This window comes from Enterobacter sp. JUb54 (assembly GCF_014298075.1).
Classification (GTDB): Bacteria; Pseudomonadota; Gammaproteobacteria; order Enterobacterales; family Enterobacteriaceae; genus Klebsiella; species Klebsiella lignicola.
The window spans coordinates 1,148,855-1,206,525 of sequence record NZ_CP060418.1 but is presented as its reverse complement, the minus strand read 5'-3'; the positions used below and the strand labels follow the sequence as shown (position 1 = coordinate 1,206,525).

Genomic DNA, 57,671 nt, shown 5'->3' with positions numbered 1-57,671 from the left:
GCAGAAAGGAACCTGAAACATGATGCAACCGCAATACCGCGACGCCGTCGCCTTAAGCGCCCGCACGCTGGGTGCGCTCTTTTCATTCCCGCCGGATAGCGAGCAGGCCGCCGCGCTGGTGAACGCCCTGCGCGACGGCAGCTGGCAGTCGCAGTGGCCCTTCCCGTTGACAGCGGTACCGGTCGCCGGGTTTGCCCGTGAGAGCGATGAACCTCTCGCCGAAGCCTGGCAGCGGTTGTTTATCGGGCCGTGGGCGCTGCCGGCACCGCCGTGGGGATCCGTGTGGCTGGATAAAGAGAATGTGCTGTTCGGCGATTCGACGCTGGCATTGCGCGAGTGGATGCGCGCTCATGGCATCGCTCACGCGGCGCAAAGTCAGGAGCCGGAAGATAACTTTGGCACCCTGCTGTTGCTGGCGGCATGGCTGTGCGAGTCCGGGCAGGACGAGGCGTTTCATCAACTGCTTGCCTGGCATCTGCTTCCCTGGTCCGGGCGCTTTCTGGCGCAGTTTGTCGCCGGAGCGGAACATCCTTTTTACCAGACCCTCGGCCAGCTGGCCCAGGCGACGCTGGCCGAATGGCAGACTCGGTTGCCGGTGGCCGTCGCCGCAAAACCGCTGTATCGCTAATCTAGCGTTAACCGCTCGGCCATGCGGATAACTCCGGCGTGGCCGTTTTTTTTCAGTGCCCTGATAAATTCTGTTATATGCCCGGTTCGCTTGTACCTCGCCAGGCGCATTTATCGCTTTTGCGTCTAAGCTTATTTCCTATCACAATAAGCGCATGATTATTGCTACCCGTACCCGCTGATGCATCGTCTTCATCATTACCCCGATGTCCCGGTCATGTTCCGTCGTCTGCTGATTGCCACCCTGGTGGGCATTCTGGCAGCGTTCGCCGTCGCCCTGTTTCATCTGGCGATGGGCGTGCTGGAAGGCGTCTTCCTCAACGATCATAGCGGTAGCCTGGTCAATGCCGCCGAGGCGCTGCCATGGTGGCGTCGGCTGCTAACCCCTGCGGTAGGCGGTCTGGCTGCGGGCACCCTGCTGTGGCTCTGGCAACGCCAGACCCGCCAGCGTCCTCACGCCCCCACCGACTACATGGAAGCGCTGGAGACCGGCGATGGTCAGTTCGATACGCCCGCCAGTCTGATCAAATCCCTGGCGTCACTACTGGTGGTCACCACCGGCAGCGCCATTGGCCGTGAAGGGGCGATGATTCTGCTGGCGGCGCTGGCCGCATCGCTGTTTGCCCGGCGCTTTACACCGAAAGCGGAATGGAAACTCTGGGTAGCCTGCGGCGCTGCCGCCGGGATGGCCAGCGCCTATCACGCCCCGCTAGCCGGAAGCCTGTTTATCGCCGAAATTTTGTTCGGAACCCTGATGCTGGCGTCGCTCGGCCCGGTAGTGATTTCTGCGGTGATCGCGCTGCTGGTCACCCAGTTGCTGAACGGCGGCCCGTCGCCGCTGTATCAGGTGGTGTTCAATGAACCGCTGACCGCCATGCACTACGCGCTGATGCTGGCAACCGGGTTGCTGGCCGGGGTGTGCGGACCGCTGTTTATCGCCATGATGAGCGCCAGTCACCGGGGCTTTTTGCTCGCGGGTCTCTCGCCGCCCTTCCAGCTGGCGCTGGGGGGGCTTATCGTCGGGCTGCTGTCGCTGGTAACACCGGCGGTCTGGGGCAATGGTTACAGCACGGTGCAACATTATCTCCAGTCGCCGCCGCTGTTCAGCGCTATCGCGCTGGTCTTTGTCTGTAAACTCATTGCGGTATTTGCCAGCAGCGGCTCTGGTGCGCCGGGCGGGGTCTTCACACCGACTCTGTTCATCGGCCTGGCGATGGGGATGCTGTTCGCCAACCTCAGCGGGCTTTGGCTGCATCACGATCAGGGGATGGCAATTCTGATGGGTTTGACCGGAATGGCGGCCTTTCTGGCGGCCACGACGCACGCGCCGATCATGTCAACCTTGATGATTTGTGAAATGACCGGACAGTATGCGTTACTGCCCGGTTTACTGATTGCCAGCGTGCTGGCGTCGGTGCTCTCAAGAACCCTACGCGAGGATTCGATCTACCGTCATCACGCTGCCGAGCATGGGTAAATCAATATACTGACTTAGCTCGCGCTGTTCGGCGCGCGGCAGATACGGAAGTTCGCCGATCAGCGGCCCCGGCAGTTTTTTGCTCAGCACATCGATGATTTCGGCATAGTGCGCCAGCCCCGGGTTGATACGGTTGGCCACCCAGCCAATCAGCGGCAGGCCGTCGTTAGCAATGGCCTGGGCGGTCAGCAGCGCGTGGTTGATGCAGCCTTCCTGAATCCCGACCACCATCAGTACCGGCAGTTGCTCCTGCACCACCCATTCAGAGAGAGGACGCAGATCGTTCATTAAGCTGCGCCAGCCGCCGGTGCCTTCGACCACCACGTGATCCACCTGCCCGCTCAGGCGCTGCAGGCCATTGGTCAGCAGGCCGTAGTTGATCGGGCTGCTGTGGGCCACGCTGCTTTCATCTTCGCTTAACGCGATGGGATTGACAGCATCGTACGGTAACGCCAGCGTCGACACGCTTTGTAAAATCAGCGCATCTTTGTTACGCAATCCGTCCGGCGTCTCTTTGCTGCCCTTCGCCACAGGTTTGTATCCCGCGACGCTTTTGCCGCTGGCAGCAAGTGCCTGCAACAGCGCACGGGAAACCACCGTCTTGCCGACAGCGGTGTCAGTCCCTGTTATAAAGAAACGCTTAAACATCATTAACCCCACGGTTATGTTGGTTATCCCCGTCATACTTCAAGTTGCTTGGGTGTTGGCTGCACCCGTTCACCCCAGTCACTTACCTGAGTAAGCTCCTGGGGATTTACGGCCTTGCTGCCTACAAGCAACTCGAATTATTTTGGGTATATAAAGACAAAATAATAAAGTGTGGGGAAAAGTCTACGCGAAGCCGGGGAATATCAGCTTGAGATAGCGCAATTTTTGGTGCGACGACGGGAAAATGTTAACCCTGTAACAGTCGAATCAACAGAGATCCGTTATAGAGCGCATCTTTGACCAGGGCTGCGCCGGCCATCGTCCCCCGGTTGGCGAACTGGGTACTTTCGACGGCAATGTGACGGCTGTAGGCCGGGAGAGATTGTTGCCGAATGCAGTCAGATATTGCCGGAAACAGGATATCCGCCGCCTGGCTAAACGGCGAGCCAATCAGAATTTTTTGCGGGTTGAACAGATTCACCATGATCGCCAGAATGCGCCCAACGTGCTGGCCGACGCCGCTGATAATATCCCGCGCCAGCAGATCGCCCTGCAGGGCCGCCTCGCAGAGCCACTCCACGCTCAGCGGCTGCTGATGCAGCATTGAGCTCATGGATTTAGCCATCCGCACCTGCGCCAGCTCCAGCACGCTCTCGACGCTGGCGATGGTCTCAAGGCAGCCGTGGTTGCCGCAGTAACACAGCTTACCGTACGGGTCGACCTGGGTATGGCCAATCTCCACCAGACTGCTGCTGCCGGCATGCAGCAGTCGACCGTCGGTGATCACCCCGGCGCCAACGTTATGATCGATCACCACCTGAATCACATCACGCGCGCCACGGGACGCGCCAAACAGCGATTCCGCCATGGTCCAGGCGCTAATATCGTGCTGAATATAAACGGAAACCCCGGTGCGGCTGGCCAGAACCTCGCCCAGCGGCAGATCCCGGACATCATCATAAAACGGCATGCGGTGGATAACGCCATTTTCGGTATCAATAATCCCCGGCATAGTGACGGCAATGGCTGTCAGGCGCTCCAGCTTCTTTTGATGACGAATAAAAAATTTGTCGATGTGCTCGACGACGCGCGTCAGGAAAGGCTGCGGATGTTCGAGCGCCAGTTCGAGCTGCTCTTCCACCACCAGCTTGCTGCTCAGATCCCGCAGCGCCAGATGAATTTCACCGCGGCTGATACGTACGGAGAGATAGTGCCAGGCTTCGGTTTCCACCATCAGGCCAACCGCCGGACGCCCACGGCTGCCCGGATCCTGAATTTCCGTCTCCTGCACCAGGTGCGCTTCCAGCATTTCACGCACAATTTTAGTAATGCTGGCGGGGGCCAGTTGCGCAAAGCGCGACAGATCGATACGCGACACCGGGCCAAGCTGATCAATCAGGCGATAAACGGCGCCGGCATTGGTCTGCTTTATTTGATCGATATGGCCTGGCTGACTGTCCGCTACCACCGTTGACTCCCTTTATTTTCGCGCTTCGAAATAAACTTTTTGCTATGGTGAAGCACTTCGAGGGCACTCGTCAAATTTTTACTTAGCCTTGTGATTTACTGCACATTTTTGACAATATTTAGTCTGAATTTATGACCGCAGAGGCGGCAAGCAGGTATTCCCGGAAGCGTTGCGCCGCCTGACTCTGTTCATGGTGCTTCGACCACACCAGCCACATTTCCGATACCGCGTCCTGTTCTTTAATGGGCAGCCAGCGCATTTCATTAATCTGCACCCGCTTAAACGAGGCCGGTAAAATAGAGACGCCCAGCCCGGACGCCACCAGCCCGATAATCGTCATCGCTTCCCCGACTTCCTGGGCAATCGTCGGCGTTAATCCGTAGCGCCGCATCAGCCCCAGAATGTCGTCATACAGCCCGGTGCCAACGTGCGGATCAAAAAAGACGAACGGTTCACGCGCCAGCTCCACGAGGCTCACCGCCTCCTGACGCGCCAGCGGATGATCGCTCGGCACCATCGCCAGCAACGGCTCGCGCAGCACCCTTTCCCACACCAGCGTTTCCGGAAGTTGGGTGTTGCGCATCAACCCCAGATCCAGCGCCCCTTCATTCAGCGGTACGATCTGCTCCCGGGTGTTGGTTTCCCGGGTCTGGATATGCACGTCCGGATAGCGGCGCCGAAAGGTCGACAGCGTGTCGGAGACCGGCTTGATAAATGGCGCGGAAGAGGTAAAACCGATGTGCAGCTCGCCGGTTTCGCCGTGATGCAGCCGTCCCGCCCGCGCGGCGGCATCATCCACCTGAGTGAGAATGTAGCGGCTGTCGACCAGAAACTGCCGCCCCGCCGCCGTCAGGCTGACGCTGCGGTTGGTGCGGGCAAACAGGCGCGCGCCAATCTGCTGCTCAAGTATCTGAATTTGCTGGCTTAACGGTGGTTGTGAAATATTCAGCCGCGCCGCCGCCCGGCCAAAATGCAGCTCTTCAGCGACGGCAATAAAGTAGCGGAGATGGCGCAGTTCGATATTCATATCTTAAACGTCTTATTTGAGATTATTAATATATTAGACAGAATATTCGCCTTTTCATACCCTTAGAAGTGTGATCTGTGACATCACATAACTCTGTGTTCTCAGCAAGGATTTTTCCGTGAGTCGTACAACTACCGTTGACAACGTGCCGGCAAGCGAAGTCATCGACAATGTTATTCCCCAGCCAAATCAGTTTATTAAACGCGGCACCCCCCAGTTTATTCGCGTCACTCTGGCGCTGTTCTCCGCCGGTCTGGCCACCTTCGCCTTGCTCTACTGTGTGCAGCCGATTCTGCCGGTGCTGTCGACAGAGTTTGGCGTCACGCCGGCCAGCAGCAGCATATCGTTGTCGATCTCTACCGCCATGCTGGCCATCGGCCTGCTGTTTACCGGCCCGCTGTCCGATGCGATCGGCCGTAAACAGGTGATGGTCACCGCGCTGGTGCTGGCATCCTGCTGTTCGCTGCTGTCGACCATGATGTCCAGCTGGCACGGGATCTTGATTATGCGGGCGCTGATTGGCCTGTCGCTGAGCGGCGTGGCGGCGGTCGGGATGACCTATCTGAGTGAAGAGATTCACCCCAGCGTAGTGGCTTTTTCCATGGGGCTGTACATCAGCGGTAACTCCATCGGCGGGATGAGCGGCCGTCTGCTGACCGGGGTATTCACCGACTTCTTTGGCTGGCGCGTGGCGCTGGCGGTGATCAGTTGCTTTGCCCTGGCGGCGGCAATCATGTTCTGGCGCATTCTCCCGGAATCACGCCACTTTCGCCCGACCTCACTGCGACCAAAGTCGCTGCTGATTAACTTCCGCCTGCACTGGCGCGATCGCGGCCTGCCGCTGCTGTTCCTCGAAGGGTTCCTGCTGATGGGCGCCTTCGTGACCCTGTTTAACTACATCGGTTATCGCCTGATGATGTCGCCATGGTCGCTGAACCAGGCGGTGGTTGGCCTGCTCTCCGTGGCCTATCTAACCGGGACCTGGAGCTCGCCGAAAGCCGGCGCCATGACCGCGCGCTTTGGCCGCGGGCCGGTGATGCTGGGGTTTGTCGGGGTAATGCTGGCCGGGCTGATGTTAACCCTGTTCTCCTCCTTGTGGCTGATTTTCGCCGGCATGCTGCTGTTCTCGGCGGGCTTCTTCGCCGCCCACTCGGTCGCCAGCAGCTGGATTGGTCCGCGTGCGCGTCGCGCTCGTGGTCAGGCTTCATCGTTGTATCTGTTCAGCTACTACCTGGGGTCGAGCATCGCGGGGACATTAGGCGGCGTTTTCTGGCATAACTATGGCTGGAATGGCGTGGGTGGTTTTATCGCGCTAATGCTAACAGCAGCACTTCTTACCGGCGTTTGTCTGCACAAACGTCTGAGTTAACGGCTCTGTACGTGGCCTTCATCGGCCACGTCTGTCACCACATGCCCAATACCGACGACGCCCCCATCAGTTCTCTGACGGCATCAATTGAGAGCAGTGCAATAAACAGCATGGTGAACGGATTCATAGTACCCCCCACATCAGCGGCCTGCGCATCATTGAGTGTAGCCGCTGGTTAAAAATTAAGCCGCCATCTTGACCATACTATACCCAAAATAATTCGAGTTGCTTGTAGGCGGCAAAGCCGTAAATCCCCAGGAGCTTACTCAGGTAAGTGACTGGGGTGCACGGGTGCAGCCAACACCCAGGCAACTTGAAGTATGAAGGGTAAATTGTGACAATATTTCGATCCTGCCGGCGCCTGACAATAAATAGTGCTGCGTCAACCTGCGCCCTCCGTCTGGCAGATTGCCGCAGATCAGGATAGTGTAGAGCGATACGGGCTACGCCTTTCGTTCATTCGCAACAGGCCAGAATACACATGACTGAAAACAAAAATTATCAGCAGCTTACCCGCACTTTCCAGCGTCTTTCCCGCTTCTCGCATCTCGGCGCCATCGCCGGCTGGGATATGTTCGCGATGATGCCGCCGGGCGGCAGCGCCGCACGAGGCGCCGCGCTGGCAGAACTGGGGGTGTTGCAGCATCAGATCCTGACGGACAGCAGCGTGGCCCAGGCGCTGCGTAACGCGCTGCAGGAAGATCTGAATGACGTTGAACAGGCCAACCTGCGTGAAATGACCCGCCAGTATGAACAGGCGGCGCTGCTGCCGGAAAGCCTGGTGGAAGCCAAATCCCTTGCCGGCAGCCGCTGCGAGCACGCCTGGCGCAGCCAGCGCCCGGCCAACGACTGGGAGGGTTTCTCCGAGAACCTGCGTGACGTGGTGAAACTGAGCCGGGAAGAGGCCAGCATCCGCGCGGCGGCCAAAGGGGGTTCGCGCTACGATGCCCTGCTGGATATTTTCGAACCGGACATGACCAGCGCGCGTCTGGATGTGCTGTTTGCCGACCTCAAATCCTGGCTACCCGCCCTGCTGACTGACGTCGTCGAAAAGCAGGCGCAGCAACCGCCCGTCGCGCCGCAGGGTCCGTTCCCGGTGGCCGAACAACGTGAACTGGGTCTCGAAGCGATGCGCATCCTCGGCTTCGATTTTGATAGTGGACGCCTTGATATCAGCGCCCACCCGTTCTGCGGCGGCGTCCCGCAGGATGTGCGAATTACCACCCGCTATAACGAAGACGATCTGCTCAGCGCCTTGTTCGGGGTAATTCATGAAACCGGCCATGCGCGCTACGAACAGAACCTGCCGCGCAAATGGCTCGACCAGCCGGTCGCCCTTGCCCGTTCAACGGCGATTCACGAATCGCAGAGCCTGTTTTTCGAAATGCAGCTCGGGCGCAGCGATGCCTTCCTGAAACGTCTGTTGCCCGCCGGGCGCCAGCGTTTCGGCGATCAACCGGCCTTCAGCAGTGACAATTTCATTGCCTGGAACCAGCGCGTCAAACCTGGATTTATCCGCGTGGATGCCGATGAAGTCAGCTATCCGGCGCACGTCATTCTGCGTTATGAAATTGAACGCGCGCTGATCGATGGCGATATTGAAGTGGACGATATCCCGGCCTTGTGGGATGAAAAGATGCAAAGCTGGCTCGGACTTTCCACTACCGGCAACTACCGCAATGGCTGCATGCAGGATATCCACTGGACCGATGGCGGTTTCGGTTATTTCCCTTCATACACGCTCGGCGCGATGTATGCCGCGCAGCTGATGGCGGCGGCGAAACGCGCGCTACCGCAGCTGGAAACCAGCATTGCCAACGGTGATTTCTCCACGCTGTTTGCCTGGCTGCAACAGAATATCTGGCAGCACGGCAGCCGGTTTACCACCTCGCAGCTGATTACCAACGCCACCGGCGAGGATCTGAACAGCGATTATTTCCGCCAGCACCTGACCTCACGTTACCTGTAAGCCCGTGGCGCCGGGGTTCCCCGGCGCCATCATTCCGACGTTATCCTCGTTGCCGTTCCGGAGGTACCACGTTGTACATATGGTTACACGCCGATACCAAACACTCACTGAAGCCTCCTGACCAGAAGCCTATAGTGCTTTCAACGGCCCCGCAGTGGGGTTCACTGAAGAAACCAATTCGAGGATATCAGAATGAAAAAAGTATTAGCTCTGGTCGTTGCCGCTGCTATGGGTCTGTCTTCTGCTGCTTTCGCTGCTGACGCAGTAAGCACCACTCAGGCTCCGGCTGCCGCTCACAGCACCACTGCCAAAACTACCCATCACAAAAAACACCACAAAGCGGCGGCTAAACCGGCTACCGAGCAGAAAGCCCAGGCTGCCAAGAAACACAAAAAAGCCGAAGCTAAACCGGCGGTAGCGCAGAAAGCCCAGGCTGCTAAAAAACACAAAAAAGCAGCAGCTAAACCTGCAGCAGCACAGAAAGCCCAGGCCGCTAAGAAACACCACAAAGCGGCGACCAAACCTGCGGTAGCCCAGAAAGCGCAGGCGGCTAAAAAGCACCACAAAACCACCAAACACCAGGCTGATAAACCTGCTGCACAGCCAGCTGCATAATTCTTCCGCTCCGTCGGGTGAATCATAAATCGGCGCTGCTTCAGCGCCGTTTTTTTCTGGAGGGCACTATGCTGCGGCGCTATCGTTTTGAGCTCATCCTGGTCTTATTGATCCTCTGCGCAGTGATTGCCACCCGCTTTTTCCTGTACTGATCCGGCGACCGCTTAACCCGTCACTTTCGACATCCCCTCGCGCTTTTCCTCATTTTGCTCCATGACCGGGCCGCGACTATCGGCTTAGCCATACCCAGCCGTTATAGCCCAGACCATACAATGCAAACAGCAGCAAACAGCAGGCGGATACGCTGGTGACCCGTGCGCTATGCGCTGCGCTCAACCAGCGGCGAATCGCGAAAATATAGAACGACAGTACGCTGAGATCGATAATCAGCCAGATCACGGTCAATACAATAAGGCTCAGTCCCGGCGTAGGGGTGACAGGAATAAACAGCGGAAAAAACGCGACAAAAAACAGAATGTCCTTGGGATTACTCACCCCGGTCACAAACCCCATCAGCCACCCACCGCGCTGCGCCGAAGCCGCAGATGCCGAGTGGGCTCCCCGCAGCATACCGACCGCCAGCCACGCAATATAGCAGGACCCGGCCGCCGCCAGCAGCGTCAGCATATCCGCATGGATAGCCACCACCCCGCGCAACATCGCGGCGGCGGCGGCAATCAGCAGCAGCGAGGCGATATTGCTCCCGGCCATGGTACGTAACGCGCATCGATAACCGTGATGAGTCGCCGCGCCGGTCACCAGCACCACGACCGGCCCCGGCGTGGCAATCAGGGCCAGCACCGTCAGGCTGTACCCCATCAGTAAGGCATAATTCATGATATAAACTCACTCTTCATTTCAGATCTTCCTATTCTCTCCCTTGATTTGAGAGTTGAAAAACGACCCGTACTGAGCTTGAATGTGAGTTTTACTCATCATTGAGGATGAATCGCGATGTCGATGCCGCCGCTGTATGCGCTGCGCGCTTTTGCTACCGCCGCCCGGTTAGGCTCCTTCAGCCAGGCCGCCGCGACGCTGCATGTCACTCCCGGCGCCGTCAGCCGCCATATCAGCACCCTCGAAGCCTGGTTCGATTGTCAGCTGTTTATTCGTCAGGGACCGAAGGTGACGCTCAGCGAGGCCGGCCGCCAGCTGGCACACGCGCTGGAGGAAAACTTCACCGCCATCGATCGGGCCTGCCAGGCCTTGCGCCAGCAGGCAGGAAAGCTCCGCCTGAAGTCACCGTCCACCTTAACGATGCGCTGGCTGCTGAAGGTGCTGCAACAGTTTCGCCAGCAGCATCAAAAACCGGTTATTGAGATGAGTAGCGTGTGGATGGACCGGGACAACGTTGATTTTACCCGTGAGCCTTATGATTGCGCGATCCTGCTCGGCGACGGCCACTTTGGCGACGAAACCCGACACGCGCTGCTGTTCAGCGAATGGCTTATTCCGCTATGCGCCCCGGCCATGGCGGAGGCCGCACGCGCGGATTTAACCACCTGTCCGCTGATCCATCCCACCCCCGATCGCCGTGACTGGCGACGCTGGTTGCAGGAGATAGCGCCGCGGGCGCCGACAGACATCAGCCGGGGTATCGTCTTTGACAGTCTGGATCAGGGAAATATGGCGGCGATGAGCGGGCATGGAGTATCGGTGGGGGATCTTTTGCTGAGCCTCGAGGCTATCGACAGCGGTCTGCTGGTCGCGCCGTTCACTCAGGCGGTCGCCACCGGCGACGGTTATTATCTGGTCTGGCCGAAAGAGTCGCGCAACGGGCAAGCGGTAGAGCAACTGTACCAGTTTTTGTGTGAGCATCTCCCCGCCCCCTTTCCCGCCGGCATCGAGCGCCGGGGAAAGGAGGCGAAATAACATCAGGACCGGCGCTTTACATCACCTGCACCGCCTGCACTACCAGATAGCCTGCTGCACCCCAGATAAAGATCGAGGCGAGAGAAACATACACTAACGCACGAATACCTTTTTTCGACATAGATCCTCCCGAAACCGGAGATAAGAAACAGGGCTATCATCACCGGGACAACGTCTCTGTTTGTTCAACGGAAAACAGGAATAGCAATAATTGCCGTGAGAAAATGTTTCGCTTTGAAAGTAACTACTGAAGTTGTAAAAATGTGCGTTATCCGATGAATGCATTCATATTTATGTCGACTTATCGTCATCCCCCACTCAACAACTTTACAAAACGTATCTGAAGCATACCCGGCGCATTTGGTACGTACCGTAACCTGATTTATGTTGCTTCCCGCCACGGTTTCTGCGGAAATAGCCACGTGAGAAAAAAGCGCTAACCATTTGAGTTATCGCCATAATTGTACGGAAATGCGGCATTCTGGCGGGATTTTAGTCGCGTTTCGCTTAATTAAAATTACTGTTAACTTTCATAAACTTAAATCTCCTGCTACTGTCAATATACACAAATTCATCCTGCCCAGTTCCTGAGGGATGAAGGATGAGATGTATAGAGAGAATTTCTCCTTAGAGAGTCATATGCGCAAAGACGTACTGTTGTTGTTGTGTTCTTTTTGTTTGTTGTCCCCGTTTGCTCACGCTGATGATGACAGCATGAGCGCAAAAGATATCAAGACGCTTTTTTTCGGTCATGACGATCGCAAACCGGTCAACAATCCTGCTGAAGAACCCTGGGATGCCATCGGGCAGTTAGAAACGGCCAGCGGTAATCTGTGTACCGCCACCCTGATTTCGCCGCATCTGGCGCTGACGGCGGGCCACTGCCTGCTGACGCCGCCAAAAGGCAAACCGGATAAGGCAGTCGCCCTGCGCTTTATCTCGCGCAAAGGCGGCTGGGTCTATGAAATTCACGGTATTGAGGGGCGCGTTGACCCGTCGCTGGGCAAACGGCTGAAAGCGGATGGCGACGGCTGGATTGTCCCCTCGGCTGCTGCCCCGTGGGATTTTGGCCTGATTGTCCTGCGCTATGCGCCTTCCGGCATCACCCCGATCCCGTTATTTAGCGGCGATAAGGCCGATCTGACCGCCGCGCTGAAAGTCGCGGAGCGTAAAGTCACCCAGTCGGGCTACCCGGAAGACCATCTCGACAATCTCTATACCCACCAGGATTGCATCGTCACCGGCTGGGCGCAGACCACGGTCCTGTCGCACCAGTGCGATACGCTGCCTGGCGACAGCGGTTCGCCGCTGCTGCTGAAAACCGATAGCGGCTGGCAGGTGATTGCCGTACAGAGCTCGGCGCCGGGGCCGAAAGATCGCTGGCGGGCGGATAACCGCGCCATCTCGGTGACCGGTTTTCGTGACAAACTGGAAACGCTGGCCGGTGAATAACCGCTAGCCCTGCTGCTGGCGCAGCTGTCGTAATGCGGCAATGGGCATCGGTTCGCTAAAATAAAATCCCTGTAAACGGTCGCATCCGGCCCGACGCAGCAGCGCCAGCTGCTGCTGATTCTCAACCCCTTCGGCAACCACCGTCATCCCGAGCGCCCCGGCGATCCGCACGGTTCCGCGCACCAGCTCCGCGGCCTGCGCATCGACATCAACCACGCCGGCCAATGATTTATCAATTTTGAGGGTATCGAAATGAAAGCTCCGCAGATAGCCAATGCTGGAGTAACCGATGCCAAAATCATCCAGCGCCACCGAGGTCCCCAGCGCCTTGAGATTCTCTATCGCCGCCAGCGCACGGGCCGGATTCTCCATCACATAGCTTTCGGTCACTTCAATTTGCAACCGACGGGCCGGGAAGTGGCAGCGGGCCAGCACCTGAACCACCCGTGACTCAAACTCCGGGTCGCGAAACTGCGCCGGGGAGATATTCACCGACAGCATTAAATCATCCAGCGCACGCAGATCGCTGCAGGCGCGATACAAGGCAAACTGGCCGAGGGCATAAATCAGCCCGCTGCTTTCCGCGATGCCGATAAAGGCGTCCGGCGGCAGCGGACCTTCCGGTCGACGGGGCCAGCGGAGCAGCGCCTCTACGCCAACCACCACCAGCGTATCGGCGTTGACGATCGGCTGATACCAGACATCAAACTCCTCGTTCTCCAGCCCCTGGCGGATACCGTTTTCAATATTGAGCTGGTACTGCCGGGTATCGTTGAGGCTCTCGTCGTACCAGGTGGTGCGCCCTTTACCCGATTTTTTCGAGTGATACATGGCAATATCGGCGCGACGAAACAGCTCGGTGCTGGAACAGGTCGCCGGCGTGCCGCTGGCAATGCCGATACTGGCGCTGATGTAAATTTTGCGCTCGCCAATCGCCACCGGCGACTTCAGCATCTCCAGCACCGCCCATGCAAAGGCCGACGCCTGCGCTATCGACTGCTCTCCGCCGACGGACATGGCGAACTCATCTCCACCCATCCGCGCCAGCAGGCCGTCGGAGGGGACACGCTCCTGAAGCTCCCGGGCAATATGCGCAATCAGCGCATCCCCCACCTCATGGCCGTAGTTGTCATTGACATCTTTAAAACCATCAAGGTCGATAAATACCACGCACTGCACTTCGTGCTGCGTCTTTTCGCAGATCTGATTGAGACGCCCGAACAGCGCCCGGCGGTTGGGTAACTTACTGAGCCAGTCGGTCATCGCTATCTGCCGCGCCAGTTTCTCACCGCACGCCAGCTTATACAGCCCGAGGCAGCTCAACAGAATAAACAACAGGATCAGGCTGGCGGCCAGTAAGGCGATAAGCCGAATACCGGTCGACGCCGCATGCGCCGCCTCCGCGCCTGGCAATCGCGGCCGCCAGCTAAGATAACCGACCGTCTCGCCGGCGCTGGTGCGTAACGGGACGCTATATTCCCCTCCGCGATCGGTGGCATGCAACCCGCGGATCTGAAAGGTATTCCCGAGTTTTTCGAGGATATCTGCATTGATATGTCGGGTGACCACCAGATAACGGCGGGTATCATCGTGCACCTGTAAACGTCCCATCGACGGGCGTATCAGCCCGATGCCGATAAAGGCGATCCCCGCCTGGGTACGGGTAATACCGGCATAGGCGCTCTTGCCGCTGCGCAACTCTTCGCCATGTTTGGTTATTAATGCCCGCAGGCCGCTGCCAAAGAAGCGAATATCGGTTTCATTGAGCGTCTTGCTGCGAAACGAACCCCACAGCACCTGATAATGCTGGTCGAGGACGAACATCCCGTCGTAGAGATCGTCAATTTTGAATCCGGAACCCCAGGAGTCATACAGCCAGGTGGTATCCAGCACCGGGGCGTAGGTTTGTCTCACGGCGTCATCCCAGATTGAATTATCCTGGACCAACGACAGCACGCGGGTCACCGAGGTTTGCACCGCGCCATCCACAGAGAGGATCGAGCGATGCCTGTCAATTTCGTTGGTTTTAATGCCGATCAGATGTTGGGAAAAATAGAGCAGTGAAATAATCGAGACAATCAGGCCGATCCCGGCAAGGAAGATCATTACCGACAGGGTTTTAGCAGAGGGGAGATTGCGCCAGCCAGGCAAATTTACCATTATCAGTCCTCTCTTACGGCTAAAGGTAAATCCGCCGCCAGCACGCTTTTTTTTAAAGAATACTACAGAGAACAAATTTTGCCGCCCGCATATGCAGGCGGCATCACATTACGCCAGTTTAATTAATACCATCCCGCTCACCAGCAGGATCACGCCGAGCCAGCCTTTATAATTCAGGCGCTGACCAAACAGGATCCAGCCCGCGGCGAGGGTGGCGGCAATGCCGAACCCGCCCCACAGGGCATAAGCCACCGACAGGTCAATCCCCTTCACCGCCTGGGAGAGCGCGCTGAAGGCGCCAAGCACCGCCAGCAGCGAGAGAACACCGTACACTTTGTGGCGAAAGCCGTCGGAAAACTTCAAAAAGACGTTAGCGACAATTTCCAGCACGATAGCCAGCGCCAGCCAGGCGCCATGCACCCATTCAAACTGTTGCATGCGTTAACTCCTCTGGCTGCTTCTCGACTTTTTGGGTGCCGGATTTAATCAGCACAATCCCGGCGACCAGCGTCGTCAGACCGGCAATTTTGACCAGCGACAGGGACTCATCAAACAGCATCACGCTGAATAAGGTAATCAACAAAATGCCGATACCTTCCCATAACGCATAGGCCACCCCGAGGGCGATTTTTTTAACCGCAAAGGCCAGGAAAATATAGGAAACGGCGATCATCACCAACATCAAAATAAAACCAAGGTGACCACCGCTAACGCTGGCCCATTTCATAGAAAGTGTGCCGATAATTTCAGCAACAATAGCGAGAGCTAATAAAATCCAATAAAACATCATCCGTTCTCCTGCATGAGAATATAATCCATGACGGCTTGCCACCGGGGCAGACCGAAAAATTCTGGCGTAGATTTAGCCGTGCGCAGTGCGCCAGCTCAGGCAGAGGAGAAGGACTAAAGCGCGGAGCGCCAGTGTTGCTCGCCGTAGAAGCGGCTGTCAGGAAGGGTTTCGCAAACAGAAACTGAAATAAACAGGGTGAACTGATTGTCCATAAAATTACAATTATCCGCGGTATTGCTTCCCATCATTGCGGATGAATATTGTCCTCGAGAGTTAAACACCCTGAATTTGTACCATAACGCCCTTTTACTCTCAAAGCCTTTGCACTTCTTTACGTCTGGCATTTGATTTAGATTAGCTTTTTCTGATGTCAATCGCCATTATGATGGCGTGTGCTCATTTTTATTTTAATGACCGGATTGTCTTCTTCACGATAAGACTTTTACTGCTAGCGACTTTTTACTGCCTTTTGTCCGGCATCCGACGCTACACTGTGAGAAAAACCGGTTTTCTTCTCAGGGACACCTATGGCCAAACCCATCATCACCCTTAATGGATTAAAGATTGTCATCATGCTGGGCATGCTGGTCATCATTCTTACCGGTATCCGCTTCGCGGCCGATATCATCGTTCCCTTCGTGCTGGCGCTGTTTCTGGCGGTGGTGATCAACCCGCTGGTGCACCTGATGATGCGCTGTCGGGTGCCGCGAGTGCTGGCCATCGTGCTGCTGATCGGCACCATTGTGATGCTGGCGGTTGTTCTGCTGGCTTCACTCGCAACGTCGCTCAATGAACTGGCGCGTACCCTGCCGCAATACCGCAGCTCGCTTTCCGAGCCGGTGCATACCGTTACCCCCTGGCTGCAGCGCTTTGGTTTTAGCGTGTCGGTGGTGGAGCTGAATAAATATATCGATCCCAATGCGGTCATGACGATGGTGACCAGCCTGCTGACTCAGCTATCCAACGCCATGTCGTCGATCTTCCTGCTGCTGTTGACGGTGGTGTTTATGCTGCTGGAAGTCCCGCAGCTTCCCGCCAAGTTGCAGCAGCTGATGTCGAGACCGGTGGAAGGTATGGGGGCCATTCAGCGCGCCCTCGACAGCGTCTCGCGCTATCTGGTATTAAAAACCGCCATCAGCCTGGTCACCGGGCTGGTGGTCTGGGCTATGCTGGCGCTGCTGGATGTGCGGTTCGCCTTTATGTGGGGCCTGCTGGCGTTTGCGCTGAACTACATTCCGAATATCGGTTCGATTCTGGCGGCGATCCCGCCCATTTTGCAGGTGATGGTGTTTGGCGGTCTGTATGACGCGCTGGTGGTGCTCACCGGATACCTGGTGATCAACATTGTCTTCGGCAACATCCTCGAACCGCGGATCATGGGCCGTGGTCTGGGGCTTTCAACGCTGGTGGTGTTTCTGTCGTTGATTTTCTGGGGCTGGCTGCTGGGGCCGGTCGGCATGCTGCTCTCCGTGCCGCTGACCATCATTGTGAAAATTGCGCTTGAGCAGAGCGCCAGCGGACAAAGCATCGCGGTACTGCTGAGTGATTTAAGTAAGTAGGTATACCGGTTATACAGCCTGAATGATTCAGGGTACAGGAGCTCACGCTGGCGGTGCAATGCCGCCAGCGGCTTTACATTTAATTCCAGTCCCCTCTCGAAGAGACCTATGACTATATGCTTGGGTTAAAAAGTGAGCCACGCTATAATCAACGCACTGGGTTGCCCAAAAAGATCCCGCGCCCACTGATTCCTGGGGATTTAAAGGCTTACAAAACCGTTACGCAGGGGAGAGCAAACTATGTCGTATTACACTAAGCAGCAACGCAGCACGCTGTGCACCGCTGATACCGGTGGGAAAAAGGTGTTCCAGGCATTAGCGGCATCCTGCGCTATCAATACGCAGGCCACCCTGGTTGAAATCAAAGACAGCCTTGCTCGCGGCAAAAAACACTCTTCTGCCACCCTATTACGCAAAAAATTGCGCGGGCGCCTGATGCGTGAACTGCAAGATATTTAACGCAGTCTCTCCAGGCCTGTATCAGGCTATTTTGGTTTACTTCCCCTCTTAGAATCAATGAACGGCAGCCATCTCATGTCGTTCATCCTTCGCATTACACGGATCATTCGCTGGATACCCACTGTTCGTAGCAACACCATCTGCTGACCAACATCATCTCCCCGTAGTCCACCCCCAGCCTTCCTGCTTCGATCGCCGTCACATAATTACCCAGGAAATTATTACTCTCAGGCTAACAATCTGTTCCCGGGCTTAATTGATGCACTGCCCCGCTCGTCGCACACTAACTTCCACACCATGACAATCAAAACGATTTGTCGAATCAGGAGGTTAATAATGAATGGCGAACAAACGACGGGACGGGTCTGGAACCGTCGCCGGACGGAAAAGCAGCGCCGACTGGCCGCCGCGAATGTCTCCGGTAAGGTTATCCCCACCGACCAACTGGTCGATGCGCTAGAGCATCTGCTGGCCCCCGGCGACCGCGTGGTGCTGGAGGGCAACAACCAGAAACAGGCCGATTTCCTCTCCCGTATGCTGGCGGAAGTGAACCCGCAAAAGATCCGCGACCTGCACATGATTATGCCCAGCGTCGGGCGCAGCGAGCACCTGGATTTGTTTGAAAAAGGCATCGCCCGCAAACTTGATTTCTCGTTCTCCGGTACCCAGAGCCTGCGCATTTCGCAGCTGCTGGAAGATGGTCTGCTGGAGATCGGGGCAATTCATACCTATATCGAGCTCTATTCCCGCCTGTACGTCGATCTGTCACCAAACGTGGCGCTGATCGCCGGCTATAAAGCAGACCGCAAAGGCAACCTCTATACCGGGCCAAGCACTGAAGATACCCCGGCGCTGGTTGAATCCGCCGCCTTCCACGACGGCATCGTGATTGCTCAGGTCAATGAACTGGTGGACGACGAGTGCGACCTGCCGCGCGTCGATATTCCGGGCTCGTGGATTGATTATGTGGTCGTCGCCGATAAACCATTCTTTATTGAACCGCTGTTTACCCGCGACCCGCGCCTCATCAAGCAGGAACATATCCTGATGGCGATGATGGCGATTAAAGGCATCTACGCCGAGCACCAGGTGCAGTCCCTGAACCACGGCATCGGCTTTAACACCGCCGCCATCGAACTGCTGCTGCCGACCTACGGCGAACAACTCGGCCTGAAGGGCAAAATCTGTAAGCACTGGACCCTCAACCCGCACCCGACGCTGATCCCGGCGATTGAGAGCGGCTGGGTCGAAAGTGTGCACTGCTTCGGCGGCGAACTGGGGATGGAAGAGTATATCCGCGCCCGTCCCGATGTGTTCTTTACCGGCGCCGACGGCTCGATGCGCTCCAACCGCGCCTTCTGCCAGCTGGCAGGTCAGTACGCGGTGGATATGTTTATCGGCTCGACCCTGCAGGTGGATGGCCTCGCTAACTCCTCCACCGTCACGCGTGGGCGGCTGTCCGGCTTCGGCGGTGCGCCGAACATGGGCCACGACCCGCACGGTCGCCGTCACGCCACTCCGGCCTGGCTGAACATGATCACCGAACCGGACCCGATGCAGCGCGGCAAAAAGCTGGTGGTGCAGATGGTGGAAACCTTCCAGGCCGGCGCGAAACCGACCTTCGTGGAAACACTCGATGCGGTTGACGTCGCCAAAGCCTCCGGAATGCCGCTGGCGCCGGTGATGATCTATGGCGACGACGTGACCCACGTATTGACCGAAGAAGGCATTGCCTACCTCTACCGGGCAGAAAGCCTCGAAGAGCGTCGCGCAATGGTGGCTGCGGTTGCCGGGATCACCGATATCGGACTTGGCGTGGATGCTAAGCGCGTTGCCGACCTGCGTAAGAGCGGCAAAGTGGTCTATCCGGAAGATATCGGTATTCGCCGTAGCGACGCCACCCGTTCCCTGCTTGCTGCAGGCAGCGTGGCGGACCTGGTCGAATGGTCCGACGGTCTGTACAACCCACCTGCGAAATTCCGGAGCTGGTAATGAAACTTCTGTCACAGACTCATGCCGAGGTACAGGCCGAAAAGCTGGCGTTTATCGCCCGCGACTGCCTGATCGACGAAGCGCGATTAAGCCCGAAGCCGGGTCTGGTGGACAGCCGGGGAAACGGTGCCCATCACGACCTCTCACTGGCCCTGATGGAGCGCTCGGCGCACAGCCTGACCCCGACGTTTCTGCAACTGGCTCAGCACAGCTGGCAACGCCCGGCCGATATCGCCCTGCGCGAAACCGTCGGCCGTTTAGGGCGCGAAGGCGAACAGCAGATGATGGCGGCGACCAACGGCGTGAACACCCATCGCGGGGCAATTTGGGCGTTGGGATTACTAGTCAGCGCCAGCGCGATGGTCAGCCTTGAGGCCAGCGCGCAACAGATAGCGGATACCGCCGCCCTGCTTGCCCGCCTGCCGGACAACACCGCGCCGAAGGTATTCAGCAAAGGGCTGAAAGCGACCCATCAGTATCGGGTGCCGGGGGCGCGTGAAGAGGCGCAACAGGCGTTTCCCCATGTGATGAATCTGGCTCTGCCACAGCTGCGGCACAGCCGCGCCAGCGGTGCCGGCGAAAGCGAAGCCCGCATTGACGCGCTGATGGCGATCATGACCTCGCTCAGCGATACCTGCGTGCTTTCCCGCGCCGGGATGCCCGGCCTGCATGCGATGCAGAACGGTGCCCGTGCGGTACTGAACGTCGGCGGCAGCGCCACAGTTCAGGGGCGCAAAGCGCTCGCCAGACTCGACACCCAGATGCTGGCACTCAACGCATCGCCCGGCGGTGCTGCCGATCTGCTCGCCGCCACGCTGTTTCTCGACAGGGTATGCCCGCCCGCGTCTTGCTCAATTTAAAGAGGATGTTATGGAACACATTACATTGTCATTCCCTGCCAGCCATACCTTCAACGGTAAAGCCCTGGCAGGCGTCGTCGGCTCCGGTGATATGGAAGTGCTGTTCACCGCAGCAGCCGGGGACACGCTCAGCATTGATATCACCACCTCGGTGGACAACAGCGCCGGTCGCTGGAACGCCTTATTTGACCGCCTGAACCTGATCAACGGCCTGCCCGCCGGCACGCTGATTATTCACGATTTCGGCGCGACGCCCGGCGTAGCGCGCATTCGTATCGAACAGGTTTTTGAGGAGGTTGCCCATGCGTAACGACCGCAGCTTTATTGAATTACGGGCCCGTGAACGCGCCCACGCGCTGCTGGACGATGGCAGCTACCGCGAACTACTCGACCCGTTCGAAGGCATTATGTCGCCGTGGCTCGCGCAACAGGGCGTGGTGCCGCAGTCTGATGACGGCATGGTGGTCGCTCGCGGCACCATTAACGGCCAGTCGGCGGTGGTTATCGCCATCGAAGGCACCTTCCAGGGCGGCAGCATGGGCGAAGTGTCCGGCGCCAAAATGGCGGCGGCGCTCGAACTGGCGGCAGAAGACAACCGCAACGGTATCCCGACCCAGGCGGTGCTGTGCCTCGAAACCGGCGGCGTGCGGTTACAGGAAGCCAACCTCGGCCTCGCGGCCATCGCTGACATCCATGCGGCGATCGTTGACCTGCGTCGCTATACCCCGGTGGTCGGCATTATCGCCGGTACCGTCGGCTGCTTCGGCGGGATGTCCATCGCCGCCGCCCTGTGCAGCTATCTGATTGTCACCCGCGAAGCGCGTCTGGGCCTCAACGGCCCGCAGGTTATCGAGCAGGAAGCTGGGATCGAAGAGTACGACTCCCGCGATCGCCCGTTTATCTGGAGCATGACCGGCGGCGAAATCCGCTACGACAGCGGGCTGGTCGATGCGCTGGTTGGTGACGGCATCAACGCGGTGAAAACCGCCATGAACGACGCCATTGCCAAAGGCGTTCCGGCACAGCACCGCAGCGATAAATATGCCGATTACCTGACCCGTCTGACCAACTTCGATACCCGCCTGCAGGCGGATACCGCGCAGATCAAACAGCTTTTTGCCCGGGAGGTGAAATGATGACTCAGTCCAATAGCCGTGGGGCCGTATGGCTGGAAAAACTGGCGCCGAATGCGCCGCGCCTGAGCGGCCTGTGCCCTTCTGTTCAGGTTGCTGACGGTGAACTGAACAATGAGCCCGTGCGCTTTATCGCCGTGGTACCGGATGCCCATAACCACTATCCGCGGGCCGCCAAAGGCGAAGTGGGCCTGCTGGAAGGCTGGACGCTGGCGAAAGTGGTCAATGAAACCATCGACGTCGATGCAAATAGCAACGTGAAACGCCCGATTGTGGCGGTGATCGACGTCCCGAGTCAGGCCTACGGCCGCCGCGAAGAAGCGTTCGGTATTCACCAGGCGCTGGCCGGTGCCGCAGGGGCTTACGCCAAAGCCCGCCTGGCAGGCCATCCGGTGATCGGCCTGATTGTCGGCAAAGCGATGTCCGGGGCGTTCCTGGCGCACGGCTACCAGGCCAACCGCCTGATTGCCATCAACGATAAAGGCGTGCTGGTGCATGCGATGGGCAAAGCGTCCGCCGCGCGTATCACCCTGCGTACCGTTGAGGCGCTGGAAAAACTGGCGGCCACCATTCCGCCAATGGCCTATGACGTCAGCAACTACGCCACCCTCGGCCTGCTCTCGGATCTGCTGAATCTCAGCAACCCGGATGCGCCGTCCGATTCGGACCTCGCGCTGGTGGAAATCACCGTGCAGAAGGCGATTGCGGATGCACGCCAGGATCCAACACTGCAAAACCGTCTCGGCGCGGAAAATCGCCGTAGCTCTGCCCTGGTGCGCGAACGGATGCGCGCCAGCTGGTAACGAGCAACATCAGAAGTACGTAAAAAAAGACCTGCCGAAAGCGGCCACCGTCGGGCGCAGCATAGCGTCCACGGTACGCCGCTTTTAGAAAACTATAACCATCGCGTCAGTGCTAATTTTATTATCTTCTACAGGTGATCTATGACTTACGTAATTGTTCATGCCCTTGCTCCGATTTTTATCATCATGCTGCTGGGCTTCTGGGCCGGCAAAGCCGGAATGGTCGACAATAAAAACGTCTCGCTGCTCAATATCTTCGTAATGGACTTTGCCCTGCCCGCCGCGCTGTTCAGCGCCACCGTGCAGACGCCGTGGGCGGGTATCGTTGCCCAGTCTCCGCTGATCGTGGTGCTGACGGGTGCGATGTGGATTACCTACGCGGCAATCTACTTCCTCGCCACCGGCGTGTTTAAAAAATCCCCGCAGGATGCCGCGGTGCTGACCCTTACCGTCGCGCTGCCGAATTATGCCGCGCTGGGCCTGCCGATTCTCGGCAGCGTGCTGGGCGAAGGTTCTGCGACCTCGCTCTCCGTAGCCGTCTCCATTGCCTGCGGTTCCGTACTGATGACGCCGTTCTGCCTGCTGATCCTGGAGCGTGAAAAAGCCCGCGCCGCCGGCGAAAACAGCGGTTCTACCCTGGCAATGCTGCCGGTGCTGATGTGGCGCTCGCTGAAAAAACCTATCGTCATGGGCCCGCTGCTTGGGGTGATCCTGTCGGCGATTGGCATCAAAATGCCGGACCTGGTTCTGGCTGCGATCAAACCACTGGGTCTGTCTGCCACCGCTGCCGCCCTGTTCCTGACCGGGGTGATCCTCTCTGCTCGTAAGCTGAAACTGAACGCGATGGTCGGCATTGCCACTATCGCCAAACTGCTGATCCAACCGTTTATCGCCTGGGCTATCGTACTGGCCTTCGGTCTGCACGGCTCGGTGGCAATTACCGCGATCCTGATGATTGCCCTGTCCGCTGGCTTCTTCGGCGTAGTGTTCGGCAACCGTTTTGGCGTGCAGTCGCCGGACGCAGAAGCGGTGCTGCTGTTGAGCTCGGTTCTGTGTATCCTGTCGTTACCGCTGTTTATTACGCTGACTTCAGGTATTTGATATGACATTCGCCCCGCGCCCGCACGACTTACTGTGGCTGAACAACGCCGACGCTTTACTGGATATCCAGGAGGCGTGGGTCACCAGCCAGTGGCACCCCGGTTTACCGGTAGTGGTGCGGCGCGATGCGAATGACAGCGATGAGATTCCGGTAGGCGTGCGCGGCATGAAGCGCGAACAGCGCGCCGCCGGATGGGTGAAGGCAGCGGCGGTTTCCCGCGTGGTGACGCCGGAAGATCTGGCCGAACGCCAGCGCCTGCTGCATTCGCCGTTTGTTTCCCAGCCGCCGGTTCAGGCGGCTATTTTGCTGACCACCTTTGCGTGGCCGTGGCTGTGGGGCATCACCGGCAGCACCGGCTATGCGCTCGCCACCGAAATTCCGGTTCTGCACGCCGACAGCGACCTCGATTTAGTGATTCGCGCACCTGAGCCGCTGACCAACGATGAGTTACGCCAGTGGCAGGCGCAGGTCGACACGCTGCCGTGCCGCGCCGACACCCAGATTGAAACGCCCTTCGGCGCGTTTGCATTGAACGAATGGCTGCGCGAAGGACGCGTTCTGCTGAAAACCGCCACCGGCCCTGCGCTCACCGCAACGCCGTGGCACAGGGAGCCATTATGAAAATCCTCTTTACCTTTCCCGGTCAGGGCACACAACGCCCGGGGATGCTGGACAACCTGCCCGACGGCGAGGCGCTTCTCGCCGACGTCCGCGCCGTGCTCGGCGCGGAAACCGATAAGCTCGACACCCCAGAGGCGTTAAAACACACCCGGGCGGTGCAGCTGTGTCTGCTGATCGCCGGCGTAGCCTGGGCGCGGGAGCTGATGCGTCACGGTGTGACCCCCGATATGGTCAGCGGCCTGTCGATTGGCGCCTACCCGGCGGCGGTGATTGCCGGGGCGCTCGATTTCCGCGATGCCCTGCGACTGGTGGCGCTGCGCGGCGATTTAATGGAGCAGGCCTATCCTCACGGCTACGGCCTGACGGCCATTGTCGGCCTGCAACTTAATCAGGTTGAAAAACTGATGGCAGACAGTGGCACCTATATCGCCAACCTTAATGCCGAAACGCAGATTGTAATTGCCGGACGGGATGAGGATATGGCGGAGGTCGCGCGTAAAGCGCTGGAGGCCGGAGCCAGCAAAGCCACCCGCCTGGCGGTGAGCGTGCCGTCGCACTGCGCGCTGCTGGATAAGCCCGCCGCTAAACTGGCGAAGGCGTTTGAATCAGTGACGTTGTCACGCCCTCTGCGTGCTTATCTGAGCGGGACGACGGGTCGGGTACTGTGGGAGCCGCAGAAAATCGCCGACGACTTAGCCTTTAATATGGCGCGCACTGTGCAGTGGCAGGACGCCATGGTTTCCGCCAATCAGCGCGATGCCCGGCTGGCGCTTGAGATGCCGCCCGGCAGCGTGTTGACCGGGCTGACGCACCTCGCGGGCTGGCAGGGCGAGGCCATCTGCATGGAACGCAACAGCGTTGCAGTGGCCCAGCACCTCGCGCATCGGCTTAACGGGTAAGGCTGCGGGCGTACATGCGCCCTTCTGCCGCCAGCGCCAGCAGGTCCGGGTCACGTTCCCGATGGTGCGAATAGACAATCGAGATCAGCTGGCGCATCTGGTACGGTTCCGCCAGCTTTAACAGCTGCACATCATTTTCATAGACTTTCTTCATTCGCCCCGGCAGTAGCGCAAACCCCACCCCGGCCTGTACCAGACTAATCATCGAGAAGATATCGTTGACCCGGGTGACAATGTCGGGCTCAAAGGCCGCCACCTGGAAGGCCTCCTGAAAACCGGCGTAGGTGGCGAACCCTTCCGCCAGCGAGACAAATTTGCGGTCGGCATAATCGCGCAGGTCGGCGGGCGTTGAGGTGTCGAGGCGTTCCGTGGCCGGCGCCGCGAGGAAAATATCATCCTCAAACAGCGGTACTACATCGAAGGAGGACTGGCTGAACTCGCCTTCATTGGTGGCAATCAGAATAGCGTCAAGGGCATCGTCTTCCAGCATATCCAGCAGCATCTGATTGGAGCCCATGGTCAGATCCAGCTCCAGCTCCGGGCGGCGGAGCTTCATCCCCATGATGATGCGCGGCACGGTTTCCAGCGTCAGCGAATAGAGCGTGCCGATCCGCAACCGCCCCTGGCCCACGCCGGCGACTTTGCGCGTCGCTTCCAGACCGCGGGTCATCAGCGTTGTCACATCCTGACAGTATTCCAGCAGCGTCCAGGCCGCCGGTAGCGGCAGTAAATTGCGCCCTTTATGCACGAACAGCGGGCAGCCCACGCCCTCTTCGAGGGTATGCAGCGCCCGGTGGACGCTCACCCCGCTCAGCTGCATGGCTTCGGCGGTTCTGGCGATATTTCCCTTCGCCATAAACATCATAAATACCGCCAGCTTGCGGAAGGTAATCTCCTGGTTGATATCGTCTTTCATTGCTGGCGCCCCGCTTCTTCGCCGTTGGCTTCGCTTTCTCTTATAAATTCAAGCCAGTATAAGCGCAAACGGCGGCGAGGGAGACGACGGTTTGCGGATCCGGCCCTGTTTTGCCAAAAACACGTCGCGCGTGACCCTGTTCGATCCTCAGGCCTCCTCAACCCGCGGCGCGGCGCGCGTCCAGGCCAGCAGCAGGCTGAGCAGCGTGAACGCCGCCATGATCCACGCCATGGTCCACGGCGTGCCGTCGTTCAGCCACGCCAGCAGCAGCGATGAGATTATCCCGCTGCCGTACTGCAACGAGCCGATAAAGGCCGATGCGGAACCGGCGAACGCCCCGGCTTCGTCCAGCGCCGCGGCGGTGGAGGTCGCGGCGATCACCCCGTTCATTGAGAAAAAGACGAACACGCAGGCCACTATCCCGGCAATTCCCGTCAGATCCATTCTGACGCTCAGCGCCAGCACAACCGTCGCCAGGGTGGCAACGATCAGCGCCGCTTTGAGCAGATGACCCAGCGGATGACGCTGGACCAGTCGGCGGTTCACCATGCTCAGCGCCATCACGCCGAGAATATTCACCGCGAACAGCCAGCCATAGTGCTGAGGCGCCACGCCGAAATAGCGGATATAGACATCGGGCGAACCGGTAATAAAAGCGTAAGCGGCGACGTAATAGCTGGTCAGGCTGAGGGTATAGCGCATAAAAATACGATTTTTCAGCAGCAGCCCGTAGTGATGGAAGGCTTTCAACGGCGATCCCTGCTGACGACGCTCCGGCGGCAGCGTTTCCGGCAACCAGCGCAATGCCAGTAACATCAGCAGGCCAATCACCACCAGCAGCCAGAAGATGGCATGCCAGCTGGTGACTTTAATCATCTGCCCGCCCATCAGCGGCCCGATAATCGGCGCAATCGCCATCACGATGGTCAGAGTTGAGAGCATCTGCGCGGCGCGGGTACGAGCAAACAGATCGCGCACCATCGCCCGCGCCAGCATCGGCCCGGTGCAGGCGCCGAGGGCCTGAAATACCCGCCAGAAGATGATCTGATCGATGCTGGTCGAAAGCGCGCAGCCGGCGGAACCAATAATAAACAGCACCATGCCAATCAGCAGCGGCGTACGGCGGCCAAGGCGATCGCTGATCGGCCCCCACACGAGCTGGGCAAGGGCAAAACCTATCAGAAAACCGGTGATGGTCAGTTCGGCATCGCCCTGCAGTTCCGCCGCCATCAGCGGCATGGCCGGCAGATAGATGTCGGTGGACAGGGAGGTAAACGCCATCAGCCCGCTTAAAATCAAAATAAACAGCGGCCCGCTGGCGGCCTGTTTGTGCGGCAAAGTCATGAGTGATATCCGTCGAGGGGAGCGTGCGATCAAGTAACTGCTATGTTATCGGTAAAGTGCCGACCGATAATCCCCCGCTGGCGTATCAAGCTTATGAACACCATTCATGAATCGCGCGGTGCCCACAAGATATAAAAAAAGGCCAGTCGGGGTTAACCGGCTGGCCTGAGGGTATTAACGATAATCTGCTGTCAGATTACAGCGCCATATCGTGCTGAGCAGACTCGGCGCGGGCCGGTTCAGCAGGCTGGGCGCTGGTTGCGGCCGGAGCGTGCTTGCTCATATCGATAACCGGCGGTTTCTCCAGTTGCAGCGTCGCGGCGGTGTCATCCCACACCTGCTGGGTCAGCGCGGCATTGTCATTCAGCTTCTGACCGTAGCTCGGCACGATGGCATGAATACGGCTCTGCCACTGCGGGGAGGCAAACTGCTCCGGGAACATCTGCTTAATCACGTTGAGGGTGATCGGTGCTGCGGTAGAAGCACCCGGCGATGCGCCCAGCAGCGCGGAGATGGTTTTCTGCTGATCGACCACCACTTCGGTACCCAGCTTCAGCACCCCGCCCTTATCGGCGTCTTTCTTGATGATCTGCACACGTTGACCGGCCTGGATCAGTTTCCAGTCTTCTTTGCGGGCATCCGGGTAGTACTCTTTCAGCGCGGCGAAACGATCGTCGTCGTTGAGCATCACCTGGCTAACCAGGTATTTCACCAGGTCGAAGTTGTCGAGGCCCACGTGGGTCATCGGCAGCACGTTCTCGGTGGTGGTGGTGCTCAGCAGGTCCATAAACGAACCGTTTTTGAGGAACTTGGTCGAGAAGGTGGCAAATGGCCCAAACAGTACGACGCGCTTACCATCAATGTAACGGGCGTCCAGGTGCGGAACCGACATCGGCGGTGCGCCAACGGAAGCCTGACCGTACACTTTCTCGAGGTGCTGCCTGGTGACCGCCGGGTTTTCGGTCATCAGGAATGAGCCGCCCACCGGGAAGCCTGCGTAGTTATCCGCTTCCGCAATACCGGTTTTTTGCAGTAATTTCAGCGCGCCGCCGCCGGCACCGATAAACACATATTTCGCATCAATCGCCTGCTCTTCGCCGCTATTGACGTTTTTAATGGTCACATGCCAGGAATTATCGGCATTACGTTTAAATTCGGTGACTTCAGCAGAGGTCTGCAGCGTGAAATTACTATTTTTCTTCAGGCTACCGATCAGCTGGCGGGTAATTTCGCCGTAGTTCACATCGGTACCGACCGGCGTCCAGGTAGCCGCCACTTTTTGCTGCGGGTCACGCCCTTCCATTACCAGCGGCGCCCATTGTTTAATTTGCGCGTGATCGGTGGAGAATTTCATTCCCTGGAATAACGTGGTTTGCTGCAATGCGTTATAACGTTTTTGCAGGTAGTCCACATTATCGCCCCAGACGAAACTCATATGCGGGGTTGAATTAATAAAGGTATGCGGGTCGTGCATAATGCCGCGTTTGACCTGGGCGGTCCAGAACTGGCGGGAGATCATAAACTGCTCGTTGATATCCAGCGCTTTGCTGACATCAATCGAACCGTCCGGGCGCTCCGGAGTGTAGTTCAGCTCCATATTCGCCGAGTGGCCGGTACCGGCGTTGTTCCAGCCGTTCGACGATTCTAATGCGACGCCGTCCAGCTTCTCTACCATCACCTGTTTCCAGTCCGGCTGTAATTCCTGCAGCCAGGTTCCCAGAGAGGCGCTCATAATACCGCCGCCAATCAGCAGGAAATCAGTTTTTTGCGCGGATTCGGTATTGGCGTGAGAGGCGGAACTGACGAACATCGCCAGAGCGGTCATCGTTAAAATCGTTTTTTTAATTGCAGGCATAATAGAATTATCGCATAGCATAATGAAATAAGTGCAAACATGTTAACGCATTTCTATTATATTTTAAAATATCATTTACATTTTCCGCACAGTTAATCAATTTACAATAAATACTTTTTTAACTTAAAAAAGTAAATATCGCCTGACAACCGATGCAGAAAAATAAAACCGGCGGATAAACAAAGAAAATAAGCCAGCGCCAGCACTTTCTTTAATTACTAATATCGAATATCCCTACAAATAATAACGGCGCGCTATCTTCAGCGCGCCGGGATCGATTGACGTGGTTCAGGTGGGCCAGCGTCGATTAACTGGCAGGGCTCAGCGTCGCGGCCTGGCTTTGCTGGAGCGCGAGGCGCAGACGGTCGTTATTTTCCGCCAGCAGGTCCCGCGCCTGCCAGGCGTCAAGCCCGGTCATCACCATCAGGATGGCCGTCCGGCAGTGCTGGTTACAGCTTGCCAGCGCGGCTTTGGCCTCGCTACGCGAACAGCCAGTCGCGGTCATCACGATGGCAATCTGCCGCTCGGCCCAGCGTGGACTGGAGGCCTGCAGGTCTACCCGCAGGTTGCCGTAGACCCGGCCAGAACGGATCGCCAGCCCGGTGGCTAACATCGCGAGGATCTGCCGTTGCGCCAGTTGCGCTTTCGGGTTGCCATACCCCGCCACCGCTTCCGGCCCGGTTTGCGGGGCAATAATGATATCCGCCAGCTGGGCGGCTTCACTATTCTGCTGTTGGGTCAGCACGGCGATAGGCGCGCCAAGGGACCAGGCATGACGCATCGCCCCCCACACCCACGGGGTTTGCCCGCTGACCGTCAATGCCAGCAGCATGTCGTTGCTGCTGAACTCGATAGCCTGTAACTCCAGCGCACCGAGATTATAATCGTTCGCGGCGGTTTCCATCTCCTGCAGCGCGGCCACCGGCCCCCCGGCGATAAGCCCCACCAGCGCATGTTTCTCGTCCGGGGCAAACTCGCTGACCATCTGCAATGCCGCGCGCCCGGATGACCCGGCGCCCACCACCACCAGCCGGCCTCCGCGGCTCAATGCGGCTGCGGCATTATCGACCAGACGGGCAATCTCCGGCAAACAGGCCCCGATGGCGTCGGCAATCTGCCGATCGTCCTTATGCAACATCGTCAGCATATCCAGGGTGGCGAGACGGTCTATCTGGTGGGTTTCGGGATGGCATCGTTCCATCATTGAAGCGGTTGGCTTACTGCTCATAAAAACCTCCTTTTAAAAAACTCCACATTCACTATAAGGATATTTACCACAATGTCCTGCGAGTGGGGTCACGCTTCACGGTTCTTTCGCCCCGCTTTTGGCTTTTTTACATTGCTTTAAGAAATGATTACCTTCAGCGATAATAGGTGCTTGCCGATTATTTCAGGGGATGTCATGAAGGATTCAGCGGCCCAGATACCACCCGTGCGTAAACGCCTGATGAGAATGAAACTAAGTACCGCCGTATCGCTGATGGTCAGCAGCGTCATCGGTTCGGTACTGCTGCTGGTTTACGCTCTGTGGTTTATCCAGATCAGCGACACCACCCGCGACGGAGTTAAAGACACGGCGCTGGCGGTCGCGCGGACCTTCTCCGACATGCCGGAAGTGAAGCAGGCCCTGAGCCAGTCGCCGGAGCGCGCGCTGATCCAGCCCCTGGCGCTGGCGATCACCCAGCGTAATGACCTGCTGTATGCCGTGGTGACCGATATGCACGGCGTGCGCTATTCGCACCCTAACCCGCAGCTTATCGGCAAACGTTTTATCGGCGAGGATATTCAGCCCGCCTTTGCCGGCAAAGAGAACGTCGCCATCAACCATGGCGTGCTGGCGCAGGCGCTACGTGTGTTTACGCCGGTATTCAACGACCAACGGCAGCAAATCGGCGTGGTGGTGGTCGGCATTTCGCTTAGCAAAGTGGATGAGCAGATTGCCCGCGGCCGCTGGGACGTCCTGCTGACCGTACTGTTCAGCGCCCTGGTGTGCGGAATTGGCACCTGGAGCCTGGTGCGCGGTCTTAAGCGGGTGCTGCTGGGGCTCGAACCGCATGAGATCTCCACCCAGTTCCAGCAACGCCAGGCGATGCTCCATTCGCTCAAAGAAGGTGTGGTGGCGGTCGATGCGGAAGGACAGGTCAACCTGATCAACCCCGCCGCCAGCAAGATCCTGTTGAGTGGCCCGGACCAGGCGATCGATCATACCCCGCTGCTGGCCGATCTGCAGGCGGTGCTGAAAACCGGCGAGCCGATTTATGACCGCGAGCTGGGTTGCAACGGCCTGCTGTTGATCAGCAACACCGTGCCGGTACGCAGTCAGAATGCCATCGTCGGCGCCATCAGCACCTTCCGCGATAAAACCGAGATGAGCCAGCTGGTGCAGCGTCTCGACGGGATGGTGAACTATGTCGATGCGCTGCGCACCACGTCCCACGAATTTATGAATAAGCTGCATGTGATCCTCGGCCTGCTCAATATGAAGAGCTACGGCAAACTGGAGGAATATGTGCTGCAAACCGCCCATACTTATCAGGCGGACATCGGTGAAATTCAGCACCGCATCAAATCACCGGTGGTGGCAGGCTTTTTGATTGGTAAAATTCAGCGCGCGAAAGAGCGCGGCTTCAGCCTGCATCTGGCGGAAGAGAGCCTGGTGCCCGATTGCCCCAATGAAAAACAGGTCACCGTCCTGGTCACGGTGCTGGGGAATCTCATTGAGAATGCGCTGGACGCCATGAGCGGCCAGAGCGAGGGCGAAGTGGGCCTGTTGCTGCACTATCAGAACGGCTGGTTAAGTGGCGAAGTGAGCGACGACGGTCCGGGGATCCCGGCCGCGAATATTGACGCCATCTTTAACAAAGGATTTTCTACCAAGGGTGAGAACCGCGGCGTCGGCCTGTTTCTCGCCAGCCAGCAGTTACGTGAGCTGGGCGGTACGCTTGCCGTCGAGTCAGAACCTGGCGTGTTTACCCAATTTTTTGTTCATCTTCCCTGGGATAGTAAAAGGAAACGTACGTGATAAATGTATTAATTGTTGACGATGATGCCATGGTCGCCGAACTGAACCGCCTGTATGTGGCGAGAATTTCCGGCTTCCGTTGCTGTGGCACGGCGTCTACGCTGAGTAAAGCCCAGGAGATGGTTAACGATAGCGAACTGGAGATCGATCTGGTGCTGCTGGACGTCTACATGCAGCACGACAGCGGGCTGGATCTGCTGCCGACCATTCGGGCTTCCGGCCGCCCTATCGACGTGATCATGATTACCTCCGCCGCCGATGCCGCCACCGTGCAGACCTCGATGCATTACGGAGTGGTCGATTATCTGATCAAACCGTTCCAGTTCCCGCGTTTTGAAGAGGCCCTCACCGCATGGCGTGAAAAACGCAAACTGATGACCGGACAGCCCTATTATGAACAGGCCGATGTGGACCGCCTGCTGCACGGCAGCACGCCGGAAGCCAGCGACGCGCGGAAACTGCCGAAGGGCCTGACCGCCCAGACGCTGCGCACGCTGTGTCAGTGGATTGACGCCCATCCGGGCACCGAGTTTTCAACCGATGAGCTGGCGGTGGCGGTCAATATTTCCCGCGTCTCCTGCCGGAAGTACCTGATCTGGCTGGCGCAGATAAATATTCTGTTTACCAGCATTCACTACGGCGCCACCGGGCGTCCGGTCTACCGTTATCGGTTGGTGGCCGAGCAGTACAGTCTGCTCAAGCAGTACAGTCAATAAGCCGGTAGCCATCGTCCAGCAGGTGGAAACGAAAACGGCGCTGCGATGAGAGGATCACCTCGCGATTTTTGGTGACGAAAATCGCCTCGATATCGTCACGGTGACGCAGCGCCGCGCAGCCTTTCTCGACCCCGAGGCCGTAGATCAAGGTGGTCCAGATATCGCCGTCGAGCGAGTCGTCCGAAATGATCGTCACGCTCTCCAGTTCGTTATCCAGCGGGTAGCCGCTGCGCGGGTCAAGAATATGGTGCCAGCGGCGCCCGTCCTGCTCGAAGTAGCGCTCATAGGTCCCGGAAGTCACCACCGATTGACCGTTGACGTCGAGGCTGCCGACCAGCGTATCGGCCGGGGCAAACGGCTTTTTCAGGCCAATCGACCATTCGCCGAGGGTGTGCACATTGCCGCCGAGATTAATCAGCGCCGCGCGCACGCCCTGTCGCTGCAGATCGTCGCGAACGCGGTCGGCGATATAGCCCTTGGCAATCGCGCCAAGGTCAATCTCCATGCCGTGCCGGGCGAGAAACACGCTACCTGCCGCATCATCAAGGATCACATCCTGCGGGCGGGTCAGCGGCAGCCGGGCTGCGATATCGTCCGCCGCCGGCACGCGATCGCCCTGAAAGCCAATCCGCCATAGCTTCACCAGCGGACCGATCGCCAGATTAAACGCACTCTCCTGCACCATGCTGGCGGCTTTGGCGCATTTAATCAGCTGGTAAACCGGGCGGCTGACGCTGACCGGCTGACGACCGGCGGCATGGTTAATCGCCATCACCTGCGACGACGCGCGGTTAACGGTGAACAGATCTTCGTAGTGTTTAATCAGCTGGAAAGTGCGGGAGGCCAGGGCTTCATCGTGGGAAAAGAGTTTCAGCAGGATGGGAGAGCCCATCAGCACGGCGGAGTAGCTATAGATACGCGGGTCACCTGACATGGTTGCAGCTCCTCTGTGTCACCCGGCAGGCAGCGCGCCGCCGGGGGAAAATGCCGGGCGAACCCGGCCTGTCATCACTGAGCGTTAGCCTCTGGCGCGTTTTGCCGCCTGGTGGCCCGCCAGGGTGCCAAAGATAATGATATCAGCCACGGCGTTGCCGCCGATGCGGTTGCCACCGTGAATGCCGCCAACCACTTCACCGGCCGCATAGGCGCCGGCAATCGGCTGATGCGCGCTGTCCAGTACCGCGGTGTCGGTGTTAATGGTCACGCCGCCCATGGTGTGGTGGACCCCTGGTGCGATACGGATCGCGTGGAACGGCCCTTCGTTAACCGGCGCACGCAGGGCGGTGGTCCGGCCAAACTCCTGATCATGCTGCTGTTCAACATAACCATTGTAGCGCTCAAGGGTGGCGAGGAAGGCATGGTAATCCATCCCCAGTTTCTCCGCCAGTTCACGCGGCGAGCTGGCGCTGGTCACCAGCCCTTTGGCGATATATTCGTCGGCCGCTTTGTTTTTGGCCCGGACATGTTCGTCGAAGACAATGTAGGCGTAGTGTTCCGGCAGCGCTATGATCGCGGCGGAGACTTTATCGCGGGTCGACATTTCGTTGAAGAAGCGGTTGCCCTGCTGATTGACCAGAATCGCCCCGCCGCCGCGAATGGATTCGGAAATCAGGTACGAGGTGTTCTGCTCAACGGTCGGGTGAATCTGAATTTCGCCCATATCCACGGTACCGGCACCGATACGCTCCAGCAGCGCGATACCGCCGCCGGTCGCCCCTTTGTGGTTGGTGGTGACAAAGCCGGCGAGATCCGGGCGGTATTTCACCACCATCGCGCTGTTGGCGCTGAAGCCGCCGGTGGCGACCACGATGCTGCGGGTCTGCACCACGATGTTCTCCTGCTCATCATTGAGCAGACGTACGCCGCTGACCTGCTGGCCATCCATCAGAATCTCTTCCACCGCGGTGTCGAGCATCACGTCGATGCCGCGTTTATTGATGTTGCGCACCAGGCCGCTGATCAGATAGCCGCCGACCGCCGATCCGTCACGCGGACGGTGGGTACGGTCGATGCTCATGCCGCCGGTGGTGGTGATATCGTTGAGCATAATCCCGCGACGGGCCAGCCATTCGATGGCTTCCGGGGCGTTTTCAACAAAGCGACGCAGCAGCTGCGGGTTATTTTTGTTCTGACCGCCTTTTAAGGTTTCCTGGTAGAACAGCTCTTTGCTGTCTTCAATCCCTTTCACCCGCTGGAAACGGGTCTCGGCAGCGTTCATCCCGGCAGAAGCCTTGATGGTATTCCCGCCGATGGTCGGCATTTTTTCGACGATCAGCACTCTGGCGCCTTCATCGTGCGCCTGAATCGCCGCGGCCAGACCGGCGCCGCCGCTGCCCACGACCACCACGTCGTAGCTTTTCGGGGTCAGATCCTCACCGCCTTCTTCCAGCGCCAGCGCTTTGCTGGATTTCAGCATCGCTTTCGATACCGCTTTTTTCACCGCTTCGCTCTGGCTGGTGGCGCCGGAAATGGCGTCTACGTGCGGGGTATTGGCGGTCAGAATGCGTTCACGGATCTCTTCGAAACTGGTGGTGAACTCAACGGTCTGCGTCGGACCGGCGGCCAGGGCAATATCGGCAATGCGGTCGTTTTCGAGGCTGACGTTGATCACCAGCTCGTTCGCATCGTCCTGAACGGTTTCAACGAACAGGCCCGGTTTAAATTTCGCGTCTCCCATGCTCATATCGCGGATCATCGCTTCCACCAGCGAGAAACGCCACAGCGGTTCCGGAATATGGAGGGCTTCACGCTGGGTGCTGTCGATAAACAGTTCGAGGTTTTCGTCGGCGGCAATCCGCGCCGCCCAGTCCGGATAGGCGATGCAGGCGCGGCCCACGGCGATCAGATCGTAGCCGTGATCCAGCCCCTGCTCGGCGTCAGCCGCGTTGACCACGCCGCCCACTCCCATCACCGGGATCTGCGCCAGGGTTGCAGAGCGCAGCGCGCAGTATTTTTCAATCAGCGGCGTTGGGTCGCTGGTGTCGACGATAGACGGACGCAGCGACGCCCCTACCGAGAAGTGCAGATAGTCGAGACCGCGTGCCGCCAGCTTCTCCAGCAGATACATGGTGTCGTCAAAACGGATGCCCGGCTCTTCAAGCTCTTCCGGCGAGAAGCGATAGCCAATAATAAAGGCGTCGTCGGCGTACTGGCTGGCCATTTTGCGGGTGATATCGAGCACCGCCAGCGGGAAACGGGCGCGATTGTCGCGGCTGCCGCCCCACTCGTCATCGCGCTGGTTGGAGTTCGGGGAATAGAATTGCTGAATCAGGTAGGTGTTGGCGCCGTGGATTTCCACACCATCAAAACCGGCCAGAATTGCCCGACGCACGCCGTCACCAAACTTGCCGATCATGCCGGTGACTTCGTCTGCGCTCAGCGCACGCGGCATTGCGGCGCCTTCACGTGGTGCGGCCAGCGCGCTTGGCGCCACCGGCTGACGACCGCCAATCAGCTGCGGGTCGACCATGCGCCCGCCGTGATAGATCTGCAGAATCGCTTTTGACCCTTCAGCCTGGATGGCCTGCGCAATTTTAGCCAGGCCGGCGATTTTCTCATCGCTGTCGATACCAATCGCGCCCGGGAAAGCCAGGCCGTAGTTATCGATAAAGCAGCACTCAACGATAATGGTCCCGATGCTGCCGGCACGCGCACGATAGTACTCCACCAGTTCGCTGGTGACGCTGCCGTCAAAATAGCCGGTACAGGTTGTCATCGGTGCCATTAGCAAACGGTTTTTCAGTTCAGTGCCGTTCGGTAAGGTAAAAGGACGCAATATACGTGAGTTACTGGTCATATTAACACTCCAGATCTTAAATATTGATAATTCAGAATTGGGTGACGGAATTGTTTTTGGTTCTGTTTTTTTAATTCCTGTTGTCATGCTAATAATATAACGCTATTTTTAGTTACCAAACTAATTACGTTAGTTAAAAAACTATTTAATACCCCGAATAACATCACTACCTCCATTGTATTATTAATTGCAAATATTACATTCACAAAAAACAGAAAACCTATAACACAATGGACACGTTTGTTAAAAATAAGAACACATCACAAACAATTTAAATTACAATAAAATCATATAATTATAAACAGGTAATCGGTGTCGCTCGTTTTTGCCATCTGCAAAAAATTAACATTAAGCGTTATTTTAAACAAATAAACACCTCACCCATAAGGGTTATTATGAAAATAAAAAAACAGCTCATAAGACAGCATTTATTGATCTCGATCAATTGCAACGCCACGCCAAAGCGCAATATATAAATAACCAACAAATTAAATTTAACGCCCAACAAAACGCGTTAAATAACCGTCAGCAGCCAAACCAGAATCAACAATTAATAACTAAAGAAACTTTTGAAATTAAAGAAAGCAATGGTTATGGCGTGACTAAACCGTATTTTCAACTACTCGCAGATACTCATTATGAAAGAGAAACAGACAACTATACCGCCTGCCGGTGCCGCCAGTCCGAAAGCGGCAAATAAAAACCGTCTGCTGATGATGGCCCTGCCCATTATTGTTGCAGTCCTTCTGCTGTTCGTTCCCGTGCCTGAGGGGTTACCCCCGTATGCCTGGCATTACTTTGCTATCTTCGTCGGCGTTATCGTCGGCCTGATCTTTGAACCGCTGCCAGGGGCAGTGATTGGGATTACCGGGGTGGTGGTTATCGCCCTGTGCAGCCAGTGGTTGCTGTTCGCCCCGGAGCAGCTGGCCGACCCGAAATTCAAACTCGCCGGCGCCTCGTTTAAATGGGCAGTGAGCGGCTTTGGTAACTCGACGGTATGGCTGATTTTCGGCGCCTTTATGTTCGCTGCGGGCTACGATAAAACCCAGTTTGGCCGCCGTCTGGCGCTGATCCTGGTGAAATATCTCGGCCGTCGCAGCCTGACGCTGGGTTATGCCATTACCTTCGCAGACCTGCTGCTGGCACCGTTTACTCCGTCCAACACCGCGCGTAGCGGCGGGACTATCTACCCGATCATCGCGAACCTGCCGCCGCTGTATGGTTCAAAACCGAATGACCCCAGCGCCCGCCGCATCGGCTCCTATCTGATGTGGGTGGCGATCACCGCCGCCTGTATCACCAGCTCGATGTTCCTGTCCGCGCTGGCACCAAACCTGCTGGCTCTGGCGTTGGTCAAAAGCATCGTCGGCATCAATATCTCCTGGGGCACCTGGTTTATCGCCTTCCTGCCGCTGGGGATCCTGCTGATTCTGACCATGCCGCTGCTGGCCTACTGGTTCTACCCACCAGAAGTCAAAATCAACAACGAAGTCCCGCTGTGGGCCGCTCGTGAACTGGAAAAACTGGGCAAACTGTCGCGCAATGAGATCCTGCTGCTGGTGTTCGTCTGCTTCGCGCTGGCGATGTGGATCTTCGCCGCCGAGTGGATTGAACCGGCGCTGGCCGCCCTGCTGGTGATTGTACTGATGCTGTGGACCGGGGTGCTGGCCTGGAGCGATATCACCAATAACAAAGCCGCGTGGAACACCTTCGTATGGTTCGCCACCCTGGTGGCGCTGGCGGACGGCCTCTCCTCTACCGGGTTTATCGCCTGGCTGGGTAAAGAAGGCGGCGCGCTGATGAGCGGCATCTCGCCGGGGGTGGCAACGATTGTACTGCTGCTGGCGTTCTACCTGCTGCACTACCTGTTTGCCAGTACCACTGCCCACACCACGGCACTGCTGCCGGCGATGCTGACTATCGCCTCCACTATTCCGGGCATGAACATGCAGGTGTTTGTCCTGCTGATGGTCACCTCGTTGGGTGTGATGGGTATCATCACCCCGTACGGTACTGGCCCAAGCCCGATTTACTACGGCAGCGGCTATCTGCCGACCAAAGATTACTGGCGCCTCGGCACCATCTTCGGCGCCATCTTCCTGGCCGCCCTGCTGCTGATTGGCTATCCGTGGATGTCCATGATGTTCTGATTCATAACCGCCGGGGGCTCACCTCCGGCGGTTTTACTCTTAGGGAGCTACGCAATGTCGACTAAACCGTTTGTTTATCAGGAAGCCTTTCCGCTGGCGAAAGATGACACTGACTATTATCTGCTGAGCAAAGAGCATGTTTCACTGGCCGAATTTGAAGGCCAACAGATCCTCAAGGTTGAACCTGAAGCCTTAACCCTGCTGGCCCAGCAGGCGTTCCATGACGCGGCCTTTATGCTGCGCGTTTCCCACCAGCGCCAGGTCGCGGCGATCCTGCTCGACCCGCAGGCCAGCGAAAACGATAAATACGTCGCCCTGCAGTTCCTGCGCAACTCGGAAATCGCCGCTAAAGGCGTGCTGCCAACCTGCCAGGATACCGGTACCGCGATCATCATGGGTAAAAAAGGTCAGCGCGTATGGACCGGCGGCGGTGACGAAGCGGCGCTGGCCCGCGGCGTGTACAACACCTATACCGAAGATAACCTGCGCTACTCGCAGAATGCCGCACTGGATATGTACAAAGAGGTTAATACCGGCACCAACCTGCCGGCGCAGATCGACCTCTACAGCGTTGACGGCGATGAGTATAAGTTCCTGTGCATGGCGAAAGGCGGCGGCTCTGCCAATAAAACCTATCTGTATCAGGAAACCAAAGCGCTGATCACCCCGGCGAAGCTGAAAAACTACCTGGTTGAGAAGATGCGCACCCTGGGTACCGCCGCCTGCCCGCCGTACCATATCGCCTTCGTGATTGGCGGAACCTCAGCGGAATCGACCCTGAAAACCGTCAAGCTGGCCTCGACCCGCTACTACGACGGCCTGCCGACCGAAGGGAACGAACACGGTCAGGCGTTCCGCGACGTTAAGCTGGAGCAAGAGCTGTTGCTGGAAGCGCAGAATCTTGGCCTCGGTGCGCAGTTCGGCGGCAAATACTTCGCCCACGATATCCGGGTGATCCGCCTGCCGCGTCACGGCGCCTCCTGCCCGGTCGGCATGGGCGTCTCCTGCTCCGCAGACCGTAATATCAAAGCGAAAATCAACCGCGACGGCATCTGGATTGAAAAACTGGAGAGCAATCCGGGCCAGTACATTCCGGAAGCATTGCGCGAGCAAGGTGAAGGCAAGGTCGTCAGTATTAATCTCAATCAGCCGATGAGCGACATTCTGGCTCAGCTTTCTGCCCATCCGGTCTCCACCCGTCTGACCCTCAACGGGACGATTATCGTGGCGCGCGATATGGCGCATGCCAGGTTGAAAGAGCTGCTGGATAACGGCGAAGCGCTGCCGCAGTACGTTAAAGACCACCCGATCTACTACGCTGGCCCGGCCAAAACCCCGGAAGGATATGCTTCCGGTTCTCTCGGCCCGACCACCGCAGGACGGATGGATTCCTACGTCGACCTGCTGCAGTCTCACGGCGCCAGCATGGTAATGCTGGCGAAAGGCAACCGCAGCCAGCAGGTGACCGATGCCTGCCACCAGCACGGCGGTTTCTACCTCGGCAGCATCGGCGGCCCGGCGGCCGTACTGGCGCAGCAGAGTATTAAGAGCCTCGAGTGCGTGGCCTACCCGGAACTGGGCATGGAAGCTATCTGGAAAATTGAAGTAGAAAACTTCCCGGCGTTCATCCTGGTGGATGACAAAGGTAACGACTTCTTCCAGCAGATTCAGAACAAACAGTGCGCGGGTTGCGCACAGCGCTAACGGCGTTAATTCGTCTTAATGCGGGAATTAAGGGGAAGATGGTCATCTTCCCCTTAACCTGGTGACTTCGCGGTTAATGACCGGCAGACGGTGCCCCAGGCGCTCCGGCACGGCTAAACGGCGGACGCGCGAACCAGATCACCGCAATCAACGCCATAAAGCCCCAGCCCAACACCCAGAAATAGTCGATGGTCGACATCATGTAGGCCTGCTGCTCAATAGTTTTATCAATCAGCGCCATATGCTGCTGCGTCGCCCCGCCCATTTTTTCAACATACTCCACCGCTCCCGGATTATAGATCGACACGCTCTCGGTCAGGTTGGCATGGTGAAACACCTCGCGCCGCGACCAGATCCAGGTGGTCAGTGACGAGGCAAAAGAGCCGCCCAGCACGCGGAAAAACGTCGCCAGACCGGACCCTTCCGCCACTTGTGCGCCGTTGAGGTTCGACAGCACGATAGTGGTAATCGGCATAAAGAAAAACGCCACGCCGATCCCCATAAACAGCTGCACTTCGGCAATGGTGCGGAAATCAACATCGGTATTGAACTGCGCGCGGATCAGACAGGATGCTCCCATGGTCAAAAATGACAGCGAAGCCAGAATCCGCAGATCGAACTTGTTGGCGTAGCGGCCAATAATCGGGGTCATCATCAGCGGCAGGATCCCCATCGGCGCCGCCGCCAGACCGGCCCAAATCGCCGTGTAGCCCATCTGCGTTTGCAGCCACTGCGGCAGAATAATGTTGATCGCAAAGAAAGCGGCGTACCCGAGAGTCAGCGCCAGAGTCCCGACGGCGAAGTTGCGGTCTTTAAACAGGCGCAGGTTCACGATCGGGTGGCGCTCCCCCAGCTCCCAAATCACGAAGGAGACCAGCGAGATAGCCGAAATCGTCGACATGACAATGATGTGCGAAGACGCGAACCAGTCGAGATCGTTGCCCTTATCCAGCACCACCTGCAGCAGACCAACCCCCAGCACCAGCAGCCCGATACCGATGTAATCGATTGGGGCATGGCTGGTGGTCTCTTCGCGTGCCCGCAGCTGGGTCCAGACCACAATGGTGGCGAAGATACCGATGGGCACGTTGATATAGAAGATCCACGGCCAGGAGTAGTTATCGGTGATCCAGCCGCCGGTGATCGGCCCGACAATCGGCGCCACCACCGTGACCATAGACAGCAGCGCCAGCGCCATACTGCGTTTGCTCGGCGGAAAAATCACCAGCAGCAACGTCTGGCACATCGGGAACATCGGCCCGGCAAAGAAGCCCTGCAGCGCCCGGAAAATAATCAGCTCGGTCATGCTGTGGGCGAAGCCGCACAGAAACGAGGTCAGAGTGAACATCATCACCGAGCCGAGAAACAGCTTTAGCTGGCCGAAACGGCGCGTAAACCAACCGGTCAGCGGCAGCGCAATGGCGTTGCACACCGCAAACGAGGTGATGACCCAGGTGCCCTGATCGGCGCTGACGCCAAGGTTACCGGCAATGGTCGGCAACGCCACGTTGGCGATGGTGGAATCCAGCACCTGCATAAAGGTGGCCAGCGACAGCGCGAGCACCGCCAGCCACATATTGGGCGGTGTAAAGGCGGCCTTATCTTGCATAACGTCTCTCTTAACGGGTGCCTGCGGCTACCGTTTTGCTGTTGTCATGAAGGATCTTAGCCACCAGTTGGTCCGCTTCTTCCAGCGGGTTTTGATACACATCCGTGGTGAAACGCGGGGTGCTAACGGTTTGTTGCGGCAGCAGATGCCCTGCGTCATCGCGAATATCAACGCTGACGTTCATCGACAAGCCCACCCGCAGCGGGTGTTTCTGCATATCATGAGGATCGAGGGTGATGCGCACCGGCAGACGCTGGACGATTTTGATCCAGTTCCCGCTGGCGTTCTGCGCCGGCAGCAGCGAGAAGGCGCTACCGGTACCAATCCCCAGGCTTTCAATGGTGCCGTGATAGGTCACGTCATCGCCGTACAGATCGGCGCTGAGGGTCACCTTCTGCCCCAGACGCATCGCGTTCATCTGGCTCTCTTTGAAGTTGGCATCGACCCAGACTTCATTCAGCGGCACGATAGCCATCAGCGTGGTGCCCGAATCGACGCGCATCCCGAGCTGCACCGCCCGCTTCGCCACATAGCCGCTGACGGGAGCAACAATGGTGCTGCGCGAATTCTCCAGATAGCGCTGACGCAGCGTAGCCACCGCGCTTTTAATTTCCGGATGGCTGTCGATAACGGTGTCATCGACCATCGCGATATTGGTACGCAAGGCCTCCTGCGCAGCCAACAGATCGCTCTGCGCGCTGGTGACCGCATCGCGGTAGTGCGACAGGTCCTCGGCGGCAATCGCCCCGCTCTGGAAGATTTTCTGCCGACGCGCGTAGTCGTTTTGCGCCGTCTGCAGAGCCACTTTTTTCGCCGCCACCTGCGCCCGGTAGTTATCGGCGGTGCTGTACAGCCCGCGCACCTGGCGTACCGTATTGGCCAGATTGGCCTCGGCCTGCTGCAGCGCAATGGCGGTATCACTCGGGTCGAGCAGCACCAGCGGCTGGCCTTTTTCCACGAAGTCGCCTTCGTCTACCGTTACCTGGGTGACGGTCCCGCCAATCTGCGGCGTCAGCGTCACCTGGTTGCCATTAACATAGGCATCATCGGTGGACTCATAGTAACGGGCATACAGCAGATACCACGCCAGGCTTCCTCCTGCCGCCAGCAGCAGAATAATGAGTAAAATAATAAAGTTGCGTTTGCGCTTACTGCCGCGCTCGGCCTGTTGTGCAGGGGTGGTTTCCATCTGTCTGGACCTTTTTAATTCATTAGCGATGAGGGGCGACGATCTCGTCCGGCAGCATTTTTGTCATTAGCGCGACCAGCTGGCGGGATTCATCGGGAGTCAGTCGGGCGGTGAGGTCGCTGATGATCGACACCAGCGCTTCATTGACAAAGCGCTCGCAGATGAGCAGCCCTTTGTCGGTCAAGGCCAGAATGACCTGGCGTTTATCCTGCAGGTTTACGCTCCGGCTGATGAGATCGCGCTTGACCATGCGATCGACCATCCGGCTCATGGCGCCGGCGTCCATCACCAGGTTTTTGCTGATCTCAACCGGGCTGTTGAAGCCTTTGTAGATACTGATCAGGACCTTGAACTGCGCGGCGGTAATATCCATGCCGGAGAAGTGCTGATTTATCAGCTGGTCTTTGAACTGGTTTGCCAGATGAATGAGCAAACCTAAGTGAAATTTATTGTTAATAATACCCGGATGATTACTCATGATATTTGCCTGGTCAGTAATTACAAATGAAACTACTGACCAGGCAATCATTTGTCAACGTAACGTCAAGAAGATCGCACATTTTGTCAGCCCGCCCCTGCACGGATCGCGTCACCAGGCGCAATAACCGCCCCCTGAGCTCCCTTTTCTGTCGGCGCTTGTATTCGCTTATCGCTGGTCTATGCTCAAATCAGAGTCTGCTCAGCGTGTCGCGTTGAGCGACTGAAAAATAACAATAATTTCTTATTTTTGGGTGCAGCATATGAACAGGATATCGGTATTATTGTTGGCATGGCTTTCGCTGTGCCTGGCCTTCCCGCTGTCGGCGGCAGAACCCCGCCAACAGCCCACTCCGCGCGAAGATGCCCGTACGGTCAAAATCTTCCACCAGCCGATTGTGATGCTGCAGGCCACTTTCGGGCAGACTACCCCCGAAGAGCGCGTGCTGCGGATCCGCAATATGCTGCGGGCCTTCACCGAAGCCGATATTAACCAGCCGTTACAGATGGTTCCGGTCACGCGTTATAACCAGCCGGGCCGTTTGTTTCTGATGAACGGCAAGCCGATTATGATGCTGAGCCAGGCGGATCTTGATGAAGGTGATGACCTGACCCTTGACCAGGCGGCGCAGCGCGTACTGGCCAGAATGGAGGCACAGCGCAGCTCGCTGCGTGAACAGTACAACAAAACCTATCTGGCACTGGCTGTCGTGAAGGTTCTTGTTGGCACCCTGGTGCTGGCCGCGATCTACTACGCGGCCTGGCGTTCCTGGCGCCGGGTGCGCCGCTTCTTTCATCTGCGGATCCTTGAAAAGCGCAGCTGGATCCCGCAAAGCTGGCGACGTTTCCTTGGCAATATCGAAACCAAACTGTATGCCCTGCTGATGATTCTGCTGGGCATCCTGGCGCTGTACGCCTGGCTGAGCTGGGCGTTTGGCCTGTTTCCGTGGACCCGGGTGTGGAGTGAATCGCTCGGTGACTGGTCGGTGGGCGTCCTGCAGGAGATCGCGCTGTCCATCGCCTCCGCCCTGCCAGGCCTGATGATCGTGCTGATTATCCTGTTGATCACCTGGTTCTTTATCCGCCTGGTCAAACTGCTGCTGAGCCAGGTGGAGGCCGGACGCCTGCACATTCCCGGCCTGCATCCGGAAACCGTCGGCGCCACCCGCAAGCTGATCTCGGTGATGATATGGCTCTTCGCCCTGTCGGCGGCCTATCCGTTCCTTCCCGGCGCCAACTCGCTGGCGTTTAAAGGGATCAGCGTCTTCTTCGGCCTGATGTTAACCCTCGGTTCCGCCGGCGTCATGAACCACGCCATGAGCGGGCTGGTGCTGATTTACTCCCGCGCGTTGCACAAAGGAGATGTCATCCGCATTGCCGATAACGAGGGTAAAGTCAGCGAAATCGGCATGCTGGCCACCAAAATCATCACCCGGGAAAACTACGTGGTGACGGTGCCAAATGCGGTGGTCGTCAGCGGTAAAATCACCAATCTCAGCGTGCCAAACAACGACACCGGCGGCAACGGGATCAACCTCACCACCGGCGTGACCATCGGCTATGACACCCCGTGGCGTCAGGTGCAGGCCATGCTCGAGCTGGCGGCACACCGTGCGCCGGGCATCGACCATCGCCAGCCGCCGCTGGTTCGCCAGTTGGGCCTGATGGACTGGTATGTCTCCTACGAGCTGCAGGTCAGGCTGCTGGCGGAAACCTCGCTGTCCGACGCCCGTACCGCGCTGCACAGCAATATTCAGGATGTTTTCAATGAATTTGGCGTCCAGATCATGTCGCCGAACTTTGTGATGCAGCCGAAGGGATCGGTGGTGGTGGCGAAAGAGGACTGGTATGCCGAACCGGCGCTGGCGCCGCAGCAAGATGATGTGAAATCAGTGTAACGTCATTGCTGGCCGGCTCGCGCATTGCGACCGGCCAGCACCGTCAGGATTAAGCCGTTTTACCGTCCAGCTCATCGAACACCTGCTGCGCCAGATGCAAGGTGGCATTGGCCGCCGGCAGGCCGCAGTAGAGCGCCGAGTGCATGATCAGCTCTTTCAGCTCATCGCGGGTGACGCCGTTATTAAACGCCGCCCGCAGATGCATTTTCAGCTCCGCCTCGCGGTTGAGAGCAATCAGCATCGCGATGGTGATCATGCTGCGGGTGTGATGGTCCAGACCGGGCCGGGTCCAGGTTTCGCCCCACGCGTAGCGGGTAATAAAATCCTGAAACTCTTCATTGAGCGGGGTCAGATTGTGCAGCGTGCGGTCAACGTGGGCATCGCCCAGCACTTTGCGACGCACCTTCATACCCCGCTCATAACGCGCCTTATCATCCATGCTGTTCCCCCTGGAAGAAGCCCAGCAGCGCGGCGCTAAATTCGGCCGGTGATTCGATACTGGAGAGGTGCGATGCCGCGATCGCTACCACCTGCGATGCCGGGATCTGTTGATGCAGGAAGTTGGCATCCGCCACAGTAGTGACAGGGTCACTTTCCCCGGCGATAATCAGCGTCGGCACGCTGATTTGCCCGACTTCTGCCCGCAGGTCAGCGCCCGCCAGGGCTTCACAACACTCGGCGTAGCCTTCGGCGTTGCTGTGGGTCAGTTGATGGCACAGTGCCTCCACCACTTCCGGCGCGCGCTGCCGGAAGCGATCGGTGAACCAACGGTCCGCCGCCCCCGCCGCCACCACGTCCATTCCTTCCTGACGCACGGCCCGGGCGCGGGAAAGCCAGCCGGCCTGATCGCCAATGCGCGCCGCGGTGTTGGCCACCGCGATACCGTAAAAACGTTCAGGCGCAAAACGGCCCAGCCACAGTCCGGTCAGGCCGCCCATGGAGATACCGCAGAACCAGGCTTTGGCGATATTAAGGTGGTCGAGCAGCGCGATGACATCTTCGCCGAGCTGCGCCAGCGTCACCTTGCCGGATTTGCTGGTTTTACCATGGCCGTGGGTATCATAACGCAGCACGCGGAACTGGCGAGTTAAGGCCGCGAGCTGCGGCTGCCACATCTCACGGGTCGTGCCCAGCGAGTTCGAAAGCACAATCACCGGCGCGCCTTCCGGCCCGTCCAGCTGATAATCAAGGTTCATGCCGTTGCTCCTTGTAACGCGCCAGCACCTGGCGCACAAAATAGTCGGCGCTGCCGGTGGCCGTGGCCGGATCCAGCAGCTGCGTTAAACGGGAAGTCGGGAGATGCTGGCTGACCTGCGGGTCGTTCTCCAGCAGCGTCAGCAACGGGCGGGACTCGTCGATTGCCCGCCGACACAGCGCCTCAATGCAGTGATGGGCATCGGCTTTGCCGATAAACGCCGCCAGCGCCAGGGTCACCGCTTCCGCCATAATCAACCCGTGAGTGATATCGAGGTCTTCCCGCATTTTCTGCGGGAAGACCTGCATGTCGCGCACCAGGATCTCACTCTGCGCCAGCGCGCCGCCGACCAGCATCAGCAGCTCCGGCAGAGTCTCCCATTCGGCTTGCCAGCCGCCGAGCGCGCGTTCATGCTGCTGGATCTGGCTGGCGTACAGCGTCGCCACCAGACCGGGCGTGCGCTGGGCGGCCGTTAAAATGGCGCTGCAGGCGATCGGGTTGCGCTTATGCGGCATGGTGGAGGAACCGCCGCGCCCTTCTGCTACCGGCTCGCCCACTTCCGCCACTTCAGTCTGCATCAGTAACGAGAAATCGTTGGCAAATTTGCCGAGAGTGCCGCACAGGCCGGCGAACCAGGCGCCGACTTCCAGCAGCCGGTCACGCTGGCTGTGCCACGGCGTGTCCGGGAGCGCCAGCTGGAGCAGGGTTGCCAGCTGTTCCGCCACCGGCGGACCGTCCGCTTTTAGCGAATCCAGCGTGCCCGCCGCGCCGCCAAACTGCAGCACCAGCACCCGCGGGCGCATCTCCCGCAGCCGCTGCTGCCAGCGCAGTAATGCATCCAGGGTGCCCGCCAGCTTCAGGCCGAAGGTCACCGGCAGCGCGTGCTGCATCCAGGTCCGGCCCGGCATCACGGTGTGTTGATAGCGCTCTGCCTGCTGAGCGAAAGCGTCGATCAGCCGCTGAAGCAGTTGGTCGGTGTCGTCGAGCGCGCCGCGCAGCTGTAGCACCAGACCGCTGTCGATAGCATCCTGACTGGTGGCTCCCCAGTGAACATAGCGTGCGGCCTCGGCGTCGTGCGCTTTGACCCTGGCCGTCAGCTGTTTTACCAGCGGGATCGCCAGATTGCCGGCGTTGGCCGCCGCCAGCCCGAGAGCGGGAAAATCGATCTGCGCCTGCTGGCAGGCGTTGACGATCGGGGCAACCGCCGCCGCCGGCACGATGCCGCAGGCGGCCTGCGCGCGGACCAGCGCCGCTTCAAAATCCAGCATCCCCTGCACCCGCTGCGCGTCGCTAAACCAGTCGGTCAGCGGACTGCCGCGCAACATTGGGGTCAACAAGCTCATTCGCGCTCCTTACACTCGTTCAATAATCAGCGCAATCCCCTGGCCGACGCCGATGCACATGGTGCACAGCGCATAGCGGCCACCGGTGCGACGCAGCTGGTAGGCCGCGGTCATGGCCAGACGCCCGCCAGATGCCCCTAAAGGATGGCCGAGGGCAATCGCGCCGCCGTTGGGATTGACGTGCGCCGCATCATCCGGCATCCCCAAATCGCGGGTCACGGCCAGTGCCTGAGCGGCGAACGCTTCGTTCAGTTCAATCACGTCCATCTGCCCCAGCGTCAGCCCGGTCTGCGCCAGTACCTTACGCACAGCCGGAGCCGGGCCAAATCCCATAATCCGCGGCGCCACGCCTGCGGTTGCAATACCCACGACCCGCGCCAGCGGTTGCAGGTCGTTGACCGCGAGCGCCTGCTCGCTGGCCAGCAGCAAGGCACAGGCGCCATCATTGACGCCAGAGGCATTCCCGGCGGTCACCGAACCGTCCGGCCGCACCACGCCTTTAAGTTTCGCCAGCGCCTCAGCGGAGGTGCTGCGCGGATGCTCATCCCGGGTAAACAGCAGCGGTTCGCCTTTCCGCTGGGGGATAGAGACGGCAATCAGCTCGTCGTCGAAACGCCCGGCTTCCTGCGCCTGAGCGGTACGCATCTGGCTGCGCAGCGCAAAAGCATCCTGATCGGCACGCGAGATGCCAAAATCTGTCGCCACGTTTTCGGCGGTCTCCGGCATCGAATCCACGCCGTACAGCGCTTTCATCCGGGCGTTGATAAAACGCCAGCCGATGGTGGTGTCTTCAATCTGCATGTTCCGGCTGTAGGCGTTCTCGGCCTTACCCATCACGAAAGGCGCCCGCGACATGCTCTCTACGCCGCCGGCAATCATCAACTGAGTTTCGCCGCTTTTAATGGCGCGCGCTGCGACGCCGATCGCATCAAGGCTGGAGCCGCACAGACGGTTGATGGTGCTGCCTGGCACCGTTTGCGGAAAACCGGCCAGCAGCAGCGCCATGCGCGCGACGTTGCGGTTATCTTCCCCGGCCTGGTTTGCACAGCCGTAGATCACATCGTCAATGCGCGCGGGATCGAGCCCCGGGTGGCGTTCCAGCAGCGCTTTCAGCGGTAAAGCGCCTAAATCATCCGCGCGCACCGGCGCCAGGGTACCACCAAAACGACCGAACGGTGTACGCACCGCATCACAGATAAATGCCTGATTCATCATAGGTTCCTTACGCGCTTTCTGCCAGAAGTTCGAACGTCAGCGTCACCGGCGTGATGCGCTGCAGTTCCTCAAACGAGAGACCGTTAAAAATTTCCCGGACGACCGGTCCGTTTGGGGTGATGTCAATGACCGCCAGGTCGGTGTAAATCCGGCTGACGCAGGCTACGCCGGTGAGCGGATAGCTGCAGTGTTCAACCAGTTTGCATTCGCCGTCGCGGGTCAGGTGGTCCATCATCACAAAGACCTGACGCGCGCCGATAGCCAGATCCATCGCCCCGCCCACCGCCGGAATCGAGTCCGGGGCGCCGGTGCTCCAGTTGGCGAGATCGCCAGTGGCAGAGACCTGATATGCGCCGAGGACGCAGATATCGAGATGGCCGCCGCGCATCATGGCGAAGGAGTCGCCGTGATGGAAGAAGCAGCCGCCTTTGAGCAGCGTCACGTACTCTTTGCCGGCGTTAATCAGCTCAGGATCTTCTTCGCCTGGTTCGGGACGAGCGCCCATCCCCAGCAGGCCATTTTCGCTGTGCAGGAACACTTCTTTATCGCTCGGCAGGTAGTTGGCGATGCGGGTGGGTAAACCGATGCCGAGGTTGACATAGGCTCCTTCCGGGATATCGCGAGCAACTCGCTGGGCCATTTCATCGCGGGTTAGTTTTTGCATGTCTGGCTCCTCAGGCGCGTAGTGCAACGTTCAGGTTTTCCAGCGAGAAGACGCGCTGAACAAAAATTCCCGGGGTGATGACGTTTTCCGGGTCAAGGTCGCCAAGCCCCACCAGCGCGGAGACTTCCACAATGGTGGTTTTGGCGGCGGTGGCCATAATCGGCCCGAAGTTGCGCGCCGCTTTGCGATACACCAGGTTGCCCCAGCGGTCCGCCTGATGGGCTTTGATCAGAGCAAAATCGGCCTTAATCGGATACTCCAGCACGTAGTGGCGGCCGTCGATTTCGCGGGTCTCTTTGCCTTCCGCCAGCGGCGTGCCGTAACCGGTCGGGGTGAAAATCGCCCCCAGCCCGGCGCCAGCGGCCTGAATCCGTGCGGCCAGATTGCCCTGCGGGACCAGCTCCAGCTCGACTTTGCCGCGGCGGTACAGGTCGTCAAAAATCTGTGAGTCCACCTGACGCGGGAAAGAGCACACCATCTTTCTCACCCGTCCGGCCTTCAGCAGCGCCGCGAGGCCAACTTCCCCGTTGCCCGCGTTGTTGTTAATAATGGTGAGGTCACGGGCGCCCTGTTCAATCAGGGCATCAATCAGATACGTTGGCTGACCGGCGGGGCCAAAGCCGCCGATCATGATGGTCGCGCCGTCGTGAATCCCGGCGATGGCATCGCTTAGCGTCGACACGCTTTTATCAATCATCAGGTCGCTCCTTTATGTGCGGTAATCGCACTTATATGCGTTGTTCGCACAAAATGTGACCCGCTTAACGATGTTGGTCAAGGGCGATAATCGAAATATGGTGCGATAATCGAACATCGTATATCTTTAGCGAAAGAATGTGATCGATGGCAAATATGGAGAAGAAAATGGAGAAGCATCCAGACGATGTTCTGACGGGCGATAGCGATCCGTTTAAGGGCGATCCGAACTTTATGGCCTCACTGGCTCGCGGGCTGGAAGTGATTCAGGCCTTTACCCCGCAGCGCCCGGTGTTGTCGATCTCGCAAATCAGTCAGAAGACCGGGATCCCGCGTGCGGCGGTGCGTCGCTGCCTGTACACCCTGGGTAAGCTGGGTTTTGTCTACGCGGAAGATGGTAAGAATTTCCAGCTGCGCCCGCGCATTCTGGCGCTCGGTCACGCGTGGCTGGCCTCTACGCCGCTGGCGCGCTCGGCGCAGCCGGTGCTCAAGCACCTGAGCGAGATGCTCAACGAGTCCTGCTCTATCGCCACCCTCGACGGCGACGATATTCTGTACATTGCCCGCGCCTCCAGCTCGCGGATCATGACCATCGACCTCGACATCGGCAGCCGCCTGCCGGCCTGGGCCACCTCGATGGGCCGGGTGCTGTTAAGCCACCAGCCGGAAGAGAAGCTGAACGATATGCTGGCGCGGGTAACGATGATTCGCTATACCCCGCAGACGGTGGATTCGGTGAATAAGCTGCGTGCCGAGCTCAAGCGCGTGCACCAGCAGGGTTATGCGCTCAACGATCAGGAGCTGGAGATGGGGCTACGGTCGCTGGCGGTGCCGCTGTTCAACCCGCAGGGTCAGGTTCAGGCGGCGCTCAACGTCGGGGTACATGCCGGGCAGGTGTCTACCCGGGAAATGGTGGAGCGGGTGCTGCCCGAGCTGCAAAAAGCGGCCCGCGAGCTGACGCTGTTGCTGCGCTAGCGGCTGCGTTTGGCGTGACGTTCCCAGGTTTCCTGCTTCGCCTCGGCGGATTTGCGCAACGCCACGTAGCACGCCCCGCTGCCGCCATGGTGCGCTGAGGCCACGCAGAACGCCTGGACTTCGGGCAGTTCGACCAGCCAGCGCGCCAGATAGCTGCGAATGATATTGCCGTGGGCGTTATCCTCCCGCCCTTTGCCGTGGACGATCAGCACGTTGCGCAACGCTTCTTTTTGCGCCTGCACGATAAAAGCAAACAGCATCTGCCGGCACTGCTCAACCGGCTGACGCAGCAGGTTCAGGCTGGCCTGCTGGCTATATTTCCCCAGCCGCAGCTTGTCCAGCACGCCGTTTTGCAGCCCTTCACGTTTAAATTCCAGCGGCGTCGCCAGCGGCACAATATCGAGATAACCGGTGGTGAGCATGTTATCCAACTGCAGGATATCCAGACGCTGCGCCGGGCGGCTATTGCGCTCGGGATGCCAGTGCACGTCATTCCCGCGCTTCAGCGGCTGGACATCTTCCATGGCGCCAAGAAATAGCGATTTGTCGTCAAGATTCATGAGCACTCCTCCGGCTACTACCGAGGGCTACTATAGCCGCCGCGCCCTGGCGGCTCAATGCGTTTGTCGACAACCGCTGGCAAAGTGAACCGTGGCGCTTCAGTCAGGAAACTGGTGACGACTCTGGCGACGAAACTGGGTGATCAGCGATGCGGTCAACGGCGTCTGGCGCATATCCCGCCGCTGGATCAGGTAATAGGTCGCTTTGGGCAACGTTTCGCGCACGTTAATCATCACCAGCTTGTCGGCAATCATCGGGTCGCTTCCCAGCTCCACCGGCAAAATGCTGAGAAAATCGCTCTGCACCACCAGGCTGATGCAGGAGGAGAAGGTTTCGCACACGATGCCGACGTGGGGGATCTGCGCCCGGTGGCTGAACAGATCCTGAAGCTGTTTAAAGTAGCTGCCGCGCGGCGTCGGCATGGTCCAGCTGTAGTCCAGCAGCGCATCGATGGAGGTGGCCTGCGCCGCGGGATGCCCGGTGCGGGCGAAAACCGCAAACGGCTTTTCAAACAGCTTTTCAAAGCTAAATTCGTGGTCGTAGGGGCCGGGATAGTAGGTATTGATGGTGAAGTCGAGTTCGCCCTGACGCAGTTCGTTGATCATCGACAGCAACTGGCCTTCCATGATCCGCACCTTCACCAGCGGATGCTGCTGATGGAAACGGCAAATCACCGAGGGCATCAGCGAACGCGCGACGCTGGCGCCCAGGCCAATATTAATCTGCCCGGTCAGCGCCCCCTGGCGTTGCAGCAGATCCTCCTGCGCTGCCCGTAGCTCCTCGATAATCAGGCTGGCATGCTGATAGAAGCTTTCGCCATTCTCCGTCAGCGATACCCCCTGGCTGCGGCGCACGAACAGCTGAGCCGACAGCCCCTCTTCCAGCTCTTTGATCGCCTTGGTCAACGCCGGTTGCGACAGCGCCAGGGCGCGGCTGGCGCCGCGAATGCTGCCCTGGCGCGCGACCTCAACGAAGGCGCGAATTTGATGAAATTTAATCTGAAAAGACATCGTCGTGGTGATAACCGTCATTTATCAAACAGAAGAAAATGGCATCTACTGTAATGCAAACTGTTGTGGCAACGTAAGAATGTACTGACGAAAAACCCGCCAGTGATAAGTAAAAGCTATCACACCGTGAACAACATCACATTTTTAAATATGACAGGACCTGGTTATGCCGCTACTCAATGAATACATCCGCCAGCTGGTGCCGGAAATGACGCAATGGCGTCGCGATTTACACCACTATGCCGAGTCCGGCTGGCTCGAGTTTCGTACCGCCAGCAAGGTCGCTGAGATCTTACATCGGCTGGGCTATGACCTGGCGCTGGGCCGCGATGTCATCGATGCCGGGAGCCGCATGGGATTGCCGGATGAGGCGACCCTCGCCAGCGCCTTTTTACGCGCCCGTGAACAGGGTGCGCCGGAGCCGTGGCTGAGCGCCTTTGAAGGCGGCTTCACCGGAGTGGTCGCGACCCTGGATACCGGGCGTCCCGGGCCGACGCTGGCCTTTAGGGTCGATATGGACGCCCTCGACCTGAACGAACAGACCGATGACCATCACCGCCCGTACCGCGAGCACTTTGCCTCCTGCAACCAGGGGATGATGCACGCCTGCGGCCATGATGGCCACACCGCAATTGGCCTCGGTCTGGCCCACGTGCTGAAGCACTATGCCGACCGGCTAAACGGGGTGATTAAACTGATCTTCCAGCCTGCCGAAGAAGGTACCCGCGGGGCGCGGGCGATGGTCGCGGCAGGGGTGCTCGACAACGTCGATTACTTCACCGCGATTCATATCGGCACCGGCGTGCCGGTCGGTACGGTGGTGTGCGGTGGGGATAATTTCATGGCGACCACCAAATTCGACGTTGAGTTCACCGGCGTCGCCGCGCACGCGGGCGGCAAACCGGAAGACGGTCGTAACGCCCTGCTTGCCGCCGCCCAGGCGGCACTTGGTCTGCACGCTATCGCCCCACACAGCGCGGGGGCCTCAAGGGTCAACGTCGGGGTGATGCAGGCGGGTACCGGCCGCAATGTGGTCCCTTCCGGCGCCCTGCTCAAGGTCGAAACCCGCGGTGAAACCGAAGCTATCAACCAGTATGTCTTTGATCGGGCACAGGCGGTGATCGACGGTGCCGCGGCGATGTACGGTGCCAGCGTCAACGTCCGGTTGATGGGAGCCGCGACCTCCAGCGCGCCTTCACCGGCATGGGTCAACTATCTGCGCGAACAGGCCGCCCAGGTCCCGGGGGTTGAACAGGCCATCGACCGTATCGCCGCCCCGGCTGGTTCGGAAGATGCCACCCTGATGATGGCCCGGGTGCAGGAGCAGAACGGTCTCGCCTCGTACATGATTTTTGGCACCGAGCTCAGCGCCGGGCACCACAACGAGCGGTTCGATTTCGATGAGAGCGTTATGGCCATGGCCGTTGAAACCTTAGCGCTCACCGCCCTTAATTTTCCCTGGCAGCGAGGTGTGTAATGGAGAATATCTATCGCTTTGTCGATGAGACCATCGATGCACGCGCGGCTGAGTTTAGCGCCATCGCCGATGAGATCTGGGATCACCCGGAAACACGCTTTGAAGAGTTCTGGTCCGCCGGACGGCTGGCGGCGGCGCTCGAAGCCGAAGGGTTTCAGCTTACCCTTGACGCCGGCGGGATCCCTAACGCCTTTATTGCCAGCGTCGGTCACGGCAAACCGGTTATCGCCCTGCTGGGGGAATATGATGCGCTGGCGGGACTGAGCCAGCAGGCGCACTGCGCGCATCAGACCAGCGACACGCCGGGTGAAAATGGCCACGGCTGTGGGCATAACCTGCTGGGCACCGCCGCCTTTGCTGCCGCGGTGGCCGGCAAAAACTGGCTACAACAGCATGGCGGCAGCGGCACCCTGCGTTTCTACGGCTGCCCTGGCGAAGAAGGTGGTTCCGGCAAAACCTTTATGGTTCGCGAGGGGCTGTTTGACGATGTCGATGCCGCCCTGACGTGGCACCCGGAAGCCTGGGCCGGCATGTTCAGCACCAGTACGCTGGCCAATATTCAGGCGGCCTGGCGCTTCAGCGGTACCGCTGCTCATGCCGCTAATTCGCCGCATCTTGGCCGCAGCGCCCTCGATGCCGTCACCCTGATGACCACCGGCACTAACTTCCTCAACGAGCACATCATTGAGAAAGCGCGCGTCCACTACGCCATCACCGACAGCGGCGGTATTTCGCCAAACGTGGTACAGGCGCAGGCGGAAGTGCTCTATTTGATTCGTGCGCCGGAGATGGCGGACGTGCAGCAGATCTACGCCCGTATCGAAAAAATCGCTCAGGGCGCCGCGCTGATGACCGAGACCACCGTCAGCTGCCGCTTCGAAAAAGCCTGCTCCGGCTATCTGCCGAATCGCACGCTGGAAGCGGCAATGTATGAGGCACTCTGCCACTTTGGCACCCCGTCGTGGAGCGAGGAGGATCGCGCCTTCGCCAGCGAGATCCGCGCGACCCTTAGCGAAAACGACCGCACCAACAGCCTGAACAATATCGCGATGACCGGCGGTGAAGCGGGAAAAACCTTTGCCCGCCGCCATCGCGATGCCCTGCTGGCAGACGACGTTGCCCCCTGGAGCGCGACCGACAACATCCTGGCAGGGTCAACCGACGTGGGCGATGTCAGCTGGAAAGCCCCGGTTGCCCAGTGCTTCAGCCCCTGTTTTGCTATCGGGACACCGCTGCACAGCTGGCAGCTGGTGAGCCAGGGACGAACCGCCATTGCCCATAAGGGCATGCTGCTGGCGGGAAAAGTGCTGGGGGCGACGGCCATTCGCCTGCTCGGCGACCCGGCGCTGCGACAAGCCAGTCAACAAGAACTGGCGCAGCAGCTGGCGGAGCGGCCCTATCACTGTCCGATCCCGCAAGACGTGACACCGTCACCTTTAAAATAATAAAACCATAACCAACACAACAACATAACAACCAACACAACGACGACTGAGGAATGCCCATGAGTATGTCATCCATACCGTCGCCTTCCCCCACCGGGAAGCTCTATGGCTGGGTTGAGAAGGTAGGGAATAAGGTCCCGCACCCTTTTTTGCTGTTTATCTATTTGATCGTGGCGTTGGCGCTGGCTACCGCCGCACTTTCGGCCTTTGATGTCAGCGTGATTAACCCGACGGACGGGTCCACCGTCGCGGTGAAGAACCTGCTGAGCATTGACGGGCTGCACTGGTTTTTGCCTAACGTCATCAAGAACTTCAGCGGGTTTGCGCCGCTGGGAGCGATTCTCGCGCTGGTGCTCGGCGCCGGGCTTGCCGAACGGGTGGGCCTGCTGCCGGCGTTGATGGTCAAAATGGCCTCCCACGTCAGCGCGCGTTACGCCAGCTATATGGTGCTGTTTATCGCCTTTTTCAGCCATATTTCGTCTGACGCCGCCCTGGTGATTATGCCGCCGTTGGGGGCATTGATGTTCCTGGCCGTTGGCCGGCATCCGGTCGCCGGGCTGCTGGCGGCGATTGCCGGCGTCGGCTGCGGGTTTACTGCAAATTTGCTGATCGTCACCACCGACGTGCTGCTGTCCGGAATTAGCACCGAGGCGGCAAAAACCCTCGATGGCTCGCTGCACGTCAGCGTAATCGATAACTGGTACTTTATGGCCAGTTCGGTGATCGTGCTGACCCTGGTGGGTGGCCTGATCACCGATAAGCTTATTGAGCCGCGGTTGGGGAAATGGGAAGGCCGTAGCGAGGACGCCCTGCAGGCGCTGACGCCGGAGCAACGGTTTGGGCTACGGGTCGCCGGGATTGCGGCGCTGGTGTTTATCGCCCTGATTGCCATTATGGTGGTGCCGGAGAACGGCATTTTGCGCGATCCCGTCGCCCACACGGTCATGCCCTCACCGTTTATTAAAGGCATTGTGCCGCTGATCATCTTTTTCTTCTTTTTCGTCTCCCTGGCGTACGGTATCGCCACCGGGAAAATTCGTCGTCAGGCCGATTTACCGCCGTTAATGATCGAGCCGATGAAAGAGATGGCCGGGTTTATCGTGATGGTGTTCCCGCTGGCCCAGTTTGTTGCCATTTTCAACTGGAGCAATATGGGGAAATTTATGGCGGTGGGGCTGACTGACCTGCTGGAGCACGCCGGATTAAACGGCATTCCGGCTTTTGTGGGCCTGGCGCTGCTGTCGGCGTTTTTGTGCATGTTTATTGCCAGCGGTTCGGCAATCTGGTCCATTCTGGCGCCGATCTTCGTGCCGATGTTTATGCTGCTTGGTTTTCACCCGGCCTTTGCGCAGATCCTGTTTCGTATCGCCGATTCCTCGGTGCTGCCGCTGGCGCCGGTATCGCCGTTTGTTCCGCTGTTTCTCGGCTTCCTGCAACGCTATCGCGCGGATGCAAAACTCGGGACCTACTATTCGCTGGTGCTGCCCTACCCGCTGATATTCCTCGTGGTCT

General features: G+C 58.5%; 51 protein-coding genes (1 of these 51 cut by a window edge). 26 read left to right on the top strand and 25 right to left on the bottom strand.

Annotation, left to right across the window (positions count from 1 at the left end):
* The first annotated feature begins 19 nt into the window (after positions 1-19).
* Positions 20-628, top strand: coding sequence for a Tat proofreading chaperone DmsD (dmsD, locus tag HF679_RS05500; protein ID WP_123754496.1), 609 nt, complete (start codon positions 20-22; stop codon positions 626-628).
* Between the two features lie 180 nt (positions 629-808).
* Positions 809-2,104 (top strand): voltage-gated ClC-type chloride channel ClcB, encoded by a 1,296-nt coding sequence (gene clcB, locus HF679_RS05495; RefSeq protein WP_187042690.1) that lies wholly within the window; start codon positions 809-811, stop codon positions 2,102-2,104.
* Here clcB and bioD read toward each other — a convergent pair.
* The 3 genes from bioD to HF679_RS05480 form a co-directional block, all read right to left on the bottom strand.
* Positions 2,057-2,752, bottom strand: a complete 696-nt coding sequence (bioD, locus tag HF679_RS05490; protein WP_123754498.1) for a dethiobiotin synthase — start codon at positions 2,750-2,752, stop codon at positions 2,057-2,059. The two genes, clcB and bioD, sit on opposite strands and share 48 nt — an antisense overlap.
* Positions 2,753-2,999: 247 nt before the next feature.
* A complete protein-coding gene (gene mlc / locus HF679_RS05485; protein ID WP_123754499.1) occupies positions 3,000-4,220 on the bottom strand; it encodes a sugar metabolism global transcriptional regulator Mlc in 1,221 nt (406 codons plus the stop codon).
* A gap of 118 nt (positions 4,221-4,338) precedes the next feature.
* Complete coding sequence (locus HF679_RS05480) at positions 4,339-5,247, bottom strand: LysR family transcriptional regulator (RefSeq protein ID WP_123754500.1); 909 nt, start codon at positions 5,245-5,247, stop codon at positions 4,339-4,341.
* Between the two features lie 118 nt (positions 5,248-5,365).
* Between HF679_RS05480 and HF679_RS05475 the strand changes: the two genes are divergently transcribed.
* Positions 5,366-6,616, top strand: coding sequence for an MFS transporter (locus HF679_RS05475; protein ID WP_123754501.1), 1,251 nt, complete (start codon positions 5,366-5,368; stop codon positions 6,614-6,616).
* Between the two features lie 34 nt (positions 6,617-6,650).
* Here the strand turns inward: HF679_RS05475 and HF679_RS24745 are convergent, their stop codons facing one another.
* Positions 6,651-6,743 (bottom strand): KPN_01571 family protein, encoded by a 93-nt coding sequence (locus tag HF679_RS24745; protein ID WP_217426886.1) that lies wholly within the window; start codon positions 6,741-6,743, stop codon positions 6,651-6,653.
* 354 nt (positions 6,744-7,097) lie between these two features.
* Between HF679_RS24745 and HF679_RS05470 the strand changes: the two genes are divergently transcribed.
* Together HF679_RS05470 and asr are read left to right on the top strand one after the other, a co-directional pair.
* Positions 7,098-8,585, top strand: coding sequence for a carboxypeptidase M32 (locus HF679_RS05470; RefSeq protein ID WP_187042689.1), 1,488 nt, complete (start codon positions 7,098-7,100; stop codon positions 8,583-8,585).
* Positions 8,586-8,777: 192 nt separating this feature from the next.
* The gene (gene asr, locus HF679_RS05465) at positions 8,778-9,200 is read left to right on the top strand and encodes an acid resistance repetitive basic protein Asr (protein WP_187042688.1); all 423 of its coding nucleotides are present in this window, start codon (positions 8,778-8,780) and stop codon (positions 9,198-9,200) included.
* A gap of 228 nt (positions 9,201-9,428) precedes the next feature.
* Here the strand turns inward: asr and HF679_RS05460 are convergent, their stop codons facing one another.
* On the bottom strand, positions 9,429-10,037 hold the full coding sequence (locus HF679_RS05460) for a LysE family translocator (RefSeq protein ID WP_154143884.1): 609 nt from the start codon (positions 10,035-10,037) through the stop codon (positions 9,429-9,431).
* A gap of 117 nt (positions 10,038-10,154) precedes the next feature.
* On the opposite strand from HF679_RS05460, the gene HF679_RS05455 reads away from it, so the two are divergent.
* A complete protein-coding gene (locus tag HF679_RS05455; RefSeq protein ID WP_123754505.1) occupies positions 10,155-11,072 on the top strand; it encodes a LysR substrate-binding domain-containing protein in 918 nt (305 codons plus the stop codon).
* A gap of 639 nt (positions 11,073-11,711) precedes the next feature.
* The gene (locus tag HF679_RS05450) at positions 11,712-12,524 is read left to right on the top strand and encodes a trypsin-like serine peptidase (RefSeq protein WP_123754506.1); all 813 of its coding nucleotides are present in this window, start codon (positions 11,712-11,714) and stop codon (positions 12,522-12,524) included.
* Between the two features lie 3 nt (positions 12,525-12,527).
* Here HF679_RS05450 and HF679_RS05445 read toward each other — a convergent pair whose 3' ends face one another.
* The 3 genes from HF679_RS05445 to mdtJ all read right to left on the bottom strand — a co-directional run bounded on the left by HF679_RS05445 (position 12,528) and on the right by mdtJ (position 15,471).
* On the bottom strand, positions 12,528-14,684 hold the full coding sequence (locus HF679_RS05445) for a putative bifunctional diguanylate cyclase/phosphodiesterase (protein ID WP_187042687.1): 2,157 nt from the start codon (positions 14,682-14,684) through the stop codon (positions 12,528-12,530).
* A gap of 108 nt (positions 14,685-14,792) precedes the next feature.
* Positions 14,793-15,122, bottom strand: a complete 330-nt coding sequence (gene mdtI / locus HF679_RS05440; RefSeq protein ID WP_123754508.1) for a multidrug/spermidine efflux SMR transporter subunit MdtI — start codon at positions 15,120-15,122, stop codon at positions 14,793-14,795.
* Entirely contained in the window at positions 15,109-15,471 is a 363-nt protein-coding gene (mdtJ, locus tag HF679_RS05435; protein ID WP_123755488.1) for a multidrug/spermidine efflux SMR transporter subunit MdtJ, read from the bottom strand. Before mdtJ ends, mdtI begins: the two co-directional genes overlap by 14 nt.
* Before the next feature lie 530 nt (positions 15,472-16,001).
* Here mdtJ and HF679_RS05430 point away from each other — a divergent pair.
* From HF679_RS05430 to mdcH, 10 genes are all read left to right on the top strand, one after another.
* A complete protein-coding gene (locus HF679_RS05430; protein ID WP_123754510.1) occupies positions 16,002-17,033 on the top strand; it encodes an AI-2E family transporter in 1,032 nt (343 codons plus the stop codon).
* 240 nt (positions 17,034-17,273) lie between these two features.
* Complete coding sequence (locus tag HF679_RS05425) at positions 17,274-17,492, top strand: hypothetical protein (RefSeq protein WP_123754511.1); 219 nt, start codon at positions 17,274-17,276, stop codon at positions 17,490-17,492.
* Positions 17,493-17,828: 336 nt separating this feature from the next.
* Positions 17,829-19,484: a malonate decarboxylase subunit alpha gene (mdcA, locus tag HF679_RS05420; RefSeq protein WP_187042686.1), complete on the top strand. Its 1,656-nt coding sequence runs from the start codon at positions 17,829-17,831 to the stop codon at positions 19,482-19,484.
* Positions 19,484-20,344: a triphosphoribosyl-dephospho-CoA synthase gene (locus HF679_RS05415; protein ID WP_123754513.1), complete on the top strand. Its 861-nt coding sequence runs from the start codon at positions 19,484-19,486 to the stop codon at positions 20,342-20,344. Before mdcA ends, HF679_RS05415 begins: the two co-directional genes overlap by 1 nt.
* A 10-nt stretch (positions 20,345-20,354) precedes the next feature.
* Positions 20,355-20,654 carry a malonate decarboxylase acyl carrier protein gene (gene mdcC / locus HF679_RS05410; RefSeq protein WP_123754514.1) on the top strand — a complete coding sequence of 100 codons (300 nt, stop codon included), beginning with the start codon at positions 20,355-20,357 and terminating at the stop codon, positions 20,652-20,654.
* Complete coding sequence (locus HF679_RS05405; RefSeq protein WP_154143889.1) at positions 20,647-21,480, top strand: biotin-independent malonate decarboxylase subunit beta; 834 nt, start codon at positions 20,647-20,649, stop codon at positions 21,478-21,480. The genes mdcC and HF679_RS05405 overlap by 8 nt, the downstream gene beginning before the upstream one ends.
* Positions 21,480-22,280 carry a biotin-independent malonate decarboxylase subunit gamma gene (gene mdcE / locus HF679_RS05400; protein WP_123754516.1) on the top strand — a complete coding sequence of 267 codons (801 nt, stop codon included), beginning with the start codon at positions 21,480-21,482 and terminating at the stop codon, positions 22,278-22,280. The genes HF679_RS05405 and mdcE overlap by 1 nt, the downstream gene beginning before the upstream one ends.
* A 141-nt stretch (positions 22,281-22,421) precedes the next feature.
* Positions 22,422-23,381: an AEC family transporter gene (locus HF679_RS05395; RefSeq protein ID WP_123754517.1), complete on the top strand. Its 960-nt coding sequence runs from the start codon at positions 22,422-22,424 to the stop codon at positions 23,379-23,381.
* A 1-nt stretch (position 23,382) separates the two neighbouring features.
* Entirely contained in the window at positions 23,383-24,003 is a 621-nt protein-coding gene (locus HF679_RS05390; protein WP_123754518.1) for a malonate decarboxylase holo-ACP synthase, read from the top strand.
* On the top strand, positions 24,000-24,902 hold the full coding sequence (gene mdcH / locus HF679_RS05385; protein WP_123754519.1) for a malonate decarboxylase subunit epsilon: 903 nt from the start codon (positions 24,000-24,002) through the stop codon (positions 24,900-24,902). Before HF679_RS05390 ends, mdcH begins: the two co-directional genes overlap by 4 nt.
* Here mdcH and HF679_RS05380 read toward each other — a convergent pair.
* The 4 genes from HF679_RS05380 to HF679_RS05365 form a co-directional block, all read right to left on the bottom strand.
* Positions 24,892-25,818, bottom strand: coding sequence for a LysR substrate-binding domain-containing protein (locus tag HF679_RS05380; RefSeq protein WP_123754520.1), 927 nt, complete (start codon positions 25,816-25,818; stop codon positions 24,892-24,894). The genes mdcH and HF679_RS05380 overlap by 11 nt on opposite strands.
* A gap of 147 nt (positions 25,819-25,965) precedes the next feature.
* Positions 25,966-27,162 carry a multidrug effflux MFS transporter gene (locus HF679_RS05375; protein WP_154143890.1) on the bottom strand — a complete coding sequence of 399 codons (1,197 nt, stop codon included), beginning with the start codon at positions 27,160-27,162 and terminating at the stop codon, positions 25,966-25,968.
* 196 nt (positions 27,163-27,358) lie between these two features.
* Positions 27,359-29,017 carry a malate dehydrogenase (quinone) gene (mqo, locus tag HF679_RS05370; protein WP_123754522.1) on the bottom strand — a complete coding sequence of 553 codons (1,659 nt, stop codon included), beginning with the start codon at positions 29,015-29,017 and terminating at the stop codon, positions 27,359-27,361.
* Between the two features lie 307 nt (positions 29,018-29,324).
* On the bottom strand, positions 29,325-30,245 hold the full coding sequence (locus HF679_RS05365) for an N-acetylmuramic acid 6-phosphate etherase (RefSeq protein ID WP_123754523.1): 921 nt from the start codon (positions 30,243-30,245) through the stop codon (positions 29,325-29,327).
* Positions 30,246-30,419: 174 nt separating this feature from the next.
* Here HF679_RS05365 and HF679_RS05360 point away from each other — a divergent pair, with 174 nt between their 5' ends.
* Positions 30,420-32,039 carry a sensor histidine kinase gene (locus HF679_RS05360; protein WP_154143891.1) on the top strand — a complete coding sequence of 540 codons (1,620 nt, stop codon included), beginning with the start codon at positions 30,420-30,422 and terminating at the stop codon, positions 32,037-32,039.
* The gene (dcuR, locus tag HF679_RS05355) at positions 32,036-32,755 is read left to right on the top strand and encodes a two-component system response regulator DcuR (protein WP_174509328.1); all 720 of its coding nucleotides are present in this window, start codon (positions 32,036-32,038) and stop codon (positions 32,753-32,755) included. Before HF679_RS05360 ends, dcuR begins: the two co-directional genes overlap by 4 nt.
* Here dcuR and HF679_RS05350 read toward each other — a convergent pair.
* Positions 32,736-33,689 carry an FAD:protein FMN transferase gene (locus HF679_RS05350; RefSeq protein ID WP_123754526.1) on the bottom strand — a complete coding sequence of 318 codons (954 nt, stop codon included), beginning with the start codon at positions 33,687-33,689 and terminating at the stop codon, positions 32,736-32,738. The two genes, dcuR and HF679_RS05350, sit on opposite strands and share 20 nt — an antisense overlap.
* Before the next feature lie 84 nt (positions 33,690-33,773).
* Positions 33,774-36,551 (bottom strand): flavocytochrome c, encoded by a 2,778-nt coding sequence (locus HF679_RS05345; protein ID WP_187042685.1) that lies wholly within the window; start codon positions 36,549-36,551, stop codon positions 33,774-33,776.
* Between the two features lie 638 nt (positions 36,552-37,189).
* Between HF679_RS05345 and HF679_RS05340 the strand changes: the two genes are divergently transcribed.
* Positions 37,190-38,701, top strand: a complete 1,512-nt coding sequence (locus tag HF679_RS05340; RefSeq protein WP_123754528.1) for an anion permease — start codon at positions 37,190-37,192, stop codon at positions 38,699-38,701.
* 54 nt (positions 38,702-38,755) lie between these two features.
* Positions 38,756-40,405 (top strand): class I fumarate hydratase FumA, encoded by a 1,650-nt coding sequence (gene fumA, locus HF679_RS05335; RefSeq protein WP_187042684.1) that lies wholly within the window; start codon positions 38,756-38,758, stop codon positions 40,403-40,405.
* A 73-nt stretch (positions 40,406-40,478) separates the two neighbouring features.
* On the opposite strand, the gene HF679_RS05330 is transcribed toward fumA, so the two are convergent.
* From HF679_RS05330 to HF679_RS05320, 3 genes are read right to left on the bottom strand one after another with little or no spacing between them, the layout of a single operon-like run.
* Complete coding sequence (locus HF679_RS05330) at positions 40,479-42,014, bottom strand: DHA2 family efflux MFS transporter permease subunit (protein WP_123754530.1); 1,536 nt, start codon at positions 42,012-42,014, stop codon at positions 40,479-40,481.
* A 10-nt stretch (positions 42,015-42,024) separates the two neighbouring features.
* Complete coding sequence (locus HF679_RS05325) at positions 42,025-43,203, bottom strand: efflux RND transporter periplasmic adaptor subunit (RefSeq protein ID WP_187042683.1); 1,179 nt, start codon at positions 43,201-43,203, stop codon at positions 42,025-42,027.
* 22 nt (positions 43,204-43,225) lie between these two features.
* The gene (locus tag HF679_RS05320) at positions 43,226-43,681 is read right to left on the bottom strand and encodes a MarR family transcriptional regulator (RefSeq protein WP_123754532.1); all 456 of its coding nucleotides are present in this window, start codon (positions 43,679-43,681) and stop codon (positions 43,226-43,228) included.
* Between the two features lie 262 nt (positions 43,682-43,943).
* On the opposite strand from HF679_RS05320, the gene HF679_RS05315 reads away from it, so the two are divergent.
* Positions 43,944-45,578 (top strand): mechanosensitive ion channel family protein, encoded by a 1,635-nt coding sequence (locus HF679_RS05315; RefSeq protein WP_123754533.1) that lies wholly within the window; start codon positions 43,944-43,946, stop codon positions 45,576-45,578.
* A gap of 49 nt (positions 45,579-45,627) precedes the next feature.
* On the opposite strand, the gene pcaC is transcribed toward HF679_RS05315, so the two are convergent.
* The 6 genes from pcaC to HF679_RS05285 are packed head-to-tail and all read right to left on the bottom strand — an operon-like array spanning position 45,628 to position 50,692.
* Positions 45,628-46,017 (bottom strand): 4-carboxymuconolactone decarboxylase, encoded by a 390-nt coding sequence (pcaC, locus tag HF679_RS05310; protein WP_187042682.1) that lies wholly within the window; start codon positions 46,015-46,017, stop codon positions 45,628-45,630.
* A complete protein-coding gene (gene pcaD / locus HF679_RS05305) occupies positions 46,010-46,774 on the bottom strand; it encodes a 3-oxoadipate enol-lactonase (RefSeq protein WP_123754535.1) in 765 nt (254 codons plus the stop codon). The genes pcaC and pcaD overlap by 8 nt, the downstream gene beginning before the upstream one ends.
* Positions 46,764-48,116: a 3-carboxy-cis,cis-muconate cycloisomerase gene (locus HF679_RS05300; protein ID WP_154143896.1), complete on the bottom strand. Its 1,353-nt coding sequence runs from the start codon at positions 48,114-48,116 to the stop codon at positions 46,764-46,766. The genes pcaD and HF679_RS05300 overlap by 11 nt, the downstream gene beginning before the upstream one ends.
* A gap of 9 nt (positions 48,117-48,125) precedes the next feature.
* Complete coding sequence (pcaF, locus tag HF679_RS05295) at positions 48,126-49,328, bottom strand: 3-oxoadipyl-CoA thiolase (RefSeq protein ID WP_187043029.1); 1,203 nt, start codon at positions 49,326-49,328, stop codon at positions 48,126-48,128.
* 10 nt (positions 49,329-49,338) lie between these two features.
* Entirely contained in the window at positions 49,339-49,995 is a 657-nt protein-coding gene (locus HF679_RS05290) for a 3-oxoacid CoA-transferase subunit B (protein WP_123754538.1), read from the bottom strand.
* 10 nt (positions 49,996-50,005) lie between these two features.
* The gene (locus HF679_RS05285) at positions 50,006-50,692 is read right to left on the bottom strand and encodes a 3-oxoacid CoA-transferase subunit A (RefSeq protein WP_154143897.1); all 687 of its coding nucleotides are present in this window, start codon (positions 50,690-50,692) and stop codon (positions 50,006-50,008) included.
* A gap of 167 nt (positions 50,693-50,859) precedes the next feature.
* Between HF679_RS05285 and HF679_RS05280 the strand changes: the two genes are divergently transcribed.
* Positions 50,860-51,666: an IclR family transcriptional regulator C-terminal domain-containing protein gene (locus tag HF679_RS05280; RefSeq protein WP_123754540.1), complete on the top strand. Its 807-nt coding sequence runs from the start codon at positions 50,860-50,862 to the stop codon at positions 51,664-51,666.
* On the opposite strand, the gene smrA is transcribed toward HF679_RS05280, so the two are convergent.
* Both smrA and HF679_RS05270 read right to left on the bottom strand, forming a co-directional pair.
* On the bottom strand, positions 51,663-52,226 hold the full coding sequence (smrA, locus tag HF679_RS05275) for a DNA endonuclease SmrA (protein WP_187042681.1): 564 nt from the start codon (positions 52,224-52,226) through the stop codon (positions 51,663-51,665). The two genes, HF679_RS05280 and smrA, sit on opposite strands and share 4 nt — an antisense overlap.
* A 99-nt stretch (positions 52,227-52,325) precedes the next feature.
* Complete coding sequence (locus HF679_RS05270; protein WP_123754542.1) at positions 52,326-53,237, bottom strand: LysR family transcriptional regulator; 912 nt, start codon at positions 53,235-53,237, stop codon at positions 52,326-52,328.
* Between the two features lie 166 nt (positions 53,238-53,403).
* On the opposite strand from HF679_RS05270, the gene HF679_RS05265 reads away from it, so the two are divergent.
* The 3 genes in view from HF679_RS05265 to abgT are tightly spaced (at most 59 nt apart) and all read left to right on the top strand, a layout consistent with a single transcriptional unit that may run on beyond the window.
* Positions 53,404-54,714 carry a M20 family metallo-hydrolase gene (locus tag HF679_RS05265; RefSeq protein ID WP_187042680.1) on the top strand — a complete coding sequence of 437 codons (1,311 nt, stop codon included), beginning with the start codon at positions 53,404-53,406 and terminating at the stop codon, positions 54,712-54,714.
* On the top strand, positions 54,714-56,159 hold the full coding sequence (locus tag HF679_RS05260) for a M20 family metallopeptidase (protein ID WP_123754544.1): 1,446 nt from the start codon (positions 54,714-54,716) through the stop codon (positions 56,157-56,159). Before HF679_RS05265 ends, HF679_RS05260 begins: the two co-directional genes overlap by 1 nt.
* Before the next feature lie 59 nt (positions 56,160-56,218).
* Positions 56,219-57,671, top strand: partial view of a p-aminobenzoyl-glutamate transporter gene (abgT, locus tag HF679_RS05255; protein ID WP_123754545.1) — the 5' portion only. It continues 74 nt past the right edge of the window; the window shows 1,453 of its 1,527 coding nt (coding positions 1-1,453); its start codon is at positions 56,219-56,221; its stop codon lies off the right edge, out of view.

Excerpts from the sequence above, each read along its gene's own strand:
- dmsD (WP_123754496.1), top strand. The coding sequence starts at position 20 with ATGATGCAACCGCAATACCGCGACGCCGTCGCCTTAAGCGCCCGCACG.
- clcB (WP_187042690.1), top strand. The coding sequence starts at position 809 with ATGCATCGTCTTCATCATTACCCCGATGTCCCGGTCATGTTCCGTCGT.
- bioD (WP_123754498.1), bottom strand. The coding sequence starts at position 2,752 with ATGTTTAAGCGTTTCTTTATAACAGGGACTGACACCGCTGTCGGCAAG.
- HF679_RS05480 (WP_123754500.1), bottom strand. The coding sequence starts at position 5,247 with ATGAATATCGAACTGCGCCATCTCCGCTACTTTATTGCCGTCGCTGAA.
- HF679_RS24745 (WP_217426886.1), bottom strand. The coding sequence starts at position 6,743 with ATGAATCCGTTCACCATGCTGTTTATTGCACTGCTCTCAATTGATGCC.
- HF679_RS05470 (WP_187042689.1), top strand. The coding sequence starts at position 7,098 with ATGACTGAAAACAAAAATTATCAGCAGCTTACCCGCACTTTCCAGCGT.
- asr (WP_187042688.1), top strand. The coding sequence starts at position 8,778 with ATGAAAAAAGTATTAGCTCTGGTCGTTGCCGCTGCTATGGGTCTGTCT.
- HF679_RS05460 (WP_154143884.1), bottom strand. The coding sequence starts at position 10,037 with ATGAATTATGCCTTACTGATGGGGTACAGCCTGACGGTGCTGGCCCTG.
- HF679_RS05455 (WP_123754505.1), top strand. The coding sequence starts at position 10,155 with ATGTCGATGCCGCCGCTGTATGCGCTGCGCGCTTTTGCTACCGCCGCC.
- HF679_RS05450 (WP_123754506.1), top strand. The coding sequence starts at position 11,712 with ATGCGCAAAGACGTACTGTTGTTGTTGTGTTCTTTTTGTTTGTTGTCC.
- HF679_RS05445 (WP_187042687.1), bottom strand. The coding sequence starts at position 14,684 with ATGGTAAATTTGCCTGGCTGGCGCAATCTCCCCTCTGCTAAAACCCTG.
- mdtI (WP_123754508.1), bottom strand. The coding sequence starts at position 15,122 with ATGCAACAGTTTGAATGGGTGCATGGCGCCTGGCTGGCGCTGGCTATC.
- mdtJ (WP_123755488.1), bottom strand. The coding sequence starts at position 15,471 with ATGTTTTATTGGATTTTATTAGCTCTCGCTATTGTTGCTGAAATTATC.
- HF679_RS05430 (WP_123754510.1), top strand. The coding sequence starts at position 16,002 with ATGGCCAAACCCATCATCACCCTTAATGGATTAAAGATTGTCATCATG.
- HF679_RS05425 (WP_123754511.1), top strand. The coding sequence starts at position 17,274 with ATGTCGTATTACACTAAGCAGCAACGCAGCACGCTGTGCACCGCTGAT.
- mdcA (WP_187042686.1), top strand. The coding sequence starts at position 17,829 with ATGAATGGCGAACAAACGACGGGACGGGTCTGGAACCGTCGCCGGACG.
- HF679_RS05415 (WP_123754513.1), top strand. The coding sequence starts at position 19,484 with ATGAAACTTCTGTCACAGACTCATGCCGAGGTACAGGCCGAAAAGCTG.
- mdcC (WP_123754514.1), top strand. The coding sequence starts at position 20,355 with ATGGAACACATTACATTGTCATTCCCTGCCAGCCATACCTTCAACGGT.
- HF679_RS05405 (WP_154143889.1), top strand. The coding sequence starts at position 20,647 with ATGCGTAACGACCGCAGCTTTATTGAATTACGGGCCCGTGAACGCGCC.
- mdcE (WP_123754516.1), top strand. The coding sequence starts at position 21,480 with ATGACTCAGTCCAATAGCCGTGGGGCCGTATGGCTGGAAAAACTGGCG.
- HF679_RS05395 (WP_123754517.1), top strand. The coding sequence starts at position 22,422 with ATGACTTACGTAATTGTTCATGCCCTTGCTCCGATTTTTATCATCATG.
- HF679_RS05390 (WP_123754518.1), top strand. The coding sequence starts at position 23,383 with ATGACATTCGCCCCGCGCCCGCACGACTTACTGTGGCTGAACAACGCC.
- mdcH (WP_123754519.1), top strand. The coding sequence starts at position 24,000 with ATGAAAATCCTCTTTACCTTTCCCGGTCAGGGCACACAACGCCCGGGG.
- HF679_RS05380 (WP_123754520.1), bottom strand. The coding sequence starts at position 25,818 with ATGAAAGACGATATCAACCAGGAGATTACCTTCCGCAAGCTGGCGGTA.
- HF679_RS05375 (WP_154143890.1), bottom strand. The coding sequence starts at position 27,162 with ATGACTTTGCCGCACAAACAGGCCGCCAGCGGGCCGCTGTTTATTTTG.
- mqo (WP_123754522.1), bottom strand. The coding sequence starts at position 29,017 with ATGCCTGCAATTAAAAAAACGATTTTAACGATGACCGCTCTGGCGATG.
- HF679_RS05365 (WP_123754523.1), bottom strand. The coding sequence starts at position 30,245 with ATGAGCAGTAAGCCAACCGCTTCAATGATGGAACGATGCCATCCCGAA.
- HF679_RS05360 (WP_154143891.1), top strand. The coding sequence starts at position 30,420 with ATGAAGGATTCAGCGGCCCAGATACCACCCGTGCGTAAACGCCTGATG.
- HF679_RS05350 (WP_123754526.1), bottom strand. The coding sequence starts at position 33,689 with ATGTCAGGTGACCCGCGTATCTATAGCTACTCCGCCGTGCTGATGGGC.
- HF679_RS05345 (WP_187042685.1), bottom strand. The coding sequence starts at position 36,551 with ATGACCAGTAACTCACGTATATTGCGTCCTTTTACCTTACCGAACGGC.
- HF679_RS05340 (WP_123754528.1), top strand. The coding sequence starts at position 37,190 with ATGAAAGAGAAACAGACAACTATACCGCCTGCCGGTGCCGCCAGTCCG.
- fumA (WP_187042684.1), top strand. The coding sequence starts at position 38,756 with ATGTCGACTAAACCGTTTGTTTATCAGGAAGCCTTTCCGCTGGCGAAA.
- HF679_RS05330 (WP_123754530.1), bottom strand. The coding sequence starts at position 42,014 with ATGCAAGATAAGGCCGCCTTTACACCGCCCAATATGTGGCTGGCGGTG.
- HF679_RS05325 (WP_187042683.1), bottom strand. The coding sequence starts at position 43,203 with ATGGAAACCACCCCTGCACAACAGGCCGAGCGCGGCAGTAAGCGCAAA.
- HF679_RS05320 (WP_123754532.1), bottom strand. The coding sequence starts at position 43,681 with ATGAGTAATCATCCGGGTATTATTAACAATAAATTTCACTTAGGTTTG.
- HF679_RS05315 (WP_123754533.1), top strand. The coding sequence starts at position 43,944 with ATGAACAGGATATCGGTATTATTGTTGGCATGGCTTTCGCTGTGCCTG.
- pcaC (WP_187042682.1), bottom strand. The coding sequence starts at position 46,017 with ATGGATGATAAGGCGCGTTATGAGCGGGGTATGAAGGTGCGTCGCAAA.
- pcaD (WP_123754535.1), bottom strand. The coding sequence starts at position 46,774 with ATGAACCTTGATTATCAGCTGGACGGGCCGGAAGGCGCGCCGGTGATT.
- HF679_RS05300 (WP_154143896.1), bottom strand. The coding sequence starts at position 48,116 with ATGAGCTTGTTGACCCCAATGTTGCGCGGCAGTCCGCTGACCGACTGG.
- pcaF (WP_187043029.1), bottom strand. The coding sequence starts at position 49,328 with ATGAATCAGGCATTTATCTGTGATGCGGTGCGTACACCGTTCGGTCGT.
- HF679_RS05290 (WP_123754538.1), bottom strand. The coding sequence starts at position 49,995 with ATGCAAAAACTAACCCGCGATGAAATGGCCCAGCGAGTTGCTCGCGAT.
- HF679_RS05285 (WP_154143897.1), bottom strand. The coding sequence starts at position 50,692 with ATGATTGATAAAAGCGTGTCGACGCTAAGCGATGCCATCGCCGGGATT.
- HF679_RS05280 (WP_123754540.1), top strand. The coding sequence starts at position 50,860 with ATGGAGAAGCATCCAGACGATGTTCTGACGGGCGATAGCGATCCGTTT.
- smrA (WP_187042681.1), bottom strand. The coding sequence starts at position 52,226 with ATGAATCTTGACGACAAATCGCTATTTCTTGGCGCCATGGAAGATGTC.
- HF679_RS05270 (WP_123754542.1), bottom strand. The coding sequence starts at position 53,237 with ATGTCTTTTCAGATTAAATTTCATCAAATTCGCGCCTTCGTTGAGGTC.
- HF679_RS05265 (WP_187042680.1), top strand. The coding sequence starts at position 53,404 with ATGCCGCTACTCAATGAATACATCCGCCAGCTGGTGCCGGAAATGACG.
- HF679_RS05260 (WP_123754544.1), top strand. The coding sequence starts at position 54,714 with ATGGAGAATATCTATCGCTTTGTCGATGAGACCATCGATGCACGCGCG.